The organism is Anaeromyxobacter sp. PSR-1 (assembly GCF_000964525.1).
GTDB lineage: Bacteria > Myxococcota > Myxococcia > Myxococcales > Anaeromyxobacteraceae > Anaeromyxobacter.
The window spans coordinates 1-52,947 of the sequence record NZ_BAZG01000014.1 but is presented as its reverse complement, the minus strand read 5'-3'; the positions used below and the strand labels follow the sequence as shown (position 1 = coordinate 52,947).

39 protein-coding genes and 1 pseudogene are annotated in these 52,947 nt (G+C 74.1%); 23 read left to right on the top strand and 17 right to left on the bottom strand.

What is annotated here, in order from left to right; genetic code table 11:
* Nucleotides 1–1,627 (bottom strand): helicase-related protein (locus PSR1_RS04545; protein ID WP_272946328.1); only part of this gene is annotated, 1,627 nt, incomplete at its 3' end.
* 210 nt (nucleotides 1,628–1,837) lie between these two features.
* On the opposite strand from PSR1_RS04545, the gene PSR1_RS04540 reads away from it, so the two are divergent.
* On the top strand, nucleotides 1,838–2,269 hold the full coding sequence (locus PSR1_RS04540; protein ID WP_059436448.1) for an Hsp20/alpha crystallin family protein: 432 nt from the start codon (nucleotides 1,838–1,840) through the stop codon (nucleotides 2,267–2,269).
* Between the two features lie 181 nt (nucleotides 2,270–2,450).
* On the opposite strand, the gene clpA is transcribed toward PSR1_RS04540, so the two are convergent.
* Complete coding sequence (gene clpA, locus PSR1_RS04535) at nucleotides 2,451–4,733, bottom strand: ATP-dependent Clp protease ATP-binding subunit ClpA (protein WP_059436444.1); 2,283 nt, start codon at nucleotides 4,731–4,733, stop codon at nucleotides 2,451–2,453.
* Nucleotides 4,734–4,735: 2 nt separating this feature from the next.
* Nucleotides 4,736–5,062 (bottom strand): ATP-dependent Clp protease adaptor ClpS, encoded by a 327-nt coding sequence (locus tag PSR1_RS04530; protein WP_059436443.1) that lies wholly within the window; start codon nucleotides 5,060–5,062, stop codon nucleotides 4,736–4,738.
* Nucleotides 5,063–5,192: 130 nt separating this feature from the next.
* Between PSR1_RS04530 and PSR1_RS04525 the strand changes: the two genes are divergently transcribed.
* The gene (locus tag PSR1_RS04525; RefSeq protein WP_059436442.1) at nucleotides 5,193–7,154 is read left to right on the top strand and encodes a prolyl oligopeptidase family serine peptidase; all 1,962 of its coding nucleotides are present in this window, start codon (nucleotides 5,193–5,195) and stop codon (nucleotides 7,152–7,154) included.
* Between the two features lie 22 nt (nucleotides 7,155–7,176).
* On the opposite strand, the gene aat is transcribed toward PSR1_RS04525, so the two are convergent.
* From aat to PSR1_RS04510, 3 genes are all read right to left on the bottom strand, one after another.
* A complete protein-coding gene (gene aat / locus PSR1_RS04520) occupies nucleotides 7,177–7,878 on the bottom strand; it encodes a leucyl/phenylalanyl-tRNA--protein transferase (RefSeq protein WP_059436441.1) in 702 nt (233 codons plus the stop codon).
* Nucleotides 7,879–7,970: 92 nt separating this feature from the next.
* A complete protein-coding gene (locus PSR1_RS04515; RefSeq protein WP_059436440.1) occupies nucleotides 7,971–8,684 on the bottom strand; it encodes a hypothetical protein in 714 nt (237 codons plus the stop codon).
* A 104-nt stretch (nucleotides 8,685–8,788) separates the two neighbouring features.
* The gene (locus PSR1_RS04510; protein ID WP_059436439.1) at nucleotides 8,789–9,655 is read right to left on the bottom strand and encodes a sigma-70 family RNA polymerase sigma factor; all 867 of its coding nucleotides are present in this window, start codon (nucleotides 9,653–9,655) and stop codon (nucleotides 8,789–8,791) included.
* Nucleotides 9,656–9,938: 283 nt separating this feature from the next.
* Here PSR1_RS04510 and PSR1_RS04505 point away from each other — a divergent pair, with 283 nt between their 5' ends.
* From PSR1_RS04505 to PSR1_RS04430, 16 genes are all read left to right on the top strand, one after another.
* Nucleotides 9,939–10,589: a cytochrome c3 family protein gene (locus PSR1_RS04505; RefSeq protein ID WP_011419853.1), complete on the top strand. Its 651-nt coding sequence runs from the start codon at nucleotides 9,939–9,941 to the stop codon at nucleotides 10,587–10,589.
* Nucleotides 10,577–13,534, top strand: coding sequence for a Fe-S-cluster-containing hydrogenase (locus PSR1_RS04500; RefSeq protein ID WP_059436438.1), 2,958 nt, complete (start codon nucleotides 10,577–10,579; stop codon nucleotides 13,532–13,534). The genes PSR1_RS04505 and PSR1_RS04500 overlap by 13 nt, the downstream gene beginning before the upstream one ends.
* On the top strand, nucleotides 13,531–14,967 hold the full coding sequence (gene nrfD, locus PSR1_RS04495; RefSeq protein WP_059436437.1) for an NrfD/PsrC family molybdoenzyme membrane anchor subunit: 1,437 nt from the start codon (nucleotides 13,531–13,533) through the stop codon (nucleotides 14,965–14,967). Before PSR1_RS04500 ends, nrfD (PSR1_RS04495) begins: the two co-directional genes overlap by 4 nt.
* Nucleotides 14,964–15,491, top strand: coding sequence for a DUF3341 domain-containing protein (locus PSR1_RS04490; RefSeq protein WP_011419856.1), 528 nt, complete (start codon nucleotides 14,964–14,966; stop codon nucleotides 15,489–15,491). The genes nrfD (PSR1_RS04495) and PSR1_RS04490 overlap by 4 nt, the downstream gene beginning before the upstream one ends.
* A gap of 1 nt (nucleotide 15,492) precedes the next feature.
* Nucleotides 15,493–16,065: a cytochrome c gene (locus PSR1_RS04485; RefSeq protein ID WP_059436436.1), complete on the top strand. Its 573-nt coding sequence runs from the start codon at nucleotides 15,493–15,495 to the stop codon at nucleotides 16,063–16,065.
* Nucleotides 16,062–17,246 (top strand): hypothetical protein, encoded by a 1,185-nt coding sequence (locus tag PSR1_RS04480; RefSeq protein WP_059436435.1) that lies wholly within the window; start codon nucleotides 16,062–16,064, stop codon nucleotides 17,244–17,246. Before PSR1_RS04485 ends, PSR1_RS04480 begins: the two co-directional genes overlap by 4 nt.
* Nucleotides 17,243–17,680, top strand: coding sequence for a hypothetical protein (locus PSR1_RS04475; protein ID WP_059436434.1), 438 nt, complete (start codon nucleotides 17,243–17,245; stop codon nucleotides 17,678–17,680). The genes PSR1_RS04480 and PSR1_RS04475 overlap by 4 nt, the downstream gene beginning before the upstream one ends.
* Entirely contained in the window at nucleotides 17,677–18,552 is an 876-nt protein-coding gene (locus PSR1_RS04470; RefSeq protein ID WP_059436433.1) for an SCO family protein, read from the top strand. Before PSR1_RS04475 ends, PSR1_RS04470 begins: the two co-directional genes overlap by 4 nt.
* Nucleotides 18,549–19,601: a cytochrome c oxidase subunit II gene (coxB, locus tag PSR1_RS04465; protein WP_059436432.1), complete on the top strand. Its 1,053-nt coding sequence runs from the start codon at nucleotides 18,549–18,551 to the stop codon at nucleotides 19,599–19,601. Before PSR1_RS04470 ends, coxB begins: the two co-directional genes overlap by 4 nt.
* The gene (locus tag PSR1_RS04460; protein WP_059436431.1) at nucleotides 19,579–21,243 is read left to right on the top strand and encodes a cbb3-type cytochrome c oxidase subunit I; all 1,665 of its coding nucleotides are present in this window, start codon (nucleotides 19,579–19,581) and stop codon (nucleotides 21,241–21,243) included. The genes coxB and PSR1_RS04460 overlap by 23 nt, the downstream gene beginning before the upstream one ends.
* Nucleotides 21,233–21,862, top strand: a complete 630-nt coding sequence (locus tag PSR1_RS04455) for a cytochrome c oxidase subunit 3 family protein (RefSeq protein WP_059436430.1) — start codon at nucleotides 21,233–21,235, stop codon at nucleotides 21,860–21,862. Before PSR1_RS04460 ends, PSR1_RS04455 begins: the two co-directional genes overlap by 11 nt.
* Before the next feature lie 14 nt (nucleotides 21,863–21,876).
* Complete coding sequence (locus PSR1_RS04450) at nucleotides 21,877–22,269, top strand: cytochrome C oxidase subunit IV family protein (protein ID WP_059436429.1); 393 nt, start codon at nucleotides 21,877–21,879, stop codon at nucleotides 22,267–22,269.
* Nucleotides 22,270–22,516: 247 nt separating this feature from the next.
* Nucleotides 22,517–22,903: a sensory rhodopsin transducer gene (locus tag PSR1_RS04445; RefSeq protein ID WP_059436428.1), complete on the top strand. Its 387-nt coding sequence runs from the start codon at nucleotides 22,517–22,519 to the stop codon at nucleotides 22,901–22,903.
* Nucleotides 22,900–24,681 carry a thiamine pyrophosphate-requiring protein gene (locus PSR1_RS04440; RefSeq protein WP_059436427.1) on the top strand — a complete coding sequence of 594 codons (1,782 nt, stop codon included), beginning with the start codon at nucleotides 22,900–22,902 and terminating at the stop codon, nucleotides 24,679–24,681. Before PSR1_RS04445 ends, PSR1_RS04440 begins: the two co-directional genes overlap by 4 nt.
* Nucleotide 24,682: 1 nt before the next feature.
* Nucleotides 24,683–25,780, top strand: a complete 1,098-nt coding sequence (locus PSR1_RS04435; RefSeq protein WP_059436426.1) for an enolase C-terminal domain-like protein — start codon at nucleotides 24,683–24,685, stop codon at nucleotides 25,778–25,780.
* A 23-nt stretch (nucleotides 25,781–25,803) separates the two neighbouring features.
* Nucleotides 25,804–28,956: an FAD-binding and (Fe-S)-binding domain-containing protein gene (locus PSR1_RS04430; RefSeq protein ID WP_059436425.1), complete on the top strand. Its 3,153-nt coding sequence runs from the start codon at nucleotides 25,804–25,806 to the stop codon at nucleotides 28,954–28,956.
* Here the strand turns inward: PSR1_RS04430 and PSR1_RS04425 are convergent.
* Nucleotides 28,923–29,456: an O-acetyl-ADP-ribose deacetylase gene (locus tag PSR1_RS04425; RefSeq protein WP_059436424.1), complete on the bottom strand. Its 534-nt coding sequence runs from the start codon at nucleotides 29,454–29,456 to the stop codon at nucleotides 28,923–28,925. The two genes, PSR1_RS04430 and PSR1_RS04425, sit on opposite strands and share 34 nt — an antisense overlap.
* A 292-nt stretch (nucleotides 29,457–29,748) precedes the next feature.
* On the opposite strand from PSR1_RS04425, the gene PSR1_RS04420 reads away from it, so the two are divergent.
* The gene (locus tag PSR1_RS04420) at nucleotides 29,749–31,149 is read left to right on the top strand and encodes a sigma-54 dependent transcriptional regulator (protein ID WP_059436423.1); all 1,401 of its coding nucleotides are present in this window, start codon (nucleotides 29,749–29,751) and stop codon (nucleotides 31,147–31,149) included.
* A gap of 122 nt (nucleotides 31,150–31,271) precedes the next feature.
* On the opposite strand, the gene ccsB is transcribed toward PSR1_RS04420, so the two are convergent.
* Together ccsB and PSR1_RS04410 are read right to left on the bottom strand one after the other, a co-directional pair.
* Nucleotides 31,272–32,129: a c-type cytochrome biogenesis protein CcsB gene (gene ccsB, locus PSR1_RS04415; protein ID WP_059436422.1), complete on the bottom strand. Its 858-nt coding sequence runs from the start codon at nucleotides 32,127–32,129 to the stop codon at nucleotides 31,272–31,274.
* A 10-nt stretch (nucleotides 32,130–32,139) separates the two neighbouring features.
* The gene (locus tag PSR1_RS04410; RefSeq protein WP_237757813.1) at nucleotides 32,140–33,768 is read right to left on the bottom strand and encodes a cytochrome c biogenesis protein ResB; all 1,629 of its coding nucleotides are present in this window, start codon (nucleotides 33,766–33,768) and stop codon (nucleotides 32,140–32,142) included.
* A 329-nt stretch (nucleotides 33,769–34,097) separates the two neighbouring features.
* Between PSR1_RS04410 and PSR1_RS04405 the strand changes: the two genes are divergently transcribed.
* Nucleotides 34,098–34,763, top strand: coding sequence for a hypothetical protein (locus tag PSR1_RS04405; protein ID WP_059436421.1), 666 nt, complete (start codon nucleotides 34,098–34,100; stop codon nucleotides 34,761–34,763).
* A 31-nt stretch (nucleotides 34,764–34,794) separates the two neighbouring features.
* Here the strand turns inward: PSR1_RS04405 and PSR1_RS04400 are convergent, their stop codons facing one another.
* A complete protein-coding gene (locus tag PSR1_RS04400) occupies nucleotides 34,795–35,790 on the bottom strand; it encodes an ATP-dependent DNA ligase (RefSeq protein WP_272946329.1) in 996 nt (331 codons plus the stop codon).
* A gap of 400 nt (nucleotides 35,791–36,190) precedes the next feature.
* On the opposite strand from PSR1_RS04400, the gene gltB reads away from it, so the two are divergent.
* A complete protein-coding gene (gene gltB, locus PSR1_RS04395) occupies nucleotides 36,191–40,798 on the top strand; it encodes a glutamate synthase large subunit (RefSeq protein WP_059436446.1) in 4,608 nt (1,535 codons plus the stop codon).
* 2 nt (nucleotides 40,799–40,800) lie between these two features.
* Nucleotides 40,801–42,288: a glutamate synthase subunit beta gene (locus PSR1_RS04390; RefSeq protein WP_059436419.1), complete on the top strand. Its 1,488-nt coding sequence runs from the start codon at nucleotides 40,801–40,803 to the stop codon at nucleotides 42,286–42,288.
* Between the two features lie 76 nt (nucleotides 42,289–42,364).
* On the opposite strand, the gene PSR1_RS04385 is transcribed toward PSR1_RS04390, so the two are convergent.
* The 7 genes from PSR1_RS04385 to fdhD form a co-directional block, all read right to left on the bottom strand.
* The gene (locus PSR1_RS04385; RefSeq protein ID WP_059436418.1) at nucleotides 42,365–43,036 is read right to left on the bottom strand and encodes a hypothetical protein; all 672 of its coding nucleotides are present in this window, start codon (nucleotides 43,034–43,036) and stop codon (nucleotides 42,365–42,367) included.
* 294 nt (nucleotides 43,037–43,330) lie between these two features.
* The gene (locus PSR1_RS04380) at nucleotides 43,331–44,692 is read right to left on the bottom strand and encodes an OFA family MFS transporter (protein WP_059436417.1); all 1,362 of its coding nucleotides are present in this window, start codon (nucleotides 44,690–44,692) and stop codon (nucleotides 43,331–43,333) included.
* Nucleotides 44,693–44,740: 48 nt separating this feature from the next.
* A complete protein-coding gene (moaA, locus tag PSR1_RS04375; protein ID WP_059436416.1) occupies nucleotides 44,741–45,754 on the bottom strand; it encodes a GTP 3',8-cyclase MoaA in 1,014 nt (337 codons plus the stop codon).
* Nucleotides 45,738–46,937, bottom strand: coding sequence for an NrfD/PsrC family molybdoenzyme membrane anchor subunit (gene nrfD / locus PSR1_RS04370; protein WP_059436415.1), 1,200 nt, complete (start codon nucleotides 46,935–46,937; stop codon nucleotides 45,738–45,740). The genes moaA and nrfD (PSR1_RS04370) overlap by 17 nt, the downstream gene beginning before the upstream one ends.
* A complete protein-coding gene (locus PSR1_RS04365) occupies nucleotides 46,937–47,869 on the bottom strand; it encodes a 4Fe-4S dicluster domain-containing protein (RefSeq protein ID WP_059436414.1) in 933 nt (310 codons plus the stop codon). The genes nrfD (PSR1_RS04370) and PSR1_RS04365 overlap by 1 nt, the downstream gene beginning before the upstream one ends.
* A 17-nt stretch (nucleotides 47,870–47,886) precedes the next feature.
* The gene (gene fdh / locus PSR1_RS04360; RefSeq protein WP_152643301.1) at nucleotides 47,887–51,177 is read right to left on the bottom strand and encodes a formate dehydrogenase; all 3,291 of its coding nucleotides are present in this window, start codon (nucleotides 51,175–51,177) and stop codon (nucleotides 47,887–47,889) included.
* Between the two features lie 64 nt (nucleotides 51,178–51,241).
* Nucleotides 51,242–52,102 (bottom strand): formate dehydrogenase accessory sulfurtransferase FdhD, encoded by an 861-nt coding sequence (gene fdhD, locus PSR1_RS04350; RefSeq protein WP_059436412.1) that lies wholly within the window; start codon nucleotides 52,100–52,102, stop codon nucleotides 51,242–51,244.
* 309 nt (nucleotides 52,103–52,411) lie between these two features.
* Between fdhD and PSR1_RS04345 the strand changes: the two are divergent.
* A pseudogene (locus tag PSR1_RS04345) lies at nucleotides 52,412–52,947 on the top strand (DNA helicase); the annotation flags it as partial.

Below are 52,947 nucleotides of genomic sequence, written 5' to 3'. Positions count from 1 at the left end.
GCGGCCAGCGTGGCGCGCAGCAGCGCCGCCTCGCGCGCGGCCACGTCGCCGGCGGCGGGCGGGGGACGGCCCGCGGCAGCGACCGGGCCAGGCGCTGGAGCTGGCGGCGGCTCCGCTCCACCGCCTGCGCCGCGCCCGGGCTCACGCCCATGCGCCGCAGCCGGTCGGGGTCGAAGCGCGCCCGGGCCGCCTCCTCGAACGCCTGCGCCAGCTCGAGCAGGTCGGACGGGCCGGTGGGCGGGAGCGCCGCCCCCTCCAGCGCGCGCCGCTCGCGCAGGTCGCGCTCGCCGAGCAGCGCCGCGAGCAGCGCGCCGTCGTCCGGCACGCCGCGCGCGGCCGCCTCCACCAGCAGCCGCCCGAGGCGCGGGTGGAGCGGGAAGCGGAGCATGGCGCGCCCGGCGGCGGTGGGCGCGCCGGCGGCGTCCACCGCGCCGAGGTCCGCGAGCAGCGCGCGCGCCGCCTCGAGCGCGGGCGCGGGCGGCGGCTCCAGCCACTCGAGGTCCGCGGCCGCCCCGAGGCCGGCCAGCGCCAGCAGCGTCTCCGAGAGGTCCTCGCGCAGGATCTCCGGGACCTCGAACTCGGGCCGCGCGTCGTGGTCGTGGCGCGTGTAGAGCCGCACCGCGCGCCCGGGCCGCGTGCGGCCGGCGCGCCCGGCCCGCTGCGCCGCCGAGGCGCGGCTGATCTTCTTCACCTCGAGCGTGGGCAGGCCGGACCAGGGCGAGTGCGAGGCGATCCGGGCGAGGCCGGAGTCCACCACCGCCACCACGCCGTCGATGGTGATCGAGGTCTCGGCCACGTTGGTGGAGAGGATCACCTTGCGGCGCGGTCCCGGCCGCACCGCGCGATCCTGCTCCTCCGGCGGCAGGTCGCCGTGCAGCGGCAGCACGTCCACGCCGGCGCCGGCGGCCCAGGCGGCGAGCGCCTCGCGGGCGCGGCGGATCTCGGCCGCGCCGGGCAGGAACACGAGCACGTCGCCGTCCAGGCCCTCGCGGTGCAGGCGCCGCACCGCCCGCGCCACGCGCTCCTCCAGCCGCAGGTCCGGCGCCGCCGCCTCCTCCGGCGAGAGGTGCTCCACCGCGACCTCGAAGCGCCGCCCCTCCGAGCGGAGCGCCGGCGCGCCCAGGAACGCCGCCACCGGGCCGGCGTCGAGCGTGGCCGACATCGCGACGAGCTTCAGATCGGGGCGGGCCGTGCGCTGGAGCCGCCGGAGGAACGCGAGCGCGAGGTCGCCCTGCAGGTGGCGCTCGTGGAGCTCGTCGAGCACCACCGCGCCGACGCCGGGGAGCGCGGGCTCGGAGAGCAGGCGCCGGGTCAGGAGCCCCTCGGTCACGTAGCGGATGCGGGTGCGCGGGCCCGCCATCTCGTCGAACCGCACCTGGTAGCCGACCGTCTCGCCGGGCCGCTCGCCCAGCTCCTCGGCCACCCGCCGGGCGGCCATGCGGGCGGCGAGCCGCCGCGGCTCGAGCACCACCACCTCGCCCGCGCCGGCCAGCCCGGCCTCGTGCAACGCGCGCGGCACGCGGGTGGTCTTCCCCGCGCCGGGGGGCGCCTCGATCACGAGCGAGGGGCCGGCGCGGAGCGCGGCGACGACCTCGGGGAGGAGCGGGTCGATGGGGAGCGGCTGCACCGGCCCCTTCTAACCCGCCGCGGGGAGGAGGAGAACCGTTCCGGGGGCGACGGGGGCCGCGCTTGACAGCCCCCGGGGCGGACTTACGTGGATGGGCGAGGGCGCGAGGCGGCGCACCGAGTTCCGAGCCCCGCCGCCGCACGCCCGGGCCATCCCGACCACGAAGTGCAGCGCGCGGGCGCGATCCGTCCGCGCGAGGAGGACACGACCATGCTGACCCTGCTGAGGAACCCCGATCCCGGCTTCGCCACGCTCTCCGCCGAGGTGAACCGGCTCATGAACGACCTCGCCCAGCCCGGCGCCCGGGGCTACGGCCTCGCGCCCGCCGCCGACATCCTCGAGACGGAGGCCGGCTTCCAGGTGGTGCTCGACGTGCCCGGGCTCGACCCGGCGGCCATCAAGCTGGACATCGAGAACGACACGCTCACCGTGCAGGCCGACCGCAAGCAGCCCGCGCTCGCCGACGGCGCGACCCTGCACCGGGGCGAGCGCCGCTTCGGCACCTTCTTCCGGGCGTTCACGCTCCCGAAGACGGTGGACGGCGCGAAGGTCGAGGCGCGCTACGACGCCGGCGTCCTGACCGTCACGCTGCCGAAGCGCGAGGAGGCGAAGCCGCGGACCATCGCGGTCCAGGTGAAGTAGCGCCCGGGCGCGGTCGTTCCGGAAGCACGAAGCCCCTGCCGTCGCGAGGACGGCAGGGGCTTCTTCGTCTTGTGGCTCCGCTGCGAGCGGGTGGCCCGCTCACCTGAGGGTCCCTCGACTCCGCGCGGGCCCGGTGGCCCGCGCTACGCTCGGGATGAGCGGACGGAGTCGAAGGGCGCCTCTACGCCGGCTCCGGCACCGGCTTCGGCGCCGGCGCGAGCACCGTCAGCACGAGCTTCGCGCCCTCGGCGTCCACGTCCACGCGGACCGTGCCGCCGGCGGCGAGGTCGCCGAACAGGATGCGCTCGGCGAGCGGCTTCTTCAGCTCGTTCTGGATGAGCCGCGCCATGGGGCGGGCGCCCATCTTGCGGTCGAAGCCGTGCTCGGCGAGCCAGGCGCGGCCCTCGGCGGTCAGCTCGATGCGGACCTTCTTCTCCGCGAGCTGCCCCTCGAGCTCCTTCACCATCTTGTCCACCACCCGCAGGATCACCTCGGGGGCGAGCGAGTCGAACGCCACCCAGGCGTCGAGCCGGTTGCGGAACTCGGGCGTGAAGGTGCGCTCGATGGCGTTGCGCGCGTTGCCCGGGTCGGACTGGTCGGTCCCGAAGCCGACGCGGCGGGCGGCCAGCTCGTGCGCGCCGGCGTTGGTGGTCATCACCAGCACCACGTGGCGGAAGTCGGCCTTGCGCCCGTTGTTGTCGGTGAGCGTGGCGTGGTCCATCACCTGGAGCAGCAGGTTGTAGATGTCCGGGTGGGCCTTCTCGATCTCGTCGAGCAGCAGCACCGCGTAGGGCGTCTTGCGGATCGCGTCGGTGAGCAGGCCGCCCTGGTCGAAGCCGACGTAGCCGGGGGGCGCGCCGATGAGCCGGGAGACGGTGTGCTTCTCCTGGTACTCGGTCATGTCGAAGCGCAGGAACTCGACCCCGAGGATGCGGGCGAGCTGCTTCGCCAGCTCGGTCTTGCCGACGCCGGTGGGCCCGGAGAACAGGAAGCTGCCGATGGGCTTCTCGGGCGAGGCGAGGCCGGAGCGCGAGAGCTTGATGGCGCTGGCGATGGCCTCGATGGCCTGGTCCTGGCCGTAGATGACCTTCCTCAGCTCGGGCACGAGGCTCCGGAGCTGCGCCTGGTCGTCGGCCGAGACCGTGCGCTCGGGGATCTTGGCGATCTTCGCCACCACCCGCTCCACGTCGCGGCCGGTGATGCGGCGGTGCCGCCGCGCCTCCGGGCGCATCCGGTCGCGCGCGCCGGCCTCGTCGAGCACGTCGATGGCCTTGTCCGGCAGCTGGCGGTCGTTGATGTGCTTCGCCGACAGCTCGGCGGCGGCCCGGAGCGCGCGCGGCGTGTACTCGACGCCGTGGTGCTCCTCGTAGACCTTCTTCAGGCCGCGGAGGATCTTGACCGTGTCCTCGACCGACGGCTCGTGGACCTCGATCTTCTGGAAGCGGCGGGCGAGCGCGTGGTCGCGCTCGAACGTCTGCTTGTAGTCGTGGAACGTGGTCGAGCCGATGCAGCGCAGCTCGCCCGAGGCGAGCGCCGGCTTGAGCAGGTTCGACGCGTCCATCGAGGAGCCGGTGGTGGCGCCGGCGCCGACGATGGTGTGGATCTCGTCGATGAACAGGATGGCGTGCGGGGTCTTCTTCACGCCGGCGATGACGCCCTTCAGCCGCTGCTCGAACTCGCCGCGGAACTTGGTGCCGGCGAGCAGCGCGCCCATGTCGAGCGAGTAGATCGCCGCCTTCTCCAGCACCGCCGGGACCTTCTTCTCGTGGATGCGGAGCGCCAGCCCCTCCACGATGGCGGTCTTGCCCACGCCCGGCTCGCCCACGAACACCGGGTTGTTCTTGCGCCGGCGGCAGAGCACCTGGATGGTCCGCTCGATCTCGGCGTCGCGGCCGATGAGCGGGTCGATCTGGCCCTGCGCGGCGCGCTCGACCAGGTTCACCGTGAACGTGCGGAACGGGTCCTTCACCGGGCGCGGCGCGCCCTCCTCGCCCTCGCCCTCGCCCTCGGCGCCGCCCGGCGACTCCTCGCCGTCCTTGGACACGCCGTGCGAGATGTACTGGAGGATGTCGAGCCGGCGGACGCCCTGCTTCTCGAGCAGGTAGACCGCGTGCGAGCCGCGCTCGCGGGTGATGGCGACGAGCACGTCGCCGGCGTTCAGCTCGGTGCGGCCCGACCCCTGGACGTGCCAGGCGGCGCGCTGCAGCACGCGCTGGAAGGCGGCGGTCTGCTCGGGATCCTGGCCGGCGGCCACCGACTCGAGCGTCCGGTCGAGGTACTCCTCCAGCTCGCGCTCGAGCAGCTTCAGGTCGGCGCCGCAGGCGAGCAGCACCTCGGACGCGACCTTGTCCTTGGTCATGGCGTGGAGCAGGTGCTCCAGCGTCACGTACTCGTGGCGCCTCCGGCGGGCCTCGCCCACCGCGGCCTGGAGGGTCTGCTGCAGCTCCTTGGACACCGTCACCATCGCTACTCCGGCTCGATCGTCACGAGCAGCGGGTATTCCGCCTCGCGCGCCAGGTCCATCGTCTTCCGCGCCTTGGTCTCGGCGATCTCGTAGGGATAGATACCGGCGACCCCCACCCCGTGCATGTGAACGTGGAGCATGATCCGGTGGGCGGACTCCGGGTCGTGGTTGAAGACCGTCATCAGGACGTAATCCACGAACTCCTGCGTCGTGTAATGGTCGTTGTGCAGCAGTACCTTGTACAGCGGCGGGCGCTTCGTCTCCCGCTCCGCGCGCGTCTTGGGGACGACGACCTCCGTATCGCCCCCGGGACGGGTTCGCTCAGCCATGGCCGTCCATTCTAATGCGTCCGGCGGACCCGGCGCGCACCCGGAGGCCCCCCGCGCGCGGTCCGAGGGCTCCCCCGCAGGACCGAGCCGGCTGCTCGCCTTCTGCGCAGACCTCGCCTAGAGGTGGGGAATGCACGCCCTTCTCCTCGCACTCGTCGCCGCGGCCGGCGCCGCGGCCGCCCCGCTCGACCTCGCCCCGGTCCCGGGCCTCCCCAACCTGCTCCAGCTCGGCGTCCCCGAGGTTCCCCCGGAGGTGTCCGCCCGGCTCGAGCAGTACGAGAACGCGCGGGCCGCGGTGCTCCGCGACGTGTCGGCGGACGGCCGGGCCATGCTGGTGACGACGCGGTTCGGCAGCACCGCCCAGCTCCACCTCGTGGCGGCGCCGCTGGGCATGCGCGAGCAGCTCACCTTCGGCGACGAGCCGGTGTCCGACGCCGCGTTCCTGCCCGGCCGGCCGGAGAGCCTGCTCTACCTCCAGGACAAGGGCGGCGGGGAGTTCTTCCAGCTCTACCGCCTGGACCGGCGCACCGGCCGCTCCGAGCTGCTCACCGACGGCAGGAGCCGCCACCAGGACCTGGTGGTGTCGCCCGACGGGCGGCGCTTCGCGTACTCGGGCACCGGCCGGAACGGCAAGGACGCCGACGTGTACGTGGCCGAGGCGGAGCGGCCCGCCGCCGCGCGGCGCGTGGTGGAGGCCGAGGGGAGCTGGTCGCCGCTCGACTTCTCGCGCGACGGGCGCCGGCTGCTGGTGCGCCGCTACCGCGCCGCCTCCGACGCCGATCTCGAGCTGGTGGACCTCGCGACCGGCGCGCGGACGCCGCTGCTCGCCGGCAAGGGCTCGGTCGGCGGGGCCGCCTTCTCCGCCGACGGCAGGGCCGTGTACGCCATCACCGATCGCGGCGCCGATCACGCCGCGCTGGTCCGGGTGGACCTGGCGCGCCCGGCCGCGCCGCCGCGCCCGGTGGCGCCGGGGGTGGCGTGGGACGTGGAGCAGGTGGCGGTGGCGCGCGACGGCACCGTCGCCTTCACCGCCAACGCGGACGGCGTCTCGCTGCTCCATGCCATGGACCCGCGCACCGGGCGGCTGCGCGGCGTGCCGCTGCCCGGCCGCGGCGTCGCGACGATCCGCTTCCCGCCGGGCCGCGGCGACGTGCTCGCGGTCGGGCTGGTGAGCGCCACCTCGCCCTGGGACGCCTGGACCGTCGAGCTCCGCGGCGGCAAGGCGGTGCGCTGGACGCGCTCGGAGGTGGGCGGGCTCGATCCGGCCGGGTTCGTGGAGCCGGAGCTGGTCCGCTACCCCACCGCCGGCGGCGCCGAGGTGCCGGCCTTCCTGTACCGGCCGCGCGGCGGCGGGCGGGCGCCGGTGGTGGTGAACTGGCACGGCGGCCCCGAGGGCCAGCACCGGCCCGCCTTCAGCCCGCTGGTGCAGTTCCTGGTGGCGGAGCTGGGCGTGGCGGTGCTCCAGCCGAACGTGCGCGGCTCCGCCGGCTACGGGAAGGACTGGCTCGCGCTCGACGACGGCGTGCGCCGCGAGGAGGCGCTGAAGGACATCCCGGCCACGTTCCAGTTCATCGCGTCGCGGCCCGACCTCGACGCGGCCCGCGCCGTGGTGTGGGGCGGCTCCTACGGCGGCTACATGGTGCTCGCGACGCTCACGCTGTTCCCGGGCCTGGCGCGGGCCGGCGTGGACGTGGTGGGCATCTCCTCGCTGCCGAGCTTCCTCGAGAGCACGCAGGCGTACCGGCGCGACCTGCGCCGCGCGGAGTACGGCGACGAGCGCGTGCCGGAGGTGCGCGCGGTGCAGGAGCGGATCTCGCCGCTCGGCCGGGCCGGCGCCATCCGCGTGCCGCTGCTCGTCGTCCAGGGCGCGAACGACCCGCGCGTCCCGCGCTCCGAGGCCGAGCAGATCGTCCGGGCGGTGCGCGCGAACGGGCAGGAGGTCTGGTACGTCCTCGCGCTCGACGAGGGGCACGGCTTCAAGAGGAAGGAGAACCGCGACCACGCCGACGCGGTCACCGTCGCGTTCCTGCAGCGGATGCTGGGCGGCGCCCCGCCGGCGAGCGCGCAGCCGGGCGGCGCCCCGGCGCGCTGAGCGCCGCGTCCGGCGGGCCGGCCTAGGACGGCGGGCCCGCCGGCTCGAGCTGCCAGCGCCCGCGCAGCGTCGGCTGCTCCAGCGCGCGGGCGAGCCGCGCCAGGAACTCGGCGCGCGGGACCTCGCGCGCGCCGAAGCGGACCAGGTGCTCGGTGCGGACCTGGCAGTCCACCAGCTCGACGCCCGCCGACCGGAGCCACTCGACGGAGCGCACGAACGCGACCTTGGACGCGTCCGGCGCGTCCGCGAACATCGACTCGCCGAAGAACGCGGCGCCCAGCGAGACGCCGTACAGCCCGCCGGCGAGCGCGTCCCCCTCCCACGCCTCGAAGGAGTGGGCGAGGCCGAGGCGGTGCAGGCGCACGTAGGCGTCCACCATCTCGGCGGTGATCCAGGTGCCCTGCTGGCCCGGGCGGTCCCGCTCGGCGCAGCGCCGGATCACCCGCTCGAACGCCTCGTCGGCGCTCACGCGGTAGGTGCCGCGCCGGAGCGTCCGCTGCAGCGAGCGGGGCACGTGCAGCGCCGCGGGATCGAGCACCAGCCGCGGGTCCGGCGACCACCAGAGGATGGGGCTCTCCGCGTCGAACCAGGGGAAGATCCCCTCGGCGTAGGCGGTGAGGAGCCGCTCCGGCTCGAGGTCGCCGCCCACCGCCAGCAGCCCGTCGGGCTCGGCGAGCGCGGGGTCCGGGAACGCGGGCTCGCGGGACAGGCGGAAGATGGGCACGCCGGGATTGTAAGCGAGCCGCGGCCCGCACGGCGCGCCGCGCCGGACCGCGCTCGCCGGCGCCGCCGCGCCGCCTCGGAGGCCCCGCACCGTCAGAACCGGCCGGAGAACGCCACGGTGGGCGGCGTCTTGATCACCGGGTCGCGCGCCGGGCTCCCCAGCCCGTCGAACGCCACCGGGCGGCGCACCGCGGCGTCCTCGCGCGCATCCAGGGTCGCGTGCACCGCGCCGAACGCGGCGCCCACGATGATGCCGATGCCGGCGCCCATCGACAGGTCCCGCTCCCAGTGGTCCCAGTCGTTCACGAGCGCGACGCCGGTGCCGACCAGCAGGCCGCCCACGCCGCCGTAGGCCGCGTCGGTGACGATCGTGCCGAGCGGGTTCCGGCGCTCGCGCGCGTACCGGTCCACCACGACCGGGCTGCCGTACGCGGGCGGGGGCGGGTTCACCACCGTGGTGCTGGGCGGCTGCTCGCCGGAGCCGGTCCCCTGCGGCGGGTTCACCACCACCTGCTGCGACGCCGCCCCGCCGGGCGTGTTGTTGCCCGACGTCGCGGACGACGACGAGGACGGCGCCGCGCCCGAGCTCGCCGAGGACGGCGCGGACGAGGGCGCCGATGACGACGGCGCCACCCCGGTCCCGCTCGCCGCGGGAGGCGGCGGCTGCGCCGGCGCCTGGGCCGGCGGCGGGGTCGCCTGCTGCGGCGGCGGGTAGTACGGCGGTGGCTGCTGCGCGGGCGCCTGCGCGCCGGCGGCGCCGGACGCCAGCATCGCCGCGACGAATGCCGATCCCCTGTCGAGCCTCATGCCATCCCCCCTCGGGCGCCCTGGGGCGCCGCGTGCCCAAAGCTGGGGCCTGCCCCCGCCGAGGCGCAAACCGGGGCGGGGGCGGGTGGGGGAGGGCTCGCCTCTCAGGAATGAAGCTCGACGAACTTCTTGATCGCCTGGCGCACGGACGCCTGCACCTTCGCCGGCACCTCGGGCATCGGCGCCGCCTTGCAGAGCGCCAGCGTGCGCTGGAGCGAGTCGCAGCGCGACTGGCAGGCCGGGCAGCCGGCCAGGTGCTTCTCCATGTCCGCGCACACGTTCGCGCTGATCTCGCCCTCGAGGTGGCGGGAGAAGAGCTGGACGATGTCCGGGCAGGCGACGCCGGGGCCGGCCGGCGCCTGGGCCGCCGGCGCCGCCGGGGCCGCCGCGGGCGCCTCCGGGATCCCGAGGAGCGGCACCAGCGCCTCGCGCACCGCCACCCGGGCCCGGTGGAGGCGGCTCTTCACCGCCTCCACGCTCAGCCCCATGACCTCGGCGACCTCCGGGGCGGAGAGCCCCTCCACGTCCCGGAGCACCAGCACCTCGCGGTACATGGGGTCCAGGCGGCCGATGGCGGTCTCGAGGGCCTGCTCGATCTGGCGCCCGGCGAGCGACTCGTCCGGCGTGCGCCCCGGGTCGGCCACCTGGCGGGCCTCGGCCCCCGGCTCGCGCTGGTCGAGCGAGGTCTCCTCGGCGGGCGCGAACTTGGAGCGGCGCCGCTTCTTGATGCAGAAGCTCCGGGCGATCGTGTACATCCAGGTCGAGACCGACGACGCGCCGCGGAAGTCCTTCACGGTCCGTGCAGCCGCGAGCAGCGTCTCCTGGAGAATGTCCTTCGCGTCCTCCGGATCCCGGCACATCTTGAGGCCAAAGCGGTAGACGCGCCGCTGGTGCCGCGTGAGCAGCTCGTCGAGCGCTCGACGGTCGCCGGTCCGGGCGCGGTCGATGAGGGTGGCGTCGCTGGTTTCCATGGTGTCGCCGTCCTTCCTAGTCCACCCGCGATCCCCTCACAAGCGCGCGGTCGTCGCGGGCCCGACCGGCGCCGCCGTTCACCCAGGGTGACGCACGCCGGGGCGTGGCCGGCCGGCGGGGGCGCCGTGCACCGATGGCGGAAGAGGTTTAGGGGGCGGGCAAGGGCCTCGCCCCTTTAGAGACCTTCCGTCGGTCGGAGGCGCCGAACAGTTTACGCCCCGGCGCGGGCCCCGGAACGTGGTGCAGCAGGACACGTCTGCCTCGGGGTGCGCGACCCACTCGATGAGCGCACTGTTCACACCGAGATCCAACGCTCTCTTCCGCCTGATCCTCGTCCTCCTGATCGCCGGCGCCGGCGGGACGGTCGCCGCGTTCATGGTGTACTGGCGCGTGCCGTACGGCACCGGCCAGCAGGAGCAGGTGGCGCAGCCGGTCCAGTTCGACCACCGGCACCACGTCCAGGACGACCTCATCGACTGCCGGTACTGCCACAGCACGGTGGACCGGGCGGCGAGCGCGGGCATCCCGTCCACGGAGCTCTGCCTGAACTGCCACGCGCAGGTCTGGAACAAGAGCCCGCTGCTCGACGTGGTGCGCGCGAGCTGGTTCGCGAACGAGCCCATCCGCTGGATGCGCGTCCACAAGCTCCCGGACTTCGTCTACTTCAACCACTCCATCCACGTGAACAAGGGCGTCGGCTGCGTCGAGTGCCACGGCCGCGTGGACCAGATGGCCGCCATCGAGCAGGTGCAGCCGCTGACGATGGGCTGGTGCCTCGACTGCCACCGCGACCCGTATCCCCGCCTCCGCCCGCCGGAGGAGGTCACCAACATGGCCTGGAAGCCGGACGGTGACCCCGCTGCGATCGGGAGGGAGATCGCGAAGAAGTACGACGTCAAACCCCGCACGAGCTGCTACACATGCCATCGCTAGGGCTTCCCATCTACGGACAGAAGCAGGGTGCGGGTCTCGACGCGCGCCGCTGGCGCAGCGTCGAGGAGGCCGCCGAGGCCAGGGAGGTGCCGCCGGGTGAGTTCCCGGACGACGCCGCCGCGGTCCCGGAGGGCTTCACGCGCCGCGGGTTCCTCCAGGTGCTCGGCGCCTCGGTGGCGCTGGCGGGCCTCGAGGCCTGCAAGCCGCCGCGCGAGAACGTGGTCTCCTACGTCCGGCCGCCGGCCGGCGTGACCCCGAGCGTGCCGAGCGCCTACGCCACCGTCGCGTCGCGCGGCGGCTACGCGGTGGGCCTGGTGGTCACCAGCCACGAGGGCCGGCCCACCAAGATCGAGGGCAACCGCGAGCACCCGTCGAGCCGCGGCGGCAGCGACGCCATGCTGCAGGCCTCGATCCTCGACCTCTACGATCCGCGCCGGCTGAAGGGCTTCACCCGCGCCGGGCGCCCGCTCGGGCTCGCCACGGTGCTGCGGGAGGTCTCCGCGCTGGCCCGGTCGCACGCGCAGGACGGCGGGGCGCGGCTCCGCTTCCTGGTCGAGCCGACCAGCTCGCCCGCGGTGGCCGACCTGCGCCGGCGGATCCTGGAGCGCTTCCCGAAGGCCCGCTTCGACGCGTGGGCCCCGGTGGGCGCCGACGCCGGGCGCGCCGGCGCGGCGCTCGCGTTCGGCAAGCCGCTCGACGCCTCCGCGTCGCTGGCCGACGCGGACGTGATCCTCTCGCTCGAGTCGGACTTCCTGGCGCTCGAGGGCGACAGCCTGCGGCTGGCGCGCGAGTTCGGCGCGCGGCGGACCGCCGAGCGCATGAACCGGCTCTACGTGGCCGAGTCGGCGTACACCGTCACCGGCGGCGCCGCCGACCACCGCTTCCGCATGCGCTCCGCCGACGTGCTCGGGTTCGGGCGCGCCGTCGCCGCGGAGCTCGCCGCGAAGCACGGCCTCTCGCAGCTCGCGCCGCTCGGCGCGCCGGCCGGGGGCGAGCGCGCGAAGGCGGCGGCGGCGGTCGCGGCCGACCTGGCGAAGGCGCGCGGCCGCTCGGTGGTGCTCGCCGGCGACCGGCAGCCCGCCGCGGTGCACGCGCTCGCGGCGGCGCTGAACGACGCGCTCGGGAACGCCGGCAAGACGGTCGCCTACCGCCCCACTGCGCTGCTCGACCCGGCCGCCGGGCCGGACCGGCTGCGCGCGCTCGCGAGCGAGCTCGAGGCCGGCAAGGTGGACGCGCTGGTGGTGACCGCCTGGAACCCGGCGCACACCGCGCCCGCCGACGTCCCGCTCCGCAAGCTGCTCCCGAAGGCGAAGGACACGATCGCGCTCGCGCTCCGCGAGGACGACACGGTCCGGGCCGCCACCTGGAAGATCGCGGCCACCCACCCGCTGGAGGCCTGGGGCGACCTGCGCGCCGCCGACGGCACCGCCTCCATCCAGCAGCCGCTCATCGCGCCGCTGCACGAGTCGATGAGCGAGCTCGAGCTGCTCGCGGCGTTCCTCGACGAGGGCGACCACGGCAGCTGGCGGATCGTCCGCGAGGGCTGGCGCCGCCGGGCCGGCGCGGCCGGGTTCGACGGCCGCTGGGACGGCTGGCTCGCCGCGGGCGTGGTCGCGGGCAGCGCCGTGCCGCCCGAGGCCGTGCAGGCGGACCTGGGCCGCGTCGCCGAGGCGGTGCGCGCGGTGCCCGCGCCGGGCGCCGGGCTCGAGCTCGGCTTCGCCGCCGACTACAAGGTGCTCGACGGGCGCTTCCTCGAGAACGCCTGGCTGCAGGAGTACCCGCACCCGGTCACCAAGCTCACCTGGGACAACGCCGCGCAGCTCTCGGCCGCCACCGCGAAGCAGCTCGGCGTCGCGTCGGGCGACCTCGTCGAGCTGTCGTGGAAGGGCCGCACGCTCACCGCGCCGGCGCTGGTGGTCCCAGGCCACGCCGACGGGTCGGTGCTGCTCACGCTCGGCTACGGGCAGGCGGTGGCCGGGCCGGTGGGGAAGGGCGTGGGCCACGACGCCTACGCGCTCCGCACCTCCGACGCGCCCTGGTTCGGCGCCGGCGTGGAGGTCCGCAAGACCGGCAAGCGGCACGCGCTCGCCACCACGCAGGAGCACTTCTCGATGCAGGGCCGGGCCATCGCGCTCGCGCTCGACGCGCCGGAGCTCGCCCACGCGAAGCACGAGCTGGACGAGCACCGCGGCCCGCAGCCCACCATCCACGAGCCGGTGGACTACTCGAAGAACGAGTACCGCTGGGGCATGGCCATCGACCTGTCGCGCTGCATCGGCTGCGGCGCGTGCACGGTCGCCTGCCAGGCCGAGAACAACATCCCGGTGGTCGGCAAGGAGCAGGTGCTCCGCAGCCGCGAGATGCACTGGCTGCGGGTGGACCGCTACTTCGAGGGCCCGGTCGAGGACCCCGCCTCCGTCTCCCAGCCGCTCGCGTGCGTGCACTGCGAGGCGGCGCCCTGCGAGTACGTGTGCCCGGTGAACGCCACCGTGCACTCGGAGGAGGGGCTGAACGAGATGGTCTACAACCGGTGCGTCGGGACCCGGTACTGCTCGAACAACTGCCCGTACAAGGTGCGCCGCTTCAACTGGCTCGACTGGCACGGGACGCTCGAGCCGACCGAGAAGATGGTGCACAACCCCGACGTCACCGTCCGCGCGCGCGGCGTGATGGAGAAGTGCACCTACTGCACGCAGCGCATCGAGCACGCGCGCATCGACGCGCGCTCGAACGGCCGGAAGATCGGCGGCGACGAGGTGGTCTCGGCCTGCCAGCAGGCCTGCCCCACCGAGGCGATCGTCTTCGGCAACCTGAACGACCCCGGCTCGGCGGTGTCGAGGCGGCACGCGGACGCGCGGCGCTACGACCTGCTGCACGAGCTCGGGACCCGGCCGCGCACCGCCTACCTCGTCAAGCTCCGCAACCCGAACCCCGACCTCGCATGACCACCGCGACCAAGACGATCGAGCGCGTCGATCCGCTCGAGACCTCGCCCGTGCTGGTCGGCCGCCCCGACGACCGGGCGCTGACCGACAGCCTGCTCGAGCCGGTGCTGGGGCCGACGAAGAAGGGCTGGCTGGTGATGCTGGTCCTGTTCGGCGGCGGGATGGCCTTCTGGCTCCTGTCGCTCTACATGACCCTGTTCGTGGGCATCGGGGTGTGGGGCAACAACATCCCGGTCGCCTGGGCCTACGACATCACCAACTTCGTCTGGTGGATCGGCATCGGCCACGCCGGCACGCTCATCAGCGCCATCCTGCTCCTGTTCCAGCAGAAGTGGCGCACCTCCATCAACCGGTTTGCGGAGGCGATGACGCTGTTCGCGGTGGCCATGGCCGGCGCGTACCCGGTCATCCACCTCGGCCGCCCCTGGCTGTTCTGGTGGCTCATCCCGTACCCCGCCACCACGCAGATCTGGCCGAACTTCAAGAGCGCGCTCCCCTGGGACGTGTTCGCGATCTCGACCTACGCCACGGTCTCCTTCCTGTTCTGGTACCTCGGGCTCATCCCCGACCTCGCCACGCTGCGCGACGCGGCCAGGACCCGCGCCCAGCGCGTCGTCTACGGGATCATGTCCTTCGGCTGGCGCGGCTCGGCGCGCCACTGGCAGCACTGGCGCATCGGCTACCTGCTCATGGCCGGCCTGTCCACGCCGCTGGTGGTGTCGGTGCACACCATCGTGTCGTTCGACTTCGCCATCTCGCAGCTGCCGGGCTGGCACACCACCATCTTCCCGCCCTACTTCGTGGCCGGCGCCATCTTCAGCGGCTTCGCGATGGTGATGACGCTGATGATCCCGGCGCGGAAGGTGTTCAAGTTCGAGCACGTCGTCACCGCGCGCCACCTCGACAACATGGCGAAGGTGATCCTCGCGACCGGCCTGATGGTCACCTACGGCTACGTGATGGAGTGGTTCATCGCGTGGTACTCGGGCAGCGAGGCCGAGTGGTTCGCCTTCTACAACCGCGTGGTCGGCGACTACAAGCTCGTCTACGCGATGCAGATCTTCTGCAACGTGGTGGCGCCGCAGGTGTTCTGGGTGCCCGCGCTGCGGCGGAACGTGATGGTGCTGTTCCTCGTCTCCGTGCTGGTGAACTTCGGCATGTGGGCGGAGCGCTTCGTCATCATCGCGGTGACGCTCACCCGCGACTTCATCCCCGGCTCCTGGGCGAACTACACGCCGACCTGGGTCGACTGGGGCCTGCTGTTCGGGTCGATGTCCACCTTCGCCGTCCTGTTCCTCCTGTTCCTGCGCTTCCTGCCGGCCATCCCCATCTCCGAGGTGAAGGAGCTCCGCCGCGAGCTGGAGCACCAGGATCACCACGCGGCCGGGGGCGGGCAGGCGGTGGCGCGGGGCGCGCACGCGGAGCGGGCATGAAGAGCTACGTCCTGGGAGAGTTCGGCGCCGAGGCCGCGCTCCTCGACGCGGCGCGCACGCTGCGCGCGCGCGGCGGGGCCACCCTCGACCTCCACTCGCCGTACCCGCTGCACGGCGCCGAGGAGGCGCTGGGGCTGCGCAAGTCCACCGTGCCGCTGGTGGCGCTGGTGGCCGGGATCACCGGCGCGGTCTCCGGGTACCTGCTGCAGTGGTACACGGTCGGCTACGCCTGGCCGCTCAACGTCGGCAACCGGCCCCCGCACAGCGCGCCCGCGTTCATCCCGGTCACCTTCGAGCTCGGCGTGCTGTTCTCCGCGCTCGCCATCTTCGTGGGCCTGCTCGCCGTCTACTTCGGCTTCCCGCGCGTCCACCACCCGGTGTTCGAGGTGGAGGCGTTCCGCTCCGCCAGCATCGACGGCCTGTGGCTCTCGGCCGAGGTGGAGGCCGGCGACGCCGACGCGGTCGCGGCGGAGCTGCGCCGGCTCGGCGCGCGCCTGGTCTCGGTCGTCCCGGAGGGGAAGTGAGATGACCCGCCGCCTCGCCCTCTTCCTGCCGCTCCTCGCGCTGACCGCCTGCCCGCGGCTCGACCCGATGCAGCGCCAGCAGAAGTACAAGGCCTACCAGTCCAGCGAGTACTACGCGAACGGCCTCGCCATGCGGCACCCGCCGGCCGGCACCGTCCCGTACGGCCCACGGCTCGACCCGGCCGTCGCCACCGGCCGCGGCCCCGACGGCCGCCCGGTGCAGCTCCTGCCGGTGGCGGTGGACGCGAAGCTGCTCGCGCGCGGGCGCCAGCGCTTCGACGTGAGCTGCGCGGTGTGCCACGGCGTGCTCGGCGACGGCGAGAGCCAGGTCGCCATGAACATGTCGCTGCGCCGGCCGCCCTCGCTCCACCTCTACCGCGATCGCCCGGACGGCTACATCTACCAGGTGATCACCGAGGGCTTCGGGCTCATGCCCTCGTACGCCGCCGAGCTCCCGGTGCAGGACCGCTGGGCCATCGTGGCGTACGTGCGCGCCCTCCAGCTCAGCCAGAACGCATCGCTCGACCAGGTGCCGCCCGACGCCCGCGAGCAGCTCCAGAAGGAGGGGCGATGACCCTCACCCCGTACCTGGGCGGCCGGCGCCTCATGACGATGGCCGCCGCCGTCGGCGCGGCGGGCCTCGTCGTCACCGCGCTCGGCGCGGTGGTCGGCGACCCGCGGCGCGTGCTCTACGCCTACCTCGTCGCGTTCGTGTACTGGCTGGGCCTGGCGCTCGGCGCGCTCCTCCTGCTCGGCGCGCTGCACGCGTCCAACGCGCGCTGGCCGGTGGTGCTGCGCCGCTTCCTCGAGCACCTCCCGGCGGTGATCCCGCTGTTCGTGGTGCTGTTCGTCCCCATCCTGCTCGGCCGCGGCCACCTGTTCCCGTGGGTGGACCCGCACGGCCTGGAGGGCGAGGTCCTCCACGCCGTCGAGCACAAGAAGCCCTGGCTCAACGTGCCGTTCTTCGTGGTGCGGGCGGCGATCTACTTCGCCTGCTGGATCCTCGTCGCGCACCTGCTGCGCGCCTGGTCCCTGCGCCAGGACGCGGTCGGCGGGCACGACCTGACCCGCCGCCAGCGGGCGCTCGGGGCGGGCTCGCTCCCGTTCGTGGCGCTCACGCTCACGTTCGCGGCGTTCGACTGGATGATGTCGCTCGACCCGCGCTTCTTCTCGACCATCTTCGGCGTGTACTGGTTCGCCGGCAGCTTCGTGGGCGCGTTCGCGGTGGTCATCATCGCGGCCAACGCCACGCGGGTCGATCCGAACCAGTTCGGCGCGCACATGAACACCGAGCACTTCCACGCGCTCGGCAAGTTCCTGCTCGCCTTCACCGCCTTCTGGGCCTACGTCGCGTTCTCGCAGTTCATGCTCATCTGGATCGCGAACGTGCCCGAGGAGGTGCCCTGGTACATCCTCCGCATCGAGGGCGGGTGGAAGGCGGTCGGCGTCTTCCTCGCGCTGTTCCACTTCCTGGTGCCGTTCTTCCTGCTCATGAACCGCGCCATCACCCGCGTCCCGGGCCGGCTGGCCAAGGTCGCGGCCTGGATCCTGTTCGTCCACTGGATCGACCTCTACTGGCTCGTGATGCCCCACCTCGACCCGGGCGGCCCGCGCCCGTCGCTGTGGGACCTCTCCGCCTTCGTGGGCGTGGGCGGCGTCACCGTGGCGTTCGCGCTCGTCCGCATGCGCGGCACGGTGGCGGTCCCGGTCCGCGATCCCTACCTCGAGGACTCGCTGAGGTACCTGCCGCAATGAGCGACCACGTCGAACACGCCCACGGGGTCCGGTCCGAGGAGGACCGGATCGACACCGGCAAGATCATCGCGGTCGGCGTGGCCGCGCTGGTGGTCTTCTTCATCGGCTCCTACGCCGCCATCGCCTACCTGCAGGACCTCCGCGCCTCGCGCGAGGGGCCGCCCATCCCGCCCGAGATCGGCCAGAACAAGATCGGCATGGTGGAGCAGCAGCTGTTCGAGCTCTCGGTGCGCGGCGAGCGCGATCGCACCGCCCGCCGCCAGCGGCTCGCCTCGTACGGCTGGGTGGACCGCGGCGCCGGCGTGGTGCACCTGCCCATCGACCGCGCCATGGACCTGGTGGCGCAGGGGATCCGCCCCATGCCCGCGCCGCCGGTCGAGCCGGTGCCGTCGCAGGCGCCCGACCTCGGGCCGGGCCCGGGAGGCCAGCCGTGACCCGCGCGACGCTCCGGCGCGCCGGGGCCGGCCTGGCGCTCGCGGCCGCCGCGGCGCTGCTCGCCCCCGCCCCGGCGGGCGCCCAGTTCTGGCGCCAGCGCGAGGGCGGCGCGGGGCCCTCGCCCGACGTGCCGCCGGTCGCCCTCGAGGACGTCCGCGTCGAGGAGCGGCTCGGCGCGGCGATCCCGCTCGACGTGCCCTTCACCGACTGGAAGGGCCAGCCCTTCGCGCTGCGCCAGGCCTTCGACGGCAAGAAGCCCGTGGTGGTCGCGCTGGTCTACTACGACTGCCCCATGCTCTGCGGCCTGATCCTCTCCGGCATGGGCAAGGCCATGCGCGAGAACGGGCTCGAGCTGGGCCGGGACTACCAGGCCGTCACCATCTCCTTCGATCCGGAGGAGGGGCCGGCGCTCGCCGCCGAGCGGCGGCGCGGCTACCTGCAGTCGATGGGCCGCCCGGACGCGGGGACGGACTGGCCGTTCCTGGTCGGGACGGCGGAGGCGTCGCGGAAGGTCTCCGACGCGCTCGGCTTCTACTACAAGAAGGACCCCGCCTCCGGCGAGTGGGCCCACCAGGCGGCGATCTTCGTCCTCACGCCGGAGGGGAAGGTCTCCCGCTACCTGTACGGCATCGACTACCCGCCCAAGGACTTCCGGCTGGCGGTCGTCGAGGCCGCCAGCGGCAAGGTCGGCACCAGCTTCGATCGCTTCCTCCTCACCTGCTACCGGTACGACCCCGCCTCGCGGAAGTACGAGCCGTACGCGTTCGGCATCGTGCGCGCCGGCGCGGGCGTGGCGCTGGTGGCCCTCACCGGCCTGATCGCCACGCTGGTCTGGCGCGAGCGGCGGGCCAAGGCGAGGCAGACCGCATGAACGACCTCCTGCGAAGAATGCTGTTCCTCCCCGACCAGGCGAGCGACTACGCGCGCCAGGTCGACGGGCTCCACTACTTCGTCATCATCACCACCATGGTGGCGGCGGCGGGCGTGTTCGCCACCGCGATCTACTTCTTCGTGCGGTACCGCCGCCGGTCCGACACCGACGTCACCCCCCGCGTCGAGCCGAAGGCCATCCACGAGGTGATCTTCGTGGGGCTGCCGCTGGCGTTCTTCCTGGTGTGGTTCGCCATCGGCTTCCCGCAGTTCGCGAAGCTGCAGTCGCCGCCCAAGGACGCCATGGACGTCTACGTCCAGGGCAAGAAGTGGATGTGGAAGTTCGCGTACCCGAGCGGCCCGAACTCGGTGGACGTGCTGCGCGTCCCCGCCGGCCGCCCGGTGCGGCTGCTCATCACCTCGCGCGACGTGATCCACTCGTTCTACGTGCCGGCGCTCCGGGTGAAGCAGGACGCGCTCCCGGGCCGCTACACGCAGACCTGGTTCAACGCCGATCGGCCCGGCCGCTACGAGATCTTCTGCGCCGAGTACTGCGGCCTGGCGCACTCCGGGATGATCGGCGAGCTGGTGGTGATGCCGCCGGAGGAGTTCGACCAGTGGCTCGCCACGCAGGGTCGCGGCGTGGCCGGGTCGCAGGACGGCGCGCCCATCGCCGGCGAGCCGGTGCGCCGGGCGTCCAACGTCATCGAGGAGGGCCGGCGGCTGGCGGGCGAGCAGGGCTGCCTGAAGTGCCACTCGGTGGACGGCACGCGCCACATCGGGCCGACCTGGGTGGACCTCTACCAGCGGAACGAGAAGCTCCAGAGCGGGAAGAGCGTGCAGGCCGACGAGGGGTATCTCACCAAGTCGATGATGGATCCCGCCGCGGACCTCGTGGCGGGCTACCAGAACGTGATGCCGACCTACCAGGGCAAGCTCGCGCCGCCCGAGGCGGCCGCCATCGTCGAATACATCAAGTCCTTGAAGACCCCGGCGGTCCAGAGCGGTCCGTCGGAGGGCCCGGTCTATGAGTCCATCCCACGCAAGTGACGTTCCCGTGTACAACCCGCGGAACTACCTCAACTCGCCCGCGACCGGCCTGAAGTCCTGGCTGCTGACCCAGGACCACAAGCGGATCGGGGTGATGTTCCTGGTGGCGGCGTCGGTGTTCTTCGCCGTCGGCGGCCTGTTCGCCATGCTCATCCGGATCGAGCTGCTCACGCCCGGTCCGACGATCATGGACGCGATGACGTACAACCGCCTGTTCACGCTCCACGGCGTGGTCATGATCTTCCTGTTCATGATCCCGGCCATCCCGAGCGGCTTCGGCAACTTCCTCGTGCCGCTCATGCTCGGCGCGAAGGACGTCGCGTTCCCGAAGCTGAACCTCCTCAGCTTCTACCTCTACATGCTCGGCGCGGTGGTCGCGCTCTACGGCATGGTCCACGGCGGCGCCGACACCGGCTGGACGTTCTACACGCCGTACTCGACCACCACCGTCACCAAGGTCGTGCCGATCCTGCTCGGCGCGTTCATCCTCGGGTTCTCGTCGATCCTCACCGGCCTGAACTTCATCGTCACCACGCACACCATGCGGGCGCCGGGGATCGGCTGGAACCGGGTGCCGCTGTTCGTGTGGTCGATCTACGCGACCAGCATCATCCAGATCCTCGCCACGCCGGTGCTGGGCATGACGCTGCTGCTGGTGGCGGTGGAGAACGCGTTCGGCTGGGGCATCTTCGATCCGGCCCGCGGCGGCGACCCGGTGCTGTTCCAGCACTTCTTCTGGTTCTACTCGCACCCCGCCGTCTACATCATGGTGCTCCCGGCCATGGCGGTGATCTCCGAGGTGGTCTGCGCGTTCTCGCGCAAGAACATCTTCGGCTACAAGGCGGTCGCGTACTCGTCGCTGGGCATCGCCTTCGTCGGCTTCTTCACCTGGGGCCACCACCTCTTCGTCTCCGGCCAGTCGGCGTTCGACGCGGGCGTGTTCGGCATCCTCTCGATGTTCGTGGGCATCTTCACGGCCATCAAGGTCTTCAACTGGACCGCCACGCTGTACCAGGGGTCGATCGCGTTCAAGACGCCGTTCGCCTACTTCGTCGGCTTCCTGTTCTTCCTGGTGTTCGGCGGGATGACCGGCGTGGCGGTCGCGACCGTGTCGCTCGACGTCCACTGGCACGACACCTACTTCGTGGTGGCGCACTTCCACTTCATCATGGTGGGCGCGACGGTGATGGCGTTCCTCGCCGCGCTCCACTACTGGTTCCCGAAGATCACCGGCCGCATGTACCCGGAGGGCTGGGGGCTGGTGGGCGCGGTGATGGTGATCCTGGGCTTCAACTTCACCTTCATCCCGCAGTTCCTGCTCGGGAACGAGGGCATGCCGCGCCGGTACTTCTCCTACCCGGAGCGGTTCTGGGCGCTGAACGTCGCCTCCACCGCCGGCGCGTCGGTGCTGGCGATGGGGCTCGTCATCGTGCTCGTCTACCTGCTGGTCGCGCTGAAGTGGGGCCCGATCGCCGGCCCGAACCCGTGGCACTCGCGCGGCTACGAGTGGGACACCGCCTCGCCGCCGCTCCCCGAGAACTTCGAGGAGACCCCCGTCTACACGCGCGGACCGCACGAGTACGACGAGGAGTCGTACGCCAACCCTCCACCGGTCGCCCCCGAGCCGAAGCATGCAAGCTAGCCCGCTGGCACACCATTTCGAGAACATCGAGAAGCAGTCGCACGCCGAGCGGCTCGGCATGTGGCTGTTCCTCGCCTCCGAGGTGCTGCTGTTCACCGCGCTGTTCGCGGCGTACGCGGTGTACCGGTACCTCTACTCGGACGCGTTCGCCGAGGCGAGCCGCGCCATCGAGACCTGGTTCGGCCTGGTCAACACCGTCATCCTGGTGACCAGCTCGTTCACGGTCGCGCTCGGCCTGAACGAGGCGGTGAAGGGGAACGGCAGGAAGACCGGGCTCTGGTTCGCCGTGTCGGTCGCCTTCGCGCTCGCCTTCCTCGCGCTGAAGGCGGTGGAGTACAGCCACCACTTCCAGGAGGGGCAGCTCCCGGGCCGCTACTACTCCTTCCACGAGCTGCAGGCGCCGGGCGCGTCGCTGTTCTTCTCGCTCTACTTCCTCATCACCGGCCTGCACGGCGTCCACGTGATCGTCGGCATGACGATCCTGGCGGTGGTGGGGGTGAAGGCGGCGCGCGGCAAGTACACGGCGACGTACCACACGCCGGTCGAGCTGGCCGGCCTCTACTGGCACCTCGTCGACCTCATCTGGATCTTCGTCTTCCCCCTCATCTACCTCGTGTAGGGAGCGACACCTCCATGGCCGACCCCCGATCGATCGCGCACGAGGAGCACCAGGCCACCCACCACGCGCACGGCATGCGCTACGTGGTGGTGTGGATCGTCCTGCTCGTGCTCACCGTCGTCACCTACGCCGCCTCGCGCGTCCACCTGCCCGGCGGCTGGCACGTGGCGGTGGCGCTGCTCATCGCCATCGCCAAGGGCGCGCTGGTGGCGCTGTTCTTCATGCACCTGTGGGATCAGCGGGGCGCGAACCGCCTGATCTTCGTCACCTCGCTCGCGTTCGTGGCGCTGCTCATCGGGCTCACCATCCTCGACAACGCCACCCGGTTCCCGCTCGCGAACCCGCCCGGCAGCGCCGGCGCGCTGCCGTGGGGCGGCGCGGACCGCGATCCGCCGAAGCTCCCGTAGCGCCCGCGCCCGGCGCCTCCGCCCGTCCCGCTCCCCGGTGGCCCCGCGCCGCCGGGGAGCGTCCGTCTCCGGGCCCGCCCGGCCGCCGGCGCGCCCGGCCCGCGCCCGGCGCTCGCCGAGCTCCCCGGCCGCGCCCCGGGCGCTCCGCCCCGCGCCGCTCGCGATCCGGCGGGCGCGTTCGCATCTCTGATGCGGCGCCCCGCGGCGCGCCGGCAGCGGCGGCGCGGCGGGACGCGGGAGCCGCACCTTGCGAGCCATCGGTCACCGCACCTGGGCCATCCCGGAGGGCTACCTGCCGCCCCGGGAGCGGCCGGAGCCCCGCGCGCTGGAGAGCCACGAGGCCGCCTGCGTGCTGAACGCCGGCGACGAGGACGCGCACCTCGAGCTCCGCGTGTTCTTCGCCGACCGCGAGCCGGCCGGGCCGTACCGGCTGACGGTCGGCGCCCGGCGCACGCTGCACCTGCGGCTCGACGACCTGCGCGACCCGGAGCCCATCCCGCGCGGCACCGACTACGCCACGGTGATCCGGTCCGACGTGCCGGTGGTGGTGCAGCACACCCGCCTCGACGCGCGCCGCGCCGAGAGCGCGCTCATGACCACGCTCGCGTGGGCGGCGGACGAGGAGGGCGCATGACGGTCGGCGAGTTCCTGCTGCGGCGGCTGGTGGAGTGGGGCGTCCGCCGCGTGTTCGGCTACCCGGGCGACGGGATCAACGGGATCCTCGGCGCGTTCCGGACGGTGGACGCGCTGCGGTTCACCCAGGTCCGCCACGAGGAGATGGCGGCGTTCATGGCCTGCGCGCACGCGAAGTTCACCGGCGAGGTGGGCGTGTGCCTGGCCACCTCCGGTCCGGGCGCCATCCACCTCCTGAACGGCCTCTACGACGCGCGCATGGACCACCAGCCGGTCGTCGCCATCGTGGGCCAGACCGCGCGCGCGGCCATGGGCGGCGCGTACCAGCAGGAGGTGGACCTGCCCGCGCTGTTCAAGGACGTGGCGCGCGAGTACGTGCAGACGCTGGTGGTGCCCTCGCAGGCCCGTCACCTGGTGGACCGCGCGGTGCGCATCGCGCGGGCCGAGCGGACCGTCACGGCCATCGTGGTGCCGAACGACGTGCAGGGCCTGGACTACGCGCCGCCCCCGCACGCGCACGCCACCGTCCACAGCGGGGTGGGCTGGGAGGCGCCGCGGGTGGTGCCCGCCGACCGCGACCTGCGCCGCGCGGCGGAGGTGCTGAACGCGGGGCGCCGGGTGGCCATGCTGGTGGGCGCCGGCGCGCTCGGCGCCGCGCGCGAGGTCGCCGAGGTGGCCGACGTGCTCGGCGCCGGGGTCGCGAAGGCGCTGCTCGGCAAGGCGGTGCTGCCCGACGACCTGCCCTGGGTGACCGGCTCCATCGGCCTGCTCGGCACCAAGCCCTCCTGGAACCTGATGAGCGGCTGCGACACGCTGCTCATGGTCGGCTCCTCGTTCCCGTACCCGGAGTTCCTGCCGAAGGAGGGCCAGGCGCGCGGCGTCCAGGTGGACCTCGACGGCCGCATGCTCTCCATCCGCTACCCGATGGAGGTGAACCTGGTGGGCGACGCGGCCGAGACGCTGCAGGCGCTCCGCCCGCTGCTGCGGCGCAAGGAGGACACCTCCTGGCGCGAGAAGGTCGAGTCCGACGTGCGGCGCTGGTGGAAGGTGCTGGAGGCGCGCGCCATGAACCCGGCCACGCCGGTGAACCCGCAGCGCGTCTTCTGGGAGCTGTCGCCGCGCCTGCCCGACCGCGCCATCCTCTCGGCCGACTCCGGGTCGTCCGCGAACTGGTACGCGCGCGACGTGCGCCTGCGCGAGGGGATGCTCGCGTCGCTCTCCGGCAACCTCGCGACCATGGGACCGGCGGTGCCGTACGCCATCGCCGCCAAGTTCGCCTACCCGTACCGCGTGGTGGTGGCGCTGGCGGGCGACGGCGCCATGCAGATGAACGGGCTCGCCGAGCTCGCCACCATCTCGCGCTACTGGCGCGAGTGGTCCGACCCGCGCCTGGTGGTGCTGGTGCTCGACAACCGCGACCTCAACCAGGTGACCTGGGAGCAGCGGGTGATGGAGGGGGACCCGAAGCTCGAGGCGTCCCAGGACCTGCCGCCGGTGGACTACGCGGGCTTCGCGGCGTCGCTGGGCCTCGCGGCGGTGAGGATCGAGCGGCCGGAGGAGATCGGGCCGGCCTGGGACCGCGCGTTCGCGGCGGACCGGCCGTGCCTGGTGCAGGCCCGCACCGATCCGAACGTCCCGCCGCTGCCGCCGCACGTCACGCTGGAGCAGGCGAAGGGCTACCTCGAGGCGATCCTGAAGGGCGACCCGGATCGCGGCGCGATGATCGTGCGCTCGTGGCGCGACGCGCTGGAGGGCGTGCTGCCCCACCGGAAGGGCTGACGTGGCGCTCGGCCAGGCCACCGTGGAGCGGGTGCACGCGGCCGCGTACCGCGTGCCCACCGACGCGCCGGAGTCGGACGGCACGCTGGCCTGGGACGCGACCACGCTGGTGGTCGCGGAGGCGGAGGGCGGCGGCGCGCGCGGGCTCGGCTACACGTACGCGGACGCGGCCGCCGCCGCGGTGGTGAACGGGCTGCTCTCGGAGGCGGTGCGCGGCGCGGACGCGCTCGACGCGCCGGCCGCGAGCCGGGCCATGCGCCGCGCGCTGCGCAACGCCGGGCCCGCCGGCGTCGGCGGCATGGCGCTGTCGGCGGTGGACGCGGCGCTGTGGGACCTGCACGCGAGGCTGCTCGGGGTGCCGCTCCTCGCGCTGCTGGGCCGGGCGCGGCCGGCGGTGCCGGCGTACGGGAGCGGCGGCTTCTGCTCCTACGCGCCGGAGCGGCTGCGCGAGCAGCTCGGCGGCTGGGCGGCGGCGGGGTTCCCCGCCGTGAAGATGAAGGTGGGCCGCGACCCGCGCGCCGATCCGGAGCGGGTGCGCGCGGCGCGGGAGGCGGTCGGCGCGGCGGGGCTGTTCGTGGACGCGAACGGCGCCTACGGGCGCAAGCAGGCCCTGGCGCTCGCCGGCGCGTTCGCGGACGAGGGCGTCACCTGGCTGGAGGAGCCGGTGCCCTCCGACGACCTGGCCGGCCTGCGCCTGGTCCGGGAGCGCGCGCCCGCCGGGATGGACGTGGCGGCGGGCGAGTACGGGCACGACCCGGCCTACTTCCGCCGCATGCTCGAGGCCGGCGCGGTGGACGTGCTGCAGGCGGACGCGACCCGCTGCGGCGGGGTGACCGGCTTCCTGGCCGCCGCGGCGGTCGCGGCGGCGTTCGGCGTGCCGCTCTCGTCGCACTGCGCGCCGTCGCTCCACGCGACGCTCATGTGCGCGGTGGAGCGGGCCGCGCACCTGGAGTGGTTCCACGATCACGTGCGCATCGAGGGGATGCTGCTCGAGGGCGCGCCGCGCCCGTCCGGCGGCGCGCTCGCGCCCGACCTCTCGCGGCCGGGGCTGGGGCTCGAGCTCCGCGCGCGCGACGCCGAGCGGTTCGCGGTGGCCTGACGCGGGGTGGAGGGGGAGGGGCGATGGAGCATCCGGAGGCGGGCGGGCGGTACCTCATCCCTGGGCTGGGCCGGTCGGCGGACCCGGCGGCGCGCCTGCGCGCCGAGCGCGAGCCGTACCGGGGCGGCGCGCCGGTGCCCGCCGAGGCCGCGCGGGCGCTGGCGAGCGACCTCGCGCGCGCGGTCGAGGGCGAGGTGCGGTTCGACGACGGTGCGCGCGCGCTGTACGCGACCGACGGGTCCAACTACCGGCAGGTGCCGATCGGCGTGGTGGTCCCGCGCACGGTGGACGACGTCGTCGCGACGGTCGCCACCTGCCGCGCGCACGGCGCGCCGGTCCTCTCGCGCGGCGGCGGCACGAGCCTGGCGGGGCAGTGCTGCAACGTGGCGGTGGTGATGGACTTCTCGAAGTACCTCTGCCGCGTGCTGGAGCTCGACCCGGCGCGGCGCCTGGCGCGCGTCGAGCCGGGGTGCGTGCTCGACGTGCTCCGCGCCGCCGCGGAGCGCCACCACCTCACGTTCGGCCCCGACCCGTCCACGCACAGCCACTGCACGCTGGGCGGGATGATCGGGAACGACTCCTGCGGCGTGCACTCCATGATGGCCGGCCGGACCGCGGACAACGTGCGCCGGCTCGAGGTGCTCACCTCCGACGGCCTGCGCACCTGGGTGGGCGAGACCTCCGACGCGGAGCGCGAGGCGGTGGTGCGCGCCGGCGGGCGGAAGGGGGCGCTCTACGCCGGGCTCGCGGCGCTGCGCGACCGGGTGGCGGACGAGGTGCGGGCCCGGTACCCGCGCATCCCCCGGCGCGTCTCCGGCTACAACCTGGACGAGCTGCTGCCCGAGCGCGGCTTCCACCTGGCGCGCGCGCTCACCGGCAGCGAGGGCACGCTGGTCACGTTCCTGCAGGCGGAGGTCCGGCTGGTGGACAGCCCGCCGGCGCGCGCGCTGCTCGTGCTCGGCTTCCCGGACGTGTTCGCGGCGGCCGATCGCGTCCCGGAGGTGGCGGCGCTCGGGCCCATCGGCCTCGAGGGGATCGACGAGCGGCTGGTGGAGGACATGCGCCGCAAGCGCCTCCACCCGGAGCGGCTCCGCCTGCTCCCGGACGGCCGCGGGTGGCTGCTGGTGGAGTTCGGCGGCGCCGACCGCGCCGAGGCCGAGGCGAGCGCGCGCCGCTGCATGGACGCGCTCGGCCGCGGCCCGGGCGCCCCCGCCATGAAGCTCTACGACGACCCCGCGGAGGAGGCGATCGTCTGGAAGGTGCGCGAGTCCGGGCTGGGCGCGACCGCGCGCGTCCCGGGCCGGCCGGACGCGTGGGAGGGGTGGGAGGACTCGGCCGTGGCGCCGGAGCGGCTCGGCGAGTACCTGCGCGCCTTCGACCGGCTGCTGCACGGCTTCGGCTACCACGGCGCGCTGTACGGGCACTTCGGCCAGGGCTGCGTCCACACCCGCATCGACTTCGACCTGACCACCGCGCCGGGGATCGCGCGCTACCGCGCCTTCGTCGAGGCGGCCGCGGACCTGGTGGTCTCGCAGGGCGGCTCGCTCTCCGGCGAGCACGGCGACGGCCAGTCGCGGGGCGAGCTGCTGGTGAAGATGTTCGGGCCGCGGCTGGTGGACGCGTTCCGCGACTTCAAGCGGCTCTGGGACCCGGGGTGGCGGATGAACCCGGGCAAGAAGGTGGACCCCTACCGGCTCGACGAGAACCTGCGGCTCGGGGCCGGCTACGTGGAGCTCCGCCCGCGCACCGCGTTCGCCTTCCCGGAGGACCAGGGCAGCTTCGGCCGGGTGGCGGCGCGCTGCGTGGGCGTGGGCGAGTGCCGGCGCGACGAGGGCGGCGTGATGTGCCCGAGCTACCGGGTGACGCGGGAGGAGAAGCACTCCACCCGCGGCCGGGCGCACCTGCTGCACGAGCTGATGCTGGGGGACCCGCTCCGCGGCGGCTGGCGCTCGCCCGAGGTGGCCGACGCGCTGCACCTGTGCCTCGCCTGCAAGGGCTGCAAGAGCGACTGCCCGATGAACGTGGACATGGCCACGTACAAGGCCGAGTTCCTCTCGCACCACTACCGCGGCCGCCCGCGGCCGCGCGCCGCGTACTCCATGGGCCTGGTGGCCTGGTGGGCGCGCGCCGCGTCGCTCGCGCCGGGGCTGGCGAACGCGCTGGCGCGCACGCCGGGCCTCTCGGCGCTGGCCCGGCGCGCCGGAGGGATCGCCCCCCAGCGCGCGCTGCCGGCGTTCGCGCCGGTGACGTTCCGGCGCTGGTTCGCGCGCTGGCGCGCGGCGGCGCCGGCCTCCATGGCCGGGCGAGGGCGGACGGTGCTGCTGTTCCCGGACACGTTCACCGACTTCTTCCACCCGGAGATCGGCGTCGCGGCGGTGGAGGTGCTGGAGGCCGCCGGCTGGCGGGTGCGCATCCCGCGCCGGCGCCTGTGCTGCGGACGCCCGCTCTACGACCACGGCATGCTCGACCTGGCGCGGCGGCTGCTCCGGCAGGACCTGGACGCGCTGGCCCCCGAGGCCGAGGCCGGCACGCCGGTGGTCGTGCTCGAGCCGAGCTGCGCGGCGGTGTTCCGCGACGAGCTGCCCAACCTGCTGCACGGCGACCGGCGCGCCGACGCGCTCGCCGGCCGGACGCGGCTCCTCTCCGAGCTGGTGGACGAGGCCGGCGACGGCTTCCCGGTGCCGCGGCTCGACCGCCGCGCGCTCGTGCAGGTCCACTGCCACCACCACGCGGTGATGGGCGAGGAGGCCGAGCGGAGGGTGCTCGCGCGCATGGGCGTCGACGCCGAGGTGCTCGACGCGGGCTGCTGCGGGATGGCGGGCTCGTTCGGCTTCGAGGCGGGCGACCGCTACCGCGTGTCGATGGCGGTGGGCGAGCGCGGCGTCCTCCCCGCGGTGCGGCGCGCCCCGGCGCACGAGCTGGTGCTCGCCGACGGGTTCTCCTGCCGGACGCAGATCGAGCAGGGCACCGGCCGCCGCGGGCTCCACCTCGCCGAGGCGCTGCGGCTGGCGGCGGAGCCCGGCGCCGCCGCGCTGGACGCGGAGGCGTGGGCGCGCGCCCGGCGGCCGCGGCGGACGGCGCGGGACGTCGTCCGCGAGGCGGCGCTCGTCGGCGCGGCCGCGGCCGTGCTCGCCGGGGCCGGCTACGCGGGTAGCGTGGCGAGGACGCGCTCGTAGGCGGCCGCGTCCGCCGCCGAGAAGCAGCAGAACACGGCCCGCTGCACCGGGCCGCCGGCCTCGAGCGCGCGCCGCACCTCGTCCACCGCGATGGGCGTGGCCCGCTCGATGGGGAAGCCGTAGGCGCCGGTCGAGATGGCCGGGAACGCGATCGAGCGGAGCCCGTGCTCGGCGGCGAGGCGCATCGAGGCGCGGTAGCAGGACGCGAGCGCGGCGTCCTCGCCCGCGCCGCCGCCCCGCCACACCGGGCCGACCGCGTGGATCACGTGGCGCGCCGCGAGGCGGAAGCCCGGGGTGATCTTCGCCTCGCCGGTGCGCGCGCCGCCCAGCGTCCGGCACGCCTCGAGCAGCTCCGGGCCGGCGGCGCGGTGGATGGCCCCGTCCACGCCGCCGCCCCCGAGCAGCGAGGCGTTCGCCGCGTTCACGATGACGTCCACCTGCAGGCGCGTGATGTCCCCCTGCACGAGCGCGATGCGGCCGCCGAGCCAGGTCCGGTCCATGCTGCCCTCGTAGCCACGCGCGGCGCGCGCGGCAAGCGGGCGGGGGGAGATCCCTGCGCCGCCGGGCCGCAGGCGCGCGCCGGCGCACGGCCGCACGGAATGCGCGCCGGCCCGGGACGGCCCCGGCGCCGGGCCCGGCGCGGAGCCAGGCGCGGAAAAGCACCGCGGGGCCGCGAAGGTGCGCGGGGATGCGGCGCGGCGCACGCACCGTGCGGGCAGCCGGCGCGCAATTCGTGCACGCAAGGTCGGTTGATTCCCGGGTACGGGAGTTGCTATCCCCCGGACCGGCAAGATGAAGCGCGACCGCATCCTCGTCATCGACGGCAACCCGCTCGACGGGGCCGCCCTCCGGGCAGCCCTGTGCGAGCGCGGCTTCGACGCGGTCGAGGCGTCGAGCGCGGAGGGCGCGCTCGCGCTGGTCCCGAGCTTCCAGCCTGCGGCGGTGCTGGCCGACGTGACGCTCCCAGGCTGCGAGGGGGGCGAGCTGGCCGGCCGCCTGCGCGAGCTGGGGTCCGACGCGGCGGTGGTGGTCGCCGCGCCGCACGACCGGCTGGAGGCCGCGGTCCAGGCGCTGCGCGCCGGCGCGGAGAGCTTCCTGGTCCGCCCGGTGGACGCCGGCCAGGCGCTGGTGGTGCTGCAGAAGGCGCTCGAGAAGCGCGGGCTGCGCCGCGACCGCGCCGAGCTGCGCGAGCGCGTCCGCGCGCGCGCCGCCCTGGTGGGCGCCGCCCCCGAGATGCAGGGCGTCATCGAGCTGGTGCGCCGCGTGGCGCCCACCAAGGCGACCGTCCTGGTGCTCGGCGAGTCCGGCACCGGCAAGGAGCACGTCGCCCAGGCGCTGCACGAGGCCTCGCCTCGCCGCGACCGGCCGTTCGTGCGGGTGAACTGCGCGGCGCTCTCCGAGGCGCTGCTCGAGTCCGACCTCTTCGGCCACGAGCCGGGGGCGTTCGCCGACTCCGAGGAGCGCCACCTCGGCAAGCTCGAGCTCGCCGACGGCGGGACCCTGTACCTGCACGAGGTGGGGAGCCTGCCGCCGCCGGTCCAGGTGAAGCTGCTCCGCGTCCTGCAGCAGGGCGAGATGGAGCGGATGGGCGGCCGGGAGACGCTGCGGGTGGACGTGCGGGTGGTGGCGGGCGCGCAGCACGACCTCGCCGAGGAGGTCCGCGCCGGCCGGTTCCGCGACGATCTCTACTACCGGCTGAACGTGGTGGCGGTGGCGCTGCCGCCGCTGCGCGAGCGCAAGGGCGACATCCCCGCGCTCGTGAACCACTTCCTCGAGGCGGCGGCCCGCACCCAGGGCAGCGAGGTGGTGGGCGTGACCCCGGGGACGCTCTCGGCGCTGTTCGCCTACGACTGGCCGGGCAACGTGCGCGAGCTGGCGAGCGTGGTCGAGCACGCGGTGTCGGTGGCGCGCGGCCGCGAGATCACCGCCGAGGACCTCTCCCCGGTGCTGCACGGCGCGCGGCCGGAGGAGAGCGGCGCCTCGGCCCTCATCCCGGGCGCCACGCTCTTCGAGATCGAGCGCGAGGCGATCCTGCGCACCCTGGAGCAGTGCGGCGGCTCGACCGCGCGCGCCGCCGAGGTGCTGGGCGTCTCGGTGCGGAAGATCCAGTACCGGCTGAAGGAGTACCGGAGCGGCGTCCCCGGGCGCCGGCACCCCGAGCTCGACGACGCCTACGCCGAGGCGCACAAGTAGCGCCGCGCCGCGGTCCGTCCCTCGCCGCGCCTCCCCCACGGGCCGAAAAAAAGCCGCCCGGCAGTGGTGTGCCGGGCGGCCCCGAGCGCGCGGGGGGTGCGCGCTCTCCCTGGAGATCGGTGCTACCCGGTGTAGACGTGCGCGCTCTCCTCGGCGGTGGGCAGCATGCTCATCCCGAGGTACGTGAACATCACCACCGCGAAGCCGAGCAGGACCAGCCAGGCGGCGCGGTCGCCGCGCCAGCCACGCACCTTGCGCAGGTGCAGGTAGGCGCCGTAGACGAGCCAGGTCACCAGCGACCAGTTCTCCTTCGGATCCCACACCCAGAAGTCGCCCCAGGCGCTCTTCGCCCACACCGACCCGACCAGCAGGCCGACGGTGAGCAGCACGAACCCGAAGCGGATGAGCTCGTAGGTCATCTGCTCGAGGTCGAGCGCCTTGCCGGTGAGGATGGTGCCGGCGCGGAGCGTGGTGAGCCGCTGGAGGAGCGGCACGCGCGGGGCGAGGAGCTGCACCGCGGCGAGCAGCGCCGCCAGCGACACCGCCGCGTAGCCGACGAAGTAGACCACCACGTGCGGCACGAACCAGGCGGACTGGAGCGCCGGCGGCAGCTTCACGATCTCCGCGTCCCACTTGCCCAGCGCGTAGCCGAGCAGCGCCAGGGTGAGGAGCGCGGCGAGCGCGCCGAACACGCGGGTGCGGTAGAGCCGCTCGAAGGCGAGGTACACCACGCCGGTGGTGAACGCGAAGAACACCAGCGACTCGAACAGCGACTTGAACGGCGCGCGGCCCGCCTCGATCCAGCGCTCCACGATGAGGCCGGCGTTGAACGCCAGCGCGGCGCAGAGCAGCGCGGTGGCGGCGCGCCCGACGAACGCGCGGGTGGAGCGCCAGGCGGCGGCGTAGAAGCCCGCGGCGGCCGCGTACAGCGCGCCGGTGGCCACGAAGAAGGGGTGCTCGGCCAGGATGTACTGGAGCATCGCGGTCTCCTCAGGCTGCCTGCGCGGGGGAGGCGGGGACGCCGGGCTGCGAGCGGCGGCGCCCCTTCAGCCGCGGCTCGACGTAGAACATGTAGGCCACGCCCAGGCTGATGAGCGCGAACCCGGCGAACACCCAGGCGACCCCGGGGTCGTGCACCGCCTCCAGGCCGGAGTAGGTCGGGTCCTGCGGGTTGTAGTTCACCTGGTAGAGCGTCCAGCCCGCGAAGGTGACCGGCTCGTTCACGGCCACCACCGTGCGGAGCGACTCGTCGCCCCGCGTGGCGGTGACGGTCGAGAGGAACGCCTTCACCTCGCCGTCCCGGCGCTCGAAGACCAGCGCGTGATCGGCGTCGAGGAACAGCGCCTCCGGCCGGTCCGCGGCCATCGTCTTCTCGGCCGGCACGCCGTCGCGCACGGCCTCGAGCTGCACCACCGGCCGCTTCCACTCGGCCGAGGCGGTGGCGGGGACGCGCGTGCGCTGCGCCTGCGGCACGAGCGCGCCGAGCCTCACCGCGCCGCCGGCGAGCGCGAGCCCCTCGGCGAGCGCGACCTCCGACTCGCCGTCGGCGGTGTGGACGATCACCTTCCGCTCGGCGCCGGAGACGAGGAACGCGGTGAGCACGCCCGGCGGGGCGGCGGGGCGCTCCCAGCCGAACACCACCGCGGCGCGGCCGTCCGGGGTGGCGAGGCGCTCGCCCGGCAGCAGCCAGCGCGTCTGCCCCTCCAGCGTGGCCTCCAGCGCCGGCTGCCCGCCCGCCGCGACCGGCGTCACCTGGTCCTGCAGCGTGAAGTCGGGCCAGATCGCCTTCAGGCGGAACGTGTCGCCGCCCGGGAGCAGGTGCTTCGCGAGGTCGGGGTCGAAGCTCGCGGCCAGCTTCCACTGCTTGTGCGTGCCGTGCTCGTCCCGGACCAGCTCCTGGCGGTAGTAGCCGACGCGGTACTCGGTCTCGTAGTTCACCAGGTCGAACCGGTCGAGGCGCAGGTCGAAGCCGAGCGGCGCCGCGCCGCCGGTGTCCATGCCCGCCTTGGTGACGCGCACGTGCGTGGCCGTCTCGCCGCCCGCGTGCAGGTCGATGCGGCCGCGGATCGAGAGCGCGGCCGAGGCGGCGGCGCCGCCCAGCGAGGTGATGAGCCCGAGGTGGCAGAGGAAGAAGCCGGCGTTGCGCGCGCGCAGCGGCCAGCGCTGCGCGGCGGAGGCGATCACCGCCGCCCCGAACAGCGCCATCAGGCCGGCGAACGGCAGGCCGTGGAAGACGTCGTCGAGGTGCAGCCCGAGGATCAGCGGCGCGGCCGCGCCGTAGCGCAGCCGGTAGAACTCGGCCGGCTTCCCCTGCAGCACCAGCGTGCCGATGATCGCGAACACCGCCAGGGCCACCAGCAGCGTGGAGGTGAAGCGGAAGCCGGCGATGGTCGCGCGCAGGCGGCCGGGCGTGAGCAGGGCCACCGCGAGCACGACCGCGCCGGCGATGCCGCTCGCCACCACGAGCGTGAGCGCGCCCGGCGGGACCCAGACCTGGAGCAGCGCGCCCGCGAGCAGCGCGCCGGTGACGAGCAGCGCGGTGAGGCGCACCTCCATCACGGCGGGCGCCTCCGCGGCGCCGGCGGGCCTGGGCGTGGAGCGGGTCGGGCTGTCGGTCACGGGCACCTCCTCCGTTGCGGCCGTTCGGCGCGCGCGCACCAAGAGCAATCGTCGTGCCCCGTCCGGATCGGCCAAGTTCCCGGGATTGCGGGCGGACCCGGCCGTCCCTGCGGGTACGCACCGCAGGAAAAGCGACCTTGCCCTGGATCAGCGCAAACGCTGCGTGAGGGCGGGGGAGGCCGTCGCCCCGCCCTCGAGGACCCGAACCGGCGAGGGCCCGCGGCTCTTCCCGGCGGGCGGCCGGCGGCCGGCCCGCCCGCGCGGCCGGCCCGCACGCTCGGTGCGAGGCCGGCCCTCGCCCGCGCCGGCACGCTCCTTACCTTTGGAGCATGCCAAGCGACCGCATCGAGTTCGGGAGCGTCCTCGCCAAGGAGGGCTCCGACAAGAAAGTCTGGCTCATCGTGATCCCGCTCGTCCTCATCGTGGCGGCCGGCGTGGTCTGGGCCGCCGCCACGGTGTCGAAGGCGGACTCGTACCGCACCGAGGCCGAGCGCGCCCAGGCGCAGGTCTCCGAGCTGCAGAAGACCATCGACGAGCGCGACAAGCTCCTCACCCAGGCGCGGGCCGACGACGGGCTGCTCCGCAGCCCGGGCCAGGCCGCCGCGCTCCTGTTCGCGGATCCCAAGGCCAAGGAGCCGACCGAGAGCGGCATCGTGGTGGCGATGCCCGACCAGAAGGCGGTGCGGGTGATCCTGTACGGGCTGGTCGCCCCGCCCCAGGGCGAGGAGTACGTGGTGGCGGCGCGGGCGAAGGACGGCACGCGCAAGCCGCTCGGCCGGGTGATGCCGAGCGCGGACGGCGACGGCTTCCTGCTCGCGAAGGACGTGCCCGAGGGGACCGTGCGCGTGGACCTCGTGCTCGCGAAGGCGGGCGCGGAGGATCTCGCCGACGCGACGCCGCGGGTGTCGGCGCGCCACCCGACCGCCGCGAGCGAGCGCGGCATCCTGGTCGAGCAGCCTGCGCCGGCGGTGCAGGCGCGGCGCGGGCGGAGATAGCCGGCGGGCGAGGCCCGGCGCCGGGCCTCGTTCAGGCGAGGCGGTCCTCGCCGCCGGGCAGGTCGCGCAGCAGGCACTGCGCGGGCGCCTTGTCCGGGCGGACGCGCAGCAGCCGCGCGCCGTGGCGCAGGCGCCCGCCGGCCGCGTGCCGGTAGGCCACCTCCACGACGAGCTCCGGCCGGACCGGGATCCACTCGGTGGAGCGCCCGCGCGCCCAGCGCGAAGGACCGCCCGGCGCCTCGCCGGTGAACCCCGGCGCGCCCGGCGCCGCGAGCGGCTCGAGCAGCGCGGCGAACCGCTCGCGCTGCCGCGGCGCGAGCGTGACGTGCCCCACGTGGTGGAGCCGGCCGTCGGGGCCGTGCAGGCCGAGCAGCAGCGAGGCCGGCGGCCCGCCGCGCTGCCCGCGCCGGAACCCGCCCACCACCGCGTCCAGCGTCACCACCCGCTTCACCTTCACCATGGCGTCGCGCTCGCCGGACGCGTACGGCACGCCGAGCCGCTTCGCGATCACGCCGTCGGTCCCGGAGGGCGTCGCCAGCCAGGCCTCCGCGTCGGCCCGGCGCAGCGTCGCCGGCGACACCGAGAGCTCGGGCGGGAACCCGGGCGCCTCGCGCAGCAGCGCGGCGCGGCGCACCTCCAGCGGCGCCTCCACCAGCCGGCGGCCGTCCCCGTCCACGAGGAGGTCGAAGGCGACGAGCCGCGCCGGGGTCTCCCGGGCGAGGCGCTGCACCCGGGACTCGGCCGGGTGGATCCGCTGCAGGAGCGCGTCGAAGGAGAGGCCCAGCCCGGAGGGCACGACGATCTCGCCGTCGAGCACGAGCCTCGGCGCGCGGAGCGAGCGGCCGGCCGCCACCAGCTCGGGGAAGTAGCGGCCGAGCGGCTGGCCTGCCTTGGACTGCAGCACCACCTCGGCATCCTGCTTGAATAGGAGGCAGCGAAAGCCATCCCACTTCGGCTCGAACTGCCATCCCTCGTCCGCCGGGAGCACGTCCGCAAGGCGCGCTTCCATGGGCGGAAAGGGCGGCACCACGGGGAGATCGAGGGGTGGCCAGGCCACGGGAGCGCTCCCATCGACGTTGCAGTCCACAGCCTCCGCGCGCAATCCGCTGCCCGTCGAGGCGGCACGTTGCACGATTACCGGGCGCCCGCGTGCACGCTTTCCGTGCACGGCGGCGCGCGCGGCGCGCGCATCACGAGTTTCACGCCCGCTGCCTTGACGCGCTCGTCCCGGCTCGGGGACACTCGCCGGTCCATGTCAGAGACGCGGTGCGCGCGCCGGCGGCTGCGGCGCGGCGCCAGGGGATCCCGGCGGGAAGGATCGGTCCCTGGTGCGTGGTCGATGCATCCCGAACATCCATCGAACGGCTCGACCGGCCACGGGCGCGTGCCGGGCTGGTGACGACTTTCCCGTACGACTGAAGGTGAAGATGACCGAGACCGGCTATCCCCCGAAGCAGGGCCTGTACGATCCGCAGAACGAGAAGGACGCCTGCGGCTTCGGGTTCGTGGTGGACATCAAGGGGCGCGCGTCCCACGAGATCCTCGAGAACGCGCTCACCGTGCTCGTGAACCTCGAGCACCGCGGCGCCGCGGGCGCCGAGGCGAACACCGGCGACGGCGCCGGCATCCTCTTCCAGACCCCGCACGCCTTCCTCCGCGCAGAGGCGGAGAAGCTCGGCTTCGCGCTGCCCGCGCCGGGCGCCTACGCCGCCGGCATGGTGTTCCTGCCGCCGCACGAGGGCGGCCGCGCCGCCTGCGTCCGCATCTTCGAGGAGGTGGTGCGCGCCGAGGGCCTCGACGTGCTCGGCTGGCGCGAGGTCCCGACCGACGGCGCCACGCTCGGCCCCACCGCGCGGTCCAGCCAGCCGGTGATCCGGCAGATCCTGATCGGCCGCGGCGCCTCCTGCGCCGACGAGGCGGCCTTCGAGCGCAGGCTCTACGTGGTCCGCCGCCTGGTGGAGAAGCGGGTGAGCCGCTCCGCCATCCCGGGCCGCACCCACTTCTACGTGCCGTCGCTCTCCTGGAAGACGGTCGTCTACAAGGGGATGCTGAACGCCGGGCAGCTGCGCGAGTTCTACCTCGATCTGTCGCGGCCCGAGGTCGTCACCGGCCTCGCCATGGTGCACTCCCGCTTCTCCACCAACACCTTCCCGTCCTGGTCGCGGGCGCACCCGTACCGCTACATCTCGCACAACGGCGAGATCAACACGCTGCGCGGCAACATCAACTGGATGCACGCGCGCCAGTCGATGATGCGCTCGTCGCTGTTCGGCGAGGACCTGCAGAAGATCCTCACCGTCGTGGACACCGAGGGCTCCGACTCGGCCATGTTCGACAACGTGCTCGAGCTGCTCACGCTCTCCGGGCGCGAGCTGCCGCACGCCATGATGATGATGGTGCCGGAGCCCTGGGCGCGGCACGAGGGGATGAGCCCGGAGAAGCGGGCGTTCTACGAGTTCCACTCCTGCCTGATGGAGCCGTGGGACGGCCCCGCCTCGATCGCGTTCACCGACGGCGTGCGGGTGGGCGCGGTGCTCGACCGCAACGGCCTGCGCCCGAGCCGCTACTACGTCACCAGGGACGACCTGGTGGTGATGGCCTCGGAGGTGGGCGTGCTCGACGTGCCCGCCGACCGGATCCTGAGGAAGGGCCGGCTGCAGCCGGGCCGCATGTTCCTGGTGGACACCCGCGAGCAGCGCATCGTCGGGGACGAGGAGCTGAAGGAGCGCATCGCCCGCGAGAAGCCGTACGCGGCCTGGCTGGACCAGTACACCGTCCGGCTCGACCAGCTCCCGAAGCCCGCCCGCGTGATCGAGCCCGACCACGAGACCGTGCTCCGGCGCCAGGAGGTGTTCGGCTACACCGCCGAGGACGTGAAGATGATCGTCACGCCCATGGCGACCGACGGCACCGAGCCCATCGGCTCGATGGGCACCGACACGCCGCTGGCGGTGCTCTCGGAGAAGCCGCAGCCGCTGTTCAACTACTTCAAGCAGCTCTTCGCCCAGGTGACCAACCCGCCGGTGGACGCCATCCGCGAGGAGATCATCATGGCGGTGGAGACCTCCGTCGGGCCGGAGGGCAACCTCCTCGAGCCCGGCCCGGAGTGCGCCCGCCAGCTCGCGCTCCCGGCGCCGGTGATCCGCAACGAGGACCTGGAGCGGATCCGGGCGCTGGACGGCGGCCCCGCCGCGAAGGGCCTGAAGGCCATCACGCTGCCCATCCTGTTCCGCGCCGCGGACGGCGGGAACGGGCTGCGCAAGGCGCTCGAGGACCTGCGCTGGAAGGCGTCGGAGGCGATCGCCGAGGGGCACAACCTGCTCGTGCTCTCCGACCGCGGCCACGACGCCGACGACGCGCCCATCCCCTCGCTCCTCGCGGTGGCGGCGGTGCAGCACCACCTGATCCGCGAGGGCACCCGCACCCGCTGCGGCATCGTGCTCGAGTCGGGCGAGCCGCGCGAGGTGCACCACTTCGCGCTGCTCATCGGCTACGGCGCGTCGGCCGTGAACCCGTACCTCGCCTTCGAGACCATCCACGACCAGGTCCAGCTCGGGCTCATCCCCGGGCCGGCCGCCGACGCCGAGAAGAAGTACGCGAAGGCGGTGGCGAAGGGCATCGTGAAGGTGATCTCGAAGATGGGCATCTCGACCATCCAGAGCTACCACGGCGCCCAGGTGTTCGAGGCCATCGGCCTGAACCAGGACTTCATCGACGAGTACTTCACCTGGACCGCGACGCGCGTGGGCGGCGTGGGCATCGACGTGGTGGCGCGCGAGGCGCGGCTGCGCAACGAGCGCGGCTTCCCGCCCAAGCGCCCCATCGTGCACACCAGCCTGCCCGCCGGCGGCCAGTACAAGTGGCGCAACGGCGGCGAGCACCACCTCTTCAACCCGGAGACGGTGCACAAGCTCCAGTACGCCTGCCGCACCGGGAACTACCAGCTCTTCAAGGAGTACAGCGCGCTGGTGGACAACCAGGCGCGGAACCTCTGCACGCTCCGCGGCCTGATGGACCTCGTCCCCGGCCCGCGGCCGGTGCCGATCGACGAGGTCGAGCCGGTGGAGTCGATCCTGCGCCGCTTCAAGACCGGCGCGATGAGCTACGGGTCGATCTCCAAGGAGGCGCACGAGTCCCTGGCCGTCGCCATGAACCGGATCGGCGGCAAGTCGAACACCGGCGAGGGCGGCGAGGACCCGGCGCGCTACGAGAAGCTGCCGGGCGGCGACTCCAAGAGCTCCGCCATCAAGCAGGTGGCCTCCGGCCGCTTCGGGGTCACCAGCCAGTACCTGGTGAACGCGCGCGAGCTGCAGATCAAGATGGCGCAAGGCGCGAAGCCGGGCGAGGGCGGCCAGCTCCCCGGCTCGAAGGTGTACCCCTGGATCGCGAAGGTGCGGCACTCCACGCCGGGCGTGGGGCTCATCTCGCCGCCGCCGCACCACGACATCTACTCGATCGAGGACCTGGCGCAGCTCATCCACGACCTCAAGAACGCGAACCACCGCGCGCGGGTCTCGGTGAAGCTGGTGGCCGAGGTGGGCGTGGGCACCATCGCGGCGGGCGTGGCCAAGGCGCACGCCGACGTGGTGCTGATCTCCGGCCACGACGGCGGCACCGGCGCCTCGCCGCTCACCTCCATCAAGCACGCCGGCATCCCCTGGGAGCTCGGCCTGGCCGAGACGCACCAGGTGCTGGTGATGAACGACCTGCGCTCGCGCATCGCGGTGGAGGTGGACGGGCAGCTCAAGACCGGGCGCGACGTGGTGATCGGCGCGCTGCTCGGGGCGGAGGAGTTCGGCTTCGCGACCGCGCCGCTGGTGGTGCTGGGCTGCGTGATGATGCGCGCCTGCCACCTCAACACCTGCCCGGTGGGCGTGGCCACCCAGGATCCGCGGCTCCGCGCCAAGTTCACCGGCGACCCGGCCCACGTGGTCACCTTCATGCGCTTCATCGCGCAGGAGGTCCGCGAGTACATGGCCGACCTGGGCTACCGGACCATCGAGGAGATGGTGGGGCGCTCGGAGCGGCTGGAGATGCGGCGCGCGGTGGACCACTGGAAGGCGCGCAACCTCGACTTCAGCCGGATCCTGTTCAAGCCGACGGTCCCGAAGCACTACGCGCGCACCTGCCAGATCCCGCAGGACCACGGCATCGACAAGACGCTCGACGCCACCGTGCTGCTCGACCTGGCGCGGCCGGCGCTCGAGGCGCGCCAGCCGGTCCGCGCCACGCTCTCCATCCGCAACACCAACCGGGTGGTGGGCACCATGCTCGGCTCGGAGATCACGCGGCGCCACGGCCCGGCGGGCCTGCCCGACGACACGATCCGGCTGCACTTCCAGGGCTCGGCCGGCCAGTCGTTCGGCGCGTTCGTCCCGCCCGGCATGACGCTCATGCTGGAGGGCGACGCGAACGACTACGTGGGCAAGGGGCTCTCCGGCGGGCGCATCGTGGTGTTCCCGCCGCGCCAGGCCGGGTTCGTGCCCGAGGAGAACGTGGTCATCGGCAACGTCGCGTTCTACGGCGCCACCGCGGGCGAGGCGTTCGTGCGCGGCATCGCCGGCGAGCGGTTCTGCGTGCGCAACTCGGGCGTGTCGGCGGTGGTGGAGGGCGTGGGCGACCACGGCTGCGAGTACATGACCGGCGGCCGCGTGGTGGTGCTCGGCCCCACCGGGCGCAACTTCGCCGCGGGGATGTCGGGCGGCGTCGCGTACGTGCTCGACGACGGCGCGTTCGCGCGCCGCTGCAACCGCGAGATGGTGACGCTCGGGCCGGTGGCGGACACGGAGGAGGCCGCGGCGGTGCGGGCGCTGGTGGAGAAGCACGCGGCGCTCACCGAGAGCGGGCACGCCCGCCGGCTGCTCGACGACTGGGCCGGCACGCTGAAGCGGCTGGTGCGGGTCATGCCGAACGACTACCGGCGCGTGCTGGAGGCGCAGGCGCGGATGCGCGAGAAGGGGCTCACGCCGGAGCAGGCGGAGCTGGCCGCCTTCGAGGAGAACACCCAGGACGCCGCGCGCGTGGGCGGGAACTAGACATGGGCAAGCCGACCGGATTCATCGAGTTCCCCCGCGAGCCGAAGCACGAGCGGCCGCCGCTGGAGCGCATCAAGGACTGGAGCGAGGCGCACCCGCCGTACCCGGAGGACACGCTCCGCCAGCAGGGCGCGCGCTGCATGGACTGCGGCATCCCGTTCTGCCACACCGGCAAGCTCATCGCCGGCATGGCGGCGGGGTGCCCGGTGCAGAACCTCATCCCGGAGTGGAACGACCTCGTCTACCGCGGGCAGTGGGAGGAGGCGTACATCCGCCTCGCCAAGACCAACAACTTCCCCGAGTTCACCGGGCGCGTCTGCCCGGCGCCGTGCGAGGGGAGCTGCACGCTCGGCATCCACGAGCCGCCCGTCACCATCAAGACCATCGAGGCGGAGATCGTGGACCGGGCGTTCGCGGCCGGGCTGGTGCGCCCGCAGCCGCCGCCGGAGCGCACCGGCAAGCGGGTGGCGATCGTCGGCTCCGGCCCGGCGGGCCTCGCCGCCGCGCAGCAGCTCAACAAGGCCGGCCACGCGGTGACGGTGTTCGAGCGCGCCGACCGGGTGGGCGGGCTGCTCATGTACGGCATCCCGAACATGAAGCTCGACAAGGGGCTGGTGGAGCGGCGGGTGAAGCTGCTCGCCGACGAGGGCGTGCGCTTCGTCACCGAGACCGAGATCGGCCGGCACATCACGGCCGACCGGCTGGTGAAGGACTACGACGCGGTGGTGCTGGCCGGCGGGGCCACGCACGCGCGCGACCTGCCCATCGAGGGGCGCAGCCTGCAGGGCATCCACCTCGCCATGGAGTTCCTGCACGCGAACACGAAGTCGCTGCTCGACTCCAACCTCGAGGACGGCCGGTACGTCTCGGCCAAGGGCAAGCACGTGGTGGTCATCGGCGGCGGCGACACCGGCACCGACTGCGTCGGCACCGCCATCCGCCACGGGGCCCGCAGCGTGACCCAGCTCGAGATCATGGCGCGCCCGCCCGACCAGCGGCCCAGGGACAACCCGTGGCCGCAGTGGCCCCGGGTGCTGAAGACCGACTACGGCCAGGAGGAGGCGAAGGCGGTCTTCGGGCACGACCCGCGCCGCTTCTGCGCGCTCACCAAGCGCTTCATCGGGGACGCGCAGGGCAGGGTGAAGGAGCTGCACCTGGTGGAGGTGGAGTGGGTGAAGGGCCCCGACGGCCGCTCCGGCCCGAAGGAGATCCCGCACACCGACCGGATCGTCCCCGCCGACCTGGTGCTGCTCGCGCTCGGCTTCGTCGGGCCCGAGAAGCCGATGCTGCAGCAGTTCGGCGTGAAGCTGGACGACCGCGGCAACGTGTGGACCGACGAGCACCGGATGACGAGCGTGCCCGGCGTGTTCGCCGCGGGCGACATGGCCCGCGGGCAGTCGCTGGTGGTGTGGGCCATCCGCGAGGGCCGCCAGGCCGCGCAGGCGGTGGACCGGTTCCTCTCGCACGGCGAGACGGTGCTGCCCCCCTGACCCGGGCACGGCGAGGCCCCGCCCGCCCCCGGAACGCGCCGGGGTGGGCGGGGCCGCGCCTCGCCGGCGGCGGCGACTACCGCGCCCCGGACGATCCCTGCTGCTGCGCGCCGCCCTGCACCTCGATGCGGATGGCCTGCGGCTGGCCGCCCTGCTCCGAGTAGGACGCGCGCACCTGCGCGCCCTCCTTCACGTCGGAGATCGAGGCGCGCTTCCCGTCCTTCATCACCGGCGTGTCGGCCCCGACCTTGAGCTTCAGCTCCTGGCCGCCCGCCTGATCGCGCAGCACCAGCTCCTGGCTGCTCGCGCTGACCACCTGGCCGGTCGCGGTCTTCTGCTCGCCGCCCGCCTGGCCGCTCGCGCCCGCGGCGCTGCCGGTGCCGGCCGCCGCGGCGCCCGTCTGCTGCTCCGCCTGCGCGGTCTGCTGCTGGGCGGTCTGCGACTGCTGCTGCGCCTGCTGGTCCTTCTGCTCGGCGGCGCCGGTCTTCTGCTCGGCCTTCTGCCGGGCGTCCGCCAGCTTCTCCTGGGACTCGCGGAGGTCCTTCTGCGCGTCCGCGGCCTGGTCATGCTCCTTCGCGGCCTGCTTCGACGCGTCCGCCGCCTGCTCCTGGCTCCGCTCGGCCTGCTGCGACGCGGTGGCGCCCGGCGCCGAGCCCTGCTGCGAGCGATCGCCCTTGTCCTGGCAGCCTGCGACCACGAGCAGCGCCGCCGCTCCGAGGGCCACGCCCAACCCACGACTCACGTCCATGTCGTTCCCCTCCCGGCGCCGTTCAATGGGGCACCGGCGCTCAAGGTGGGAACGGCGGCCGGCGGACGCGAGGGCGGGGCGCGGGGGCGAGCGCCTGCGGCCGCGGGCGACGGCCGCCTGGCGCGCCCGCCGGAGGGGCGGGGCTCCCTCCCTGCCTCGACTCCCGCTCACCCTGAGCGTAGGCGAGCCGCAGGCTCGCCGGAGTCGAAGGGCGCTCGGGATGAGCGCCTTCGTCCGCTCACCCTCGACCGCTCACCCTGTAGGCGAGCCGACAGGCTCGCCGGAGTCGAAGGGTCAGGCGTGCACGCGCCGTGGCGGCATGAGGTGCCGCCAGCGGCTGCCCTCCTCGCGCGCCGACCCGGGGCGCCGCGTGACGATGGGCAGGATGGCGGCCACGAGCAGCATGATCGCGATCACCGGCAGCGCGCCGGAGAACGAGCCGGTGAGGTCCTTCACCCGCGCCACGAAGATGGGGCCGACGATGCCGCCCACGCCCCAGGCCAGCAGGATCCACCCGTAGTTCACGCCCATGTACTTCGTGCCGAAGTAGTCGGCGGTGAACGAGGGCATGGTGCCGAAGCCGCCGCCGTAGTCGAGCAGGACGATCGCGAACAGCAGCGCGACCAGCGGCAGCGAGTGGACGCCGCCCACCGCGAAGAAGATGACCACCTGCGAGCCGTAGATGAGCAGGTAGGCGAGGTTGCGGCCGATGCGATCCGAGATCGCGCCCCAGAAGAAGCGGCCCAGGCCGTTGAACAGCGCGATGAAGCCGTAGACCGCCAGCGCGCTCTCCGGCGACGCGCCGGTGAGCTCGCGCATGATGGGCACCGCGTTCGAGATGAACAGGATGCCGGCGGTGACGTTCAGGAACAGCATCGCCCAGAGCGCCCAGAACTGCGGCGTGCGCAGCGCCTCCGAGGGCGGGTAGTCGCGCGCCACGCGCGCGGCGGGTGCGGCGGCCGGCGCCGCCGAGGGCGCGGCCCCGGGGGCCGGCGCGGCCGCCGCCGCGGTCGGGTTCCGCATGGCGAGCGCGCAGACGCCGCCGACGATGGCGAACACCACCCCCGACCAGAGGAACGTCTGCATCACCGCCGAGACCGCGCCCGGCGACATGGCCGCGGCCGCGTCGCCGCCGTGCCGCGCCGCGAGGACCCGGCCGGCCTCGCGCGACGCCTCGGCGAAGGCGGGGACGTTCTTCAGCAGGTTGTTGTAGATGAACGCGCCCAGGCCGAAGCCCATCACCACCATGCCCGTGCCGAGGCCGCGCTTGTCCGGGAACCACTTCGTCACCGCCGCGACCGGCGTCACGTAGCCGAGGCCGAGGCCCAGGCCGCCGATCACGCCGTAGGTGGCGTAGATCCAGGGCGCCCCGAAGCGCGCCGTCCCCAGCCCGGCGAGCACGTTCCCGAGGCCCCACAGCACGATGCCGGTGACCGCCACCGGCCGCGGGCCGGAGCGGTCCTGCCAGCGGCCGCCCAGGATCGCGCCCACGCCCAGGAAGAAGATCGAGAGCGCGAACGCCCAGGTGGTGGTGGTGCTGGACCAGCCGAACGCCGCGATGAGCGGCTGGGTGAACAGGCTCCACGAGTAGACGGTGCCGAGGCACGCCATGGTGATCGTGCCGGCCACCGCGATGAACCAGCGGTTCGACGTCATGTCCTCCCCCTCCCTCCGCCGGCGGCACCCCCGCGCCGCCGGCCCCGATCAGCCGCCCAGGCCGCGCATCGGCAGGAGCACCAGCCCCGCCCCGGCGTCCTCCATGTGGTGGCGGGGTGCCTTGCGCCAGAGCGCGCCGCGCACCGCCTCCGCCAGCGCGTCGTCCCCGGCGCCGCCGCGGATCATGTCCCGCAGGTTGACGCGGTCCTGGCCGCCCAGGCAAGCCTGGAACCCGCCGTCCGCCGCCACCCGGGCGCGGTTGCAGTCCTCGCAGAAGTTCTCGGTCATGGCGCCGATGAAGCCGACGAGCCCGGTGCGCCCGGCGGCGTCGCGCGCGCGCATGTGCCGCGCCGGCCCCCAGCCCTTCCAGCCGTCCGGCTCGAGCGCGAAGCCCTGCGCCTCCAGCCCGGCGCGCACCTCGGCGAGCGGCACCGGCGCCCCGCCGCCGAACGGCATCTGCTCGATGAAGCGCGGGAGCGCGCCGCGGTCCCAGGCGTACCGCACCAGCGCGCCCAGCTCGTCCTCGTTCACGCCGCGCATCACGACCGTGTTGAGCTTGAGCGAGCGGAAGCGGCCCGCCGCGGCGTCGATGCCGGCCAGGATCCGGTCCAGGCGCGCCCCCTTGCCCGAGACGCCGCCGAGCCGCTCCGGCACCAGCGTGTCGAGCGACACGTTCACCGCGCCCAGCCCGGCCGCGCGGAGCGGCGCCACCAGCTCCTCGAGGCGGTGGCCGTTCGTGGTCAGCGCGACCTCCTCGATGCCCGGGGTGCCGGCGGCATCCGCGACGATCTCGACCAGGTCCTTGCGCAGCGTGGGCTCGCCGCCGGTGAGCCGGACGCGCCGGACGCCCAGCCCGGCGAAGACGCGCACCAGCCGCGCGATCTCGGGGCGCTGCAGGAGCGCGTCGGGCGCCTCGTGCTCGGCGGGGGAGCAGTAGGTGCAGCGGAAGTTGCACCGGTCGGTGAGCGACACGCGCAGGTAGCGGATGAGGCGCCCCTGGGCGTCGGCCAGGGCCGGCCCCTTGCGCGGCGCCGCGGGCGCGGTTTCACGGAGCTGCTCCATGCTCGGCGGTCTCCTTGCCCGTGGGATCGATGCCGGGAGGGGACGGCATGCGGGGGCGGGCCCCTTCCTTCCTAGCCAGCTCCGCCGCCCCGCGCCCGGCGCGCTGCGGCTCGAAGGTCGCGTGCGGGTCCCGCGCGGAGGCCCGGCCCGCGGCCACCACCCCGAACCGCAGCGCCAGGGTGCCCAGGAGGGCCAGCGCGCCCGACGCAGCGTGTCGTCGGCGCCAGGTCCGCTCCGGCAGGAGGTCCACCACCGCCGAGGCGAGCAGCAGGCCGCGGGCGGTGCGCAGCAGGAACCCGCCCCGGCCGCGCCGGAGCGCCCGCTCGACGCGCGGCACGGCCGCGGCCTCGCGGTGCAGCGCGCGCGACAGGGCCAGCTCGGCGCCCTTCGCCACCAGGCCGAACCGGTGGGCCATCTCCCCGCCCGGCCCGGGGGTGCGCCACAGGTCGAACAGGGCGCCCGCGCTCACCGCGCCCGAGAACGCGAACAGCACCGGCAGCGTGTTGCGGGTGGCCTGCCAGACCGGCACCGCCGTGTTCGCGAGGAGCACGCCGGTGTAGCCCACCAGCGGCAGCCCGAGCACCGCCGAGCCCGCCGCGGCGACGCCGGCGGAGCGCTCGAGCGCGCGGGGCCCCGCGACGAGCGCGGGCAGCGCGGCCGCGCCGGAGAGCGCGCCGAACCCGGTCAGCACCCAGGTCCCCATGTTCATGGGCGAGGTGGGCCGGAACACGCGCAGCATGTTGAGGAAGCGCGCCGGGCGGCCCAGGTCGCGGACGAGCAGCACCGCGCTGGCCGCGGCCCCGCCCGCCGCCACCAGGCGGCAGCGGCGCACCAGCGTGGCGGTGCCCTCGCCGCCCGCGAGCGACGCCGCGGCGCCGAGCACGGCGGACGCGCCGGCCAGCCCGCCCACGAAGAAGTACGCCGGGATCTCCCAGCGCCACACCGGCTCCTTCAGCACCGGCTGGCCGTAGTAGCTCGGCCCCTCCGGCGCCGCGAGCGCGTCGGCGGGTGGCTCGTCCCAGGCGCGCTCCGCCGGCCGGTCCCGGCCGGCCGCGGGCCCGTCCAGCGCGCGCACCCGCTGCGCCGACCCCTCGCCCAGGAGCTCGCCCAGCCGCGGGTCCACGTTGCGCCCGTCGCGCGGGCGCGCCGACTCGCGGGTGGGATCCGTGCCGGCCTCGTTCATCACGCCCTCCTCGCCGAGAGCACCGCCCCGAGCGCCAGCGCCGCCAGCGACAGCACCCCCGTCGCCATCGCGCGCCAGCTCGCCACGATCTTCGCGGTCGGCACCACGGGATCCGGCGGGAGCCCGTACACCTCGGGCCGGTCGCAGAGCAGGAAGAACGCGTGCAGCCCCTCGGTGCCGGGCTGGCTCTGCGCGCTCTCGCCGTACAGGTGCGCGCCGCCGACGCCGCGGGACCGGAGCTGCTCGACCCGGGTCCGGGCGCGCTCGCGCAGGTCCTCGAGCGGGCCGAACTGGATCGACGCCGTCGGGCACGCCTTGGCGCAGGCCGGCACCATGCCGCCCTCCAGCCGGTCGTAGCAGAGCGTGCACTTCCAGGCGCGCCCGTCGTCCTCGCGCCGGTCCACCACGCCGAACGGGCAGGCCGACACGCAGTAGCCGCAGCCGTTGCACACGTCGGGCTGGATGTAGACCGAGCCGAACTCGGTCCGCAGGATCGCGCCGGTGGGGCAGGCCTCCAGGCAGCCGGCGCGCTCGCAGTGCTTGCAGACGTCGCTCATCATCAGCCAGGAGAACTTCCCGAGCGCCTGCTGCGAGGGCCCGAGCGCGGCCGGCACGTCGGCGAGGTGCGTGGGGGCGACGTCGTGGAGCAGCGACGTCGGGGCGGGCTGGCCGAGCGGCCGGAGCTCCGCGAACGCGCCCGCGCCGGCCTCGATCCCGTCGCGCGGGCTGCCCTGGCCGGGCAGCGGCTCGGTCCGCTCCACGAAGGCCACGTGGCGCCAGGTGGACGCGCCCAGCGCGCCGGTGTTGTCGTAGCTCATCCCGGTGAGCGAGAAGCCGTCGTCGGGGAGCTGGTTCCACTGCTTGCACGCGACCTCGCAGGCCTTGCAGCCGATGCAGAGCGTCGTGTCGGTGAAGAACCCCATCTCCTGCACGGGACGCCTCCTTGCGATCAGCGGGGCTCGGGCGGCTCCACCGGCGGGCTGCGCTTCTTCGCGTGCAGGCCGGGGAGGTCGCGCGGCGCGTGGATCCGCGGCTCGGGCTCGCGCAGCGCGACGCCGTCGGTGACGGAGCGGCGGCCGCGCGCGTGGCGGCCGGAGCGGATGTCCCCGGTGAACGCCTTGGACTCCTGGATGCTGACGTTGGGATCCGCCACGAAGCCGATGAGCTCGTTGGCGGGATCGCCGGTGACCCGGCCCACGAAGCTCCAGTGGTAGGGCAGGCCGATGGTGTGGACGGTCCGGCCGCCCTTCACCCGGAGCGGACGCATGCGATCCGTGACCAGCACCCGGCACTCGATCTCGCCGCGCGCGGTGGTGATGGTGGCCCAGCCGCCGTTGCGGAGCCCGCGCTCGGCGGCCAGCTCGCGCGAGACCTCGCAGAACATCTCCGGCTGCAGCTCGGAGAGCCAGGAGAGCCAGCGGCTCATCCCGCCGGCGGTGTGGTGCTCGGTGAGCCGGTAGGTGGTGAGCACGAACGGGAAGCGCGGATCGCCCCAGGCGGCGTGGTACGGGTTGTCGCGCCGGTGCCACTCCATCCGCGCCGGGTTGCACTGCTGCGGGTAGAGCGGGTTCTCGAGGACCGACTCCTCCGGCTCGTAGTGCGTCGGGAACGGGCCGTCGAGCAGCCCGGAGGGCGCGAACAGCCAGCCCTTCCCGTCGGCCTGCATGATGAACGCGTCGTCGCCGGAGATGGCCGCGGTGCCGCGGGCCCCGGGCGGCGGGCGGTAGGAGGGCGGCCGGTCCTTCACGAAGTCCGGCACGTCGTAGCCGGTCCACTGCCGCTGCTCCTCGTCCCACCAGACGTAGCGCTTCCGCTCCGACCAGGGGCGGCCCTCGGGATCGGCCGAGGTGCGGTTGTAGAGGATGCGGCGGTTGGCGGGCCAGGCCCAGCCCCAGTCCGGCGCCACCCAGTGCTGCTCGCGCTCGGGCCGGCGGCGCGCGGTCTGGTTCACCCCGTCCCGGAAGCAGCCGGAGTAGATCCAGCAGCCGCAGGCGGTGGAGCCGTCGTCCTTCAGCTCGGCGAACCCCGGCACCGGCCTGCCGTCCGCCACGGTGAACCCGTTCACCTCGCGCAGCACCGCCTCGGCGTCGGGGTCCTCCTGCGGGCCGCGGGTGGGGTAGTCCCAGGTCAGCGCCTGGATCGCGCGGTCCTTCGGGTCGGTGGACCCGGCGTACAGCGCCTTGAGGCGCTTGCCCAGGTGGTAGGTGAAGTGCAGCTCGCTGCGGCAGTCGCCGCGCGGCTCCACCGCCCGGTGGTGCCACTGCAGCATGCGCTGCGTGTTGGTGAAGGAGCCGTCCTTCTCGGTGTGCGTGGCGGCCGGGAAGAAGAACACCTCGGTGCGGATCTCCTCGGTCCGCACCTCGCCGCGCGCGATCTCGGGGGCGGTGCGCCAGAACTCGGCGGTCTCGGTGAGCGTGAAGTCGCGCACCACCAGCCAGTCGAGCGCTCGCAGGCCCTTGCGGTGCAGCGCGCCGTGCATCGACCCGACGGTCGGGTTCTCGCCCATCACGAAGTAGCCCTTCAGCTTCCCGTCGGCCATCTCGGACACGGTCACCATGTGCGAGTGGTTCCCGGTGAGGCGCGGCAGGAGATCGAACAGGAAGTCGTTCTCCGGGGTGGCGGCGGTGCCGAACCAGGCCTTGCACAGCGAGACCACGTACTTGCGGAACTCGCTCCACCAGTGCGTGGCCGAGGCGTTGTTGTTCACGTACTGGTCCAGGCCGCGGTCGGGCAGCGACGCGTGCGGCATGGGCAGGTAGCCGGGCAGGATGTCGAACAGCGTCGGGATGTCGGTGGAGCCCTGGATCGACGCGTGGCCGCGCAGCGCCATGATCCCGCCGCCGGGCCGGCCGATGTTGCCGAGCAGGAGCTGCAGGATGGCCGCGGTGCGGATGTACTGCACGCCCACGGTGTGCTGCGTCCAGCCGACCGCGTAGCAGAACGCGCCGGTGCGCTCGCGCCCGGAGTTCCGGCCCAGCGTCTCGGCCACCTTGAGGAAGAGCGCCTTCGGGATCCCGCAGGTCTCCTCCACCATCTCCGGCGTGTAGCGGGCGAAGTGCCTCCTGAGGAGCTGGAACACGCAGCGCGGGTGCCGGAGCGTCGGGTCGGTCTCGCGCTCCAGCATCTTCGTGCCGCGCAGATCGCCGCGGCCGGCGCCCTCCTCGCCGTACACGAGCTTGTGCCCCGCGGCCGGCACCACGCCGTCCACGCCCTGGTACTTCCAGGTCTCCCACGAGTAGGTGTTCGACTCCGCGTCGAAGCCGCTGAAGAAGCCCTCCAGGTCCTCGGTGTCGCGGAAGCCCTCGTCCACGATGGTGCTCGCGTTGGTGTACGCGCGCACGTACTCCTCGAACCACAGGTCGTGCTCGAGCACGTGGTGGATGATCCCGCCCAGGAACGCGATGTCGCTGCCCGGGCGGATGGGCACGTGCAGGTCGGACACGGCGCTGGTGCGGGTGAAGCGCGGATCCACGTGGATGATCGTGGCGCCCCGGTTCTTCGCCTCCATCACCCAGCGGAACGCCACCGGGTGGCACTCGGCCATGTTCGAGCCCTGCACGACGATCCAGTCGGAGTTCTGCAGGTCGCCGGGGAAGGTGGTGGCGCCGCCGCGGCCGAACGAGATCCCCAGACCGGGGACCGTGGAGCTGTGTCAGATCCGCGCCTGGTTCTCCACCTGCACCACGCCGAGGGCGGTGAAGAGCTTCTTGAGGAGGTAGTTCTCCTCGTTGTCGAGCGTGGCGCCGCCGAGGTGCGCGATGCCGAGCGTGCGCCGCACCTGGTCGCCGTGGTGCTCGGCGCCCTCGTCCTCGACCCGCTCCTGCCAGGTCTCGTCGCGCGCCTTCTTCACGCGCTGCGCGACCATCTCCATCGCCTGCTCGAGGGGGATGGCCTCCCAGGACGTGCCGCCGGGCCGGCGGTAGAGCACCTGCTCCAGCCGGTGCGCGCCGGTCACCAGCTGGAACGTGGCCGCGCCCTTCGGGCAGAGGCAGCCCTGGGACACCGGCGAGTCGGGATCGCCCTCGATGTCGACGATCTTCTCGTCCTTCACGTAGACGAGCTGCCCGCAGCCGACCGCGCAGTAGGGGCAGATCGAGCGCGCCACGCGATCCGCCGACGCGGTGCGCGGCGCGAGCGAGCGGGTGCGCGGGGACGCGGCGGTCGAGCCCAGGCCCGACGGATCGCGGCGGCGGAGCTGGCGCAGCACGGGCCAGTCCGAGAGGACGGGGAGCTTCGGCATCGCAGGGATCTCCTGCGATGAACCTCGGTCTCGACCGGTGCCGCGGCAACCGGCCCCGCGCCGTCTAAGGTCCCGTCAGCCCGAGCCGCTCGCCGTTCGCGTAGACGTTCATGCGCTCGCCGCGCACGAACCCGCAGAGCGTCACCCCGGCCGCGCGGGCCAGGTCCGCCGCCAGGCTCGACGGCGCGGACACGCTCGCCACCACCGGCACGCCGGCGGCCGCCGCCTTCTGCACGATCTCGAAGCCGGCGCGCCCGCTCACCGCGAGCAGCGCCGGCGCGGTCGCGGCGCGCGGGCCGGCGCGGCCGGCCCGCAGCGCCGCGCCGACCACCTTGTCCACCGCGTTGTGCCGCCCCACGTCCTCGGCGGCCGCGATGGGCGCGCCGTCGCGGCCCACCAGCACGGCCGCGTGCAGCCCGCCGGTGCGCTCGAACACCGGCTGGCTGCGCGCCAGGAGCTCCATGCCCGCCGCCACGAGCGCCGGCGGGACCGGCTCGCCCGCGGGCAGCGGGCGGATCCGCTCCATGAGGTGGTCGATGGTCAGCCGGCCGCAGACGCCGCAGGCCGCGCTCACCGGGACGAAGCGGCGGCCCTCGAGGATGCGCTCCGGGTCGATCCGCATCCCGGCGGCCGACCGCACGTCCATCACGTTGCCGTAGCCCTCCTCGCCCGGCCGGCCGCAGTGGATGACCGTGCCGACGTCCTCGACGCCGGCGATGATGCCCTCGGCGAACAGGAAGCCGAGCGCCAGGTCGCCGTCCGCGCCGGGCGTCCGCATCGTGGTGGCGAGCCGCTCGCCGTCCACCCGGATCTCGAGGGGCTCCTCGACCGCGAGGGCGTCGCGCACCGCGCCGCCGTTCCGCAGCACCGTCCGCTCCGCCACCGCGCCCGCCGGCGCGGCGGCGCGCTTGAGGGAGGTTTCCATGGCGGGAAGGTAACGGAGCGGCCGCCCAGGGGGGCGGGAAAAGCAAGGAGGTGGGGCGCGCGCCGGGCGGTCCGGTCGCGCGCCCCGGGAGCTGCCGCCGTGACCCGGCAACTCGCGGGCGAAGCTAATCGAGCCGCACGGCGGACGCAGCGGTCCGGACGGGACGTTTTCGGGTCCGTCACATCCGTCCTCCTGGCCGCTCGACGGGCCGTGCTGCTCCGCGGGGCAGCCGGGGCCGCGCGGCTGCGCAAGCGATGCGCGCCGGCGGGCGTCGTGCGTCCGTCGGAGAGCCCGCTTAAGCTAGACCGCTTGCGCGCGAACCCTGCCAGCCCGGCGCCCGATCTCGAGGGCGAGCCGCTCCCCGCCGCGGCGCGCGCCATCGTGGCGGAGGAGGAGGCGCTCCTCGCGACGGTGCAGCGGGCGCTCGCGGCCCGGCTCGCGCCGGCGCGCGCGGAGGGCGACCTGGTCGAGCGCCTGCGCGACCTGCGCGACGAGGCGCTGGAGGCGACGCCCAAGGACCTGCCCACGGTGTTCCAGGAGATGGGGCTGCTGCGCGCGGTGATGGAGCGGGTCCGCCCGGACCAGCTCCCCGACCCCGCCGCGCCGTACTTCGCGCACCTGCGCGTGCACGAGGGCGGCGAGCGGCGCGACTACTTCCTCGGCCGCCACACGTTCGTGGACCGGCCCGCCGGCGTGCGCGTGGTGGACTGGCGGTTCGCGCCGGTCGCCGGGATCTTCTACCGGTACCGCGAGGGCGAGGAGTTCGAGGAGGCGTTCCCGGGCCGGGTCGCGGCCGGCACGGTCGAGGCGCGGCGGGTGGTGGTGGTGGAGCGCGGGGTGCTGAC

Coding starts and splice junctions, on each gene's coding strand:
- PSR1_RS04540 (WP_059436448.1), top strand. CDS start 1,838: ATGCTGACCCTGCTGAGGAACCCCGATCCCGGCTTCGCCACGCTCTCC.
- clpA (WP_059436444.1), bottom strand. CDS start 4,733: ATGGTGACGGTGTCCAAGGAGCTGCAGCAGACCCTCCAGGCCGCGGTG.
- PSR1_RS04530 (WP_059436443.1), bottom strand. CDS start 5,062: ATGGCTGAGCGAACCCGTCCCGGGGGCGATACGGAGGTCGTCGTCCCC.
- PSR1_RS04525 (WP_059436442.1), top strand. CDS start 5,193: ATGCACGCCCTTCTCCTCGCACTCGTCGCCGCGGCCGGCGCCGCGGCC.
- PSR1_RS04515 (WP_059436440.1), bottom strand. CDS start 8,684: ATGAGGCTCGACAGGGGATCGGCATTCGTCGCGGCGATGCTGGCGTCC.
- PSR1_RS04510 (WP_059436439.1), bottom strand. CDS start 9,655: ATGGAAACCAGCGACGCCACCCTCATCGACCGCGCCCGGACCGGCGAC.
- PSR1_RS04505 (WP_011419853.1), top strand. CDS start 9,939: ATGAGCGCACTGTTCACACCGAGATCCAACGCTCTCTTCCGCCTGATC.
- PSR1_RS04500 (WP_059436438.1), top strand. CDS start 10,577: ATGCCATCGCTAGGGCTTCCCATCTACGGACAGAAGCAGGGTGCGGGT.
- nrfD (WP_059436437.1), top strand. CDS start 13,531: ATGACCACCGCGACCAAGACGATCGAGCGCGTCGATCCGCTCGAGACC.
- PSR1_RS04490 (WP_011419856.1), top strand. CDS start 14,964: ATGAAGAGCTACGTCCTGGGAGAGTTCGGCGCCGAGGCCGCGCTCCTC.
- PSR1_RS04485 (WP_059436436.1), top strand. CDS start 15,493: ATGACCCGCCGCCTCGCCCTCTTCCTGCCGCTCCTCGCGCTGACCGCC.
- PSR1_RS04480 (WP_059436435.1), top strand. CDS start 16,062: ATGACCCTCACCCCGTACCTGGGCGGCCGGCGCCTCATGACGATGGCC.
- PSR1_RS04475 (WP_059436434.1), top strand. CDS start 17,243: ATGAGCGACCACGTCGAACACGCCCACGGGGTCCGGTCCGAGGAGGAC.
- coxB (WP_059436432.1), top strand. CDS start 18,549: ATGAACGACCTCCTGCGAAGAATGCTGTTCCTCCCCGACCAGGCGAGC.
- PSR1_RS04460 (WP_059436431.1), top strand. CDS start 19,579: ATGAGTCCATCCCACGCAAGTGACGTTCCCGTGTACAACCCGCGGAAC.
- PSR1_RS04455 (WP_059436430.1), top strand. CDS start 21,233: ATGCAAGCTAGCCCGCTGGCACACCATTTCGAGAACATCGAGAAGCAG.
- PSR1_RS04450 (WP_059436429.1), top strand. CDS start 21,877: ATGGCCGACCCCCGATCGATCGCGCACGAGGAGCACCAGGCCACCCAC.
- PSR1_RS04440 (WP_059436427.1), top strand. CDS start 22,900: ATGACGGTCGGCGAGTTCCTGCTGCGGCGGCTGGTGGAGTGGGGCGTC.
- PSR1_RS04430 (WP_059436425.1), top strand. CDS start 25,804: ATGGAGCATCCGGAGGCGGGCGGGCGGTACCTCATCCCTGGGCTGGGC.
- PSR1_RS04425 (WP_059436424.1), bottom strand. CDS start 29,456: ATGGACCGGACCTGGCTCGGCGGCCGCATCGCGCTCGTGCAGGGGGAC.
- PSR1_RS04420 (WP_059436423.1), top strand. CDS start 29,749: ATGAAGCGCGACCGCATCCTCGTCATCGACGGCAACCCGCTCGACGGG.
- ccsB (WP_059436422.1), bottom strand. CDS start 32,129: ATGCTCCAGTACATCCTGGCCGAGCACCCCTTCTTCGTGGCCACCGGC.
- PSR1_RS04405 (WP_059436421.1), top strand. CDS start 34,098: ATGCCAAGCGACCGCATCGAGTTCGGGAGCGTCCTCGCCAAGGAGGGC.
- gltB (WP_059436446.1), top strand. CDS start 36,191: ATGACCGAGACCGGCTATCCCCCGAAGCAGGGCCTGTACGATCCGCAG.
- PSR1_RS04390 (WP_059436419.1), top strand. CDS start 40,801: ATGGGCAAGCCGACCGGATTCATCGAGTTCCCCCGCGAGCCGAAGCAC.
- PSR1_RS04385 (WP_059436418.1), bottom strand. CDS start 43,036: ATGGACGTGAGTCGTGGGTTGGGCGTGGCCCTCGGAGCGGCGGCGCTG.
- PSR1_RS04380 (WP_059436417.1), bottom strand. CDS start 44,692: ATGACGTCGAACCGCTGGTTCATCGCGGTGGCCGGCACGATCACCATG.
- moaA (WP_059436416.1), bottom strand. CDS start 45,754: ATGGAGCAGCTCCGTGAAACCGCGCCCGCGGCGCCGCGCAAGGGGCCG.
- nrfD (WP_059436415.1), bottom strand. CDS start 46,937: ATGAACGAGGCCGGCACGGATCCCACCCGCGAGTCGGCGCGCCCGCGC.
- fdhD (WP_059436412.1), bottom strand. CDS start 52,102: ATGGAAACCTCCCTCAAGCGCGCCGCCGCGCCGGCGGGCGCGGTGGCG.